The following is a 56538-nucleotide window of genomic DNA, read 5'->3' as shown; positions in this document are numbered from 1 at the left end:
GCGGCACTTGAAGCGGAAGGGCTCGACGCCGCCGTGACGGTGGACTCCGCCGGGACCACGGGCTACGAGGCCGGGCGTCCCATCGACCCGCGCGCGGCCCGCCGGCTGACGGCCACGAAACTCGCCTCCGACCGGCACATCGCCCGCGAATGGCAGGCTGACTGGTTCCGTGAGCGGGACCTGATCCTGGCCCTGGACGTCGACCACTACGCGTGGCTGCGCGAATGCGCTCCGGACCAGGAAGCCATGGACAAGGTCCGCATGTTGCGCAGCTTCGACCCGGCAGTGGCACGCAAGGACCTGCTGGACCAGGGCATCGAGGACCCCTGGTACGGCGGCCAGTCTGACTTCGATGCAGTCTGGCACCAGATCCGTTCTGCCCTGCCGGGGATCATTGAGCACGTCCGGTCCGTCGTCGGGAACCAGGGCTGGAACCGGCAGCACGAGCATCAGCAGGTACGCTCTATTTCATGAGCCCCGCACCTGTGATCATCGCCATCGACGGGCGATCCGGCGCAGGGAAAACCACTCTTGCCATCGAACTTGCCGCCCGGCTGCGGAACCACCACAAGGTGGCGCTGTTCCACCTTGAGGACATCTACCCCGGCTGGAACGGCCTCGCCGCCGGCATCGAGCGGTACATCTCCACCGTCCTGACGCCCCTGAGCCACGGCGAACGTGCCACCTGGACCAGCTGGGACTGGGAAAAACACTACGACGGCGACACCCGGGTCACGCTGCCCGCCGAGATCGTGATCATCGAGGGAGTGGGCGCGGCAGCCGCCGGGGCCCGGCCCCTGCTCAGCGCCGTGATCTGGGCCGACTCGCCGGACGACGTCCGGCGGACGCGGGCGCTGGACCGTGACGGCGGAACCTATGAGCCGTTCTGGGACCAGTGGGCCGCCCAGGAGGACGCGTGGCTGGACGGCGATGACGTCCCGGGCATGGCGGACATCCGCGTTCTGAACCAGGCGGACGGCGAGGCCCCCGCCGATGTCCTGCAGCTTCTGACCTACCTGCCTTCGCTGGCACCGGCCCTGGTCCCTGAGCTGTCCGCCCGCCGTGGCCTCCGGCTCCGTGCGGAACGGCTGGACTGCCGTCCGGACGCATCCGCACTCTTCGCCGGGCTGTACGGCGGCTCGGCCAACGCCGTCTGGCTGGACTCCTCCAATGCCTCCCCGACCCCGCCGGTTGGGCAGTCCCCCGCCGCCGAGCGCAGCCGCTTCAGCATCCTGGCGGACGACGGCGGCGTGTTCGGCCAGACGGTCACCCACCGGTCAGGCGAAAGCCAGATCGCCGCCGGCTGCGCCACCGCCCGGGTGCCGGGTCCTTTCTTCCGCTGGCTGGACACCGTCTGGGGACGCCGGGCGGTCCGCACCCCGGAAGCTTATCCCTGCGACTTCGCCCTTGGCTGGCTGGGATGCCTGGGCTACGAGCTCAAGCGCGAAACCGGCGGCTCGGATGTCGCCGCAGCAACCCCGGATGCCGCCCTGATCTTCGCTGGCCGGGCCGTGGTCCTGGACCACGCCGAGGGCACCGCCTGGCTGCTCGCCCTGGAGGCACCGGACACCGACGGGTGGCTGGAAACGGCACGGAGCACCGTGCTGGCCGCAACTGCGGAAGCAACGCCGGCAGCAGCCCAGCAGTTTGGCGGGACGATCGCGCAGGCCGGCGGCAGCACCGCCGTCGTACGTCCGCCGCTGTTCAGCAGCCGGGACAACGAGCCGGACTACAAGCACAAGATCGTGGCCGCCCAGCACGAAATCGGCGACGGAAACTCCTACGAGGTCTGCCTCACCACCATGCTTTCGGCGCGCGTGCCCGCGGCTGAGGCGGCGCCGTGGAGCACGTACCTGGCCCTGCGCCGGAGGAATCCGGCGCCGTTCGCCAGCTACCTGCGGTTCGGCGACCTGGCGGTGGCCAGCACGTCGCCGGAACGCTTCCTCAAGATCGCGTCCGACGGCGGCATGCGCGCCGAACCGATCAAGGGCACCCGCCGCCGGGCCTCGGATCCTGCCCTCGACGCCCAGCTCCGCCGCGACCTGGAAACCTCGCTCAAGGACCGGGCGGAGAACATCATGATCGTGGACCTGCTGCGCAATGACCTCAGCCACTTCGCGGAACCCGGATCCGTCACGGTCAGCAGGCTATGTGCGATCGAAAGCTACGCCACAGTGCACCAGATGGTCAGCACCATCGACGCCAGGCTGCTGCCCGGCTCGCCGCGGGCCGAGGCCGTGGCGGCGTGCTTCCCTGCAGGATCCATGACCGGCGCCCCCAAGATCAGCACCATGGCCATCCTGGACCGGCTGGAGCAGGGACCGCGCGGCCTCTACTCCGGGGCGATCGGCTACTTCTCGCTCAACGGCGCCACGGACCTGGCCGTGGCTATCCGGACCCTGGTGATCGACACCGGCGCGGGCGAGGGGAACGGCGAGGGGCCCATGGCGGAACTGACGCTCGGCATCGGCGGCGCCATCACCTCGGACTCCGTTCCGGACGAGGAATACGACGAAATCCGGGTCAAGGCCTTCGGCGTGCTGTCCACGCTGGGCGCGGAGTTCCCCGATGGCTAGGGCCTACTGGACCGTCGCGGTCAGTCTGGCGACGTTGTCGATGTAGCGGGCAGCGAGGGGCCTGTTCAGCCAGTCCTCGAGCTTGAGCTCGTGGGAAATGTCCCGGTACGTGTTCTCAACCGCACGCATGTCATTGACAATGTCCGCGCCCAGGAGCATGACGGACACCTCCATATTCAGCGAGAAGGAGCGCATGTCCATGTTGCTTGAGCCCAGGACGGCCACTTCGTCGTCAATGGTGAAGTGCTTGGCATGGAGCACAAACGGGGCCCGGTAGAGGTAGATCTTCACCCCGGCCTCCAGCAGCGCCTCGTAGTAGGACTGCTGTGCGTGGTGCACCAGGAACTGGTCCCCCTTCTCGGAGACAAACAGTTCCACGTCCACGCCGCGCTGGGCGGCCGTGGTGATGGCATAAAGCAGCGAATCGTCCGGCACAAAGTAGGGGCTGCAGATGGAGATGCGGTGCTGGGCGGAGTAGATCAGGGTGGTGAAGAGCCGCAGGTTGTTTTCCGTGATGAACCCTGGGCCGCTCGGAACCACCTGGGCGGTGACCGTTCCAGGGGACGGATTGGCAGGCAGCTGCAGCTGGTGTTCCAGGGACTCATCGGTCTCGCTGAGCCAGTCCGTGGCGAAAACAACGTTGAGCGTGGTGACGATGGGACCGTGCAGGCAGGCCATCAGCTCCACCCATTCGCGGCCGGCTTTGCGGTGCTTGGGGTTGTTATAGGAGGGTTCGATCAGGTTCTGCGATCCGGTGAAGGCGATTTCGCCGTCGATCACCATGATCTTGCGGTGGTTGCGCAGGTCCGGCCGGCGCCACTGGCCGTGGATGGGAAGCAGCGGCAGCATTCGTTTCCATTGGAGCTTGCCGGAGCGCAGCCGTTTGAGGAAGTCGCGGTAGCCCTTGATCCGCAGCGTGCCGATGTGGTCGAACAGCACCCTGACCTCCACGCCCCGCTCGGCCGCCTCCTCCAGCGCGGTGAGCAGGTCATCGGTGATGTGGTCCGCACTCATGATGTAGAACTCGGCGTTGATGAACGTTTTCGCTTTGCGTACGGCCTGGGTCATGGCAAGGATCGAGTCCGGATAGCCGGGGATGAGTTCCACCGAATTGCCGTCCACCATGGGGAGCGAGCCCAGCCTGCGGTTCAGCTCACCGGCGGACCTCACCCACTCCGGTCCCGGGTATTCACTTTCGACGTCGGCGAGCGCCGAAATGCCGGAACGCACCCTGGAGTTCACGATCTCCTGCTGCTGGCGGCGGCGGCTGGAAAGCTTGAAGTTGCCAAAGAGCAGGAACAGGACCAGGCCCACGAACGGGACAAAGAAGATGACCAGCAGCCAGGCCATGGCGGTGGTGGGGCGCCGGTTGCCGGGGATGATGCCGAGCGCTGCCACCCGGATCACGAGGTCGGCGGCGGCCAGCAGCAGGGTCACCCAGCCCGGAACCGTGCCTGCGAGCGAAAACGGCCACAACACTTAGAAACCCCCGGACTGTGAGCACCCTCCGGACGGTTTCCGGCCTGGGCGTTGACCACAGCTTAGCCGCGGACCGCCGGACTAAGCTGGAGCCATGACTTCTCCTGCTTCCGTGGTGCTCGTTTTCCTGGATCCCGCATTCCCGGCCGGCCGCCTCGCTGATGCCTCGCAGCCCCAGCTGATGGTCACCGACCAGGGGGCCACCCGTGGTGACGGCGTGTTCGAGACCATGCTGGCAGTGGGCGGAAATGTACGGAAGCTCCAGGCGCACCTGGACCGGCTGGAGGGTTCCGCGGAGGCGCTGGACCTGGTGATTCCGAACCAGGACCAGTGGAGGGCAGCCATCGGGACGGGCGTGGCGGACCACCGGACGCAGCATCCGGCGCCGGCCCCCGGGGAGGACGAGCTGGTGGTCAAGCTCGTGGTCACCCGCGGGGTGGAGGGCGCCGCTTCCCCCACCTGCTGGGTCCAGGTCTCTCCCGTCGGCGCAGCTGCCCGCCGCCAGCGCGAGACCGGCATCGACGTGATCCTCCTGGACCGTGGCTACGACAGTGACGTGGCCGAGCGCGCCCCGTGGCTGCTGATGGGCGCCAAGACCCTGTCCTACGCTGTCAACATGGCCGCGCTGCGGCACGCTCACAAACAGGGCGCCGACGACGTCATCTTCACGTCCTCCGACGGCCGGGTCCTGGAAGGGCCAACGTCCACCGTGCTGCTGGCGCACCTGGAAACGTCCGACGGCGGCGACGCCGCAGGCAGCCGCACCGTCAAGCGGCTCATCACGCCGCAGCTGGACAGCGGCATCCTCCCGGGGACGTCCCAGGGGGCGCTCTTCACCGCTGCCAAGGCAGCGGGCTGGGAGCTCGGCTACGGGCCCCTGGAGCCGCAGGACCTCCTGGACGCCGACGCCGTCTGGCTCATTTCCAGCATCCGGCTGCTCGCGCCCGTGAACCACATCGACGGCAAGGAAATCGGCACGCCTGCCATCCAGAAGCAGCTGACCGCCGAACTGAACGAGCTGTTCGCCGGGATCAAGTAGGCCTGCTTTCCGGGCTACTGCGTTCCGCGGCGCGCTTTCCGGGGCGCCTTGCTGTCCCGAGGGAGGCCCTGTCAGTACCTGTACCAGCAGACCCTTCCGCGCAGATACAGTAGGGGGTTTGCTGGATAAGCAGCGATACCGCTCCCACATCTTCCACCCAACCAACTGATCCCCTACCCAACTTACGGAGAACCATGCTTACCGCCAATGCCTACGCCGCCCCGTCCGCAACGGGTGACCTCATCCCCACCACCATCGAACGCCGCGACGTCGGCGCGCATGACGTCCTGATCGAGATCAAGTTCGCCGGCATCTGCCATTCGGACATCCACACCGTCCGCGGCGACTGGGGACCCCAGCAGTACCCGCTCGCCCCCGGCCACGAAATCGCCGGCATCGTCACCGAGGTCGGTTCGGCCGTCACCAGGCACGCCGTCGGCGACCGCGTGGGCGTCGGCTGCATGGTCAACTCCTGCCGCGAATGCGTCAACTGCAAAAAGGGCGAGGAGCAGTACTGCCTCAACGGCATGACCGGCACGTACGGCGCCGTGGACCGCGACGGCACCATCACCCAGGGCGGATACTCCACCCACGTGGTGGTGACCGAAGACTTCGTGGTCACCATCCCCGAAGGCATCGAACTCGACGTCGCCGCTCCCCTGCTGTGCGCGGGCATCACCACATACTCCCCGCTGCGGCACTGGGGTGCGGGTCCCGGGAAGAAGGTCGCCGTCGTCGGACTTGGCGGCCTGGGCCACATGGCCGTCAAGCTCGCCCACGCCATGGGGGCCGAGGTCACCGTGCTCTCACAGTCCCTGAAAAAGCAGGAGGACGGGCTGAAGCTGGGCGCGGACCACTTCTACGCCACCAGCGACGAGACCACGTTCCCGGACCTGGCCGGCTCCTTCGACCTGATCATCAACACGGTCAGCGCAGCGATTGACATCAGCGCGTACCTGCAGCTGCTGACCCTCGACGGCGCGCTGGTGAACGTGGGTGCGCCTGCCGAACCGCTCCCTGTCAACGTGTTCTCGCTGATCATGGGGCGCCGGTCCTTCGCGGGCTCCGCGATCGGCGGAATCCGCGAGACCCAGGAAATGCTCGACTTCTGCGCCGAGCACAACCTGGGCGCCGAGATCGAGGTCATCCCGGCAAGCAAGATCAACGACGCCTACGAGCGTGTCCTGGCGTCCGACGTGCGCTACCGGTTCGTCATCGACGCCTCCACGCTGTAACCAGGAGCGTGACCGGGGAACCTGCGGAGGTTACGCGGGTTCCCCGGCCCGGTAGTCGAAGCGCTCCAGGACGGCGCTGCCATTCAGCGCGGACAGTCCAATGACGCGGCCGGTGAACCCTCCGGCCACTTCGGTGGACAGATAGCGGCCATCCAGCGTGGCCAGGACGGTCAGCTGCCCATCCTGTTGGAAGCCCAGCGAGACCTCGTCCGGGCCGCAATTCTTCCCGGGCAGCCCGGCGTCGGGTGCTGCACTGCTGACGATCACAAGCTGCACCTGGCCCCCAGCCGGCGCCCCGCCGTCGACGTGCCCGCAGGCGGCCGAACCCAGCTCCTGCTGCAGCGGCCCGATCCGCGCAACGGCGCGGACGGTGCGCCCGTCCGTTTCCACCGCGTACCAGTGCGAGGCATCGATCCGCAGCTCCAACCTGGCCGCGGCGCCGTCCCGGGGACGGACCGACGCACATCCGGTCCACGCCTCGTCCCTGACGCGCGTGGCCAACAGTGGCGCAACGTCCCCATTGCCGCTTCCGCTGATCAGCAGGCCTTCCGCATCCGGTGAAGTGAACGACGCCGGGTCCTCCCCGGGCGCGATCCAGCGCAGGTGCAGCTTCGCCGAGCGGAAGTCGTCGGTGAACGCAGTGTCCCCGCGGGGCACCTGGTAGTGGTCCTCCTCGAACGCCGGCCAGCCCTGGTCCCACCGGATACCCGCCAGGAAAGTCTCCCTGCCCAGCACGTGGTAGCCGGGGACGGAGCCGCGGGGGCGCACGCCCAGGTAGACCGCGGCCCATTCTCCCGACGCAGTCTGCACCAAATCAGCGTGGCCGGTGTTCTGGGCTACGGCAGCGGTGCTCCGGTGGCTGAAAATGGGGTTCTGCGGGTGCGGCTCAAAAGGCCCCTCCGGCGTCACGCTCCGGCTCACCGACACCGCGTGGCCGCGCTCGGTACCGCCTTCCGCCAGCAGCAGGTACCACCACTCCCCGACGCGGTACAGGTGCGGCCCCTCGGGGAAGGCGAGCCCGGTCCCCTGCCACACCTTCCGGGGCGGTTCGAGCAGCGTGCCGGCCTGCGGGTCCAGCCGGGCCTGGACAATGCCGGACCCGTTGTCGGCGGGACCGAAACCCATCCAGGTCAGGTAGCAGTTTCCGTCGGCGTCCCAGGCAAGGTCCGGGTCGATGCCGAGTGTTCCGGGAATCTGCACGGGGTCGCTCCACGGTCCGGCCGGATTGTCTGCCGTCAATAGCAGGTGGCCGCCGCCGAACTCGCTCATGTTGGTGGTCACGAACCAGAAGGCGCCGTTGTGGTACCGGAGCGTGGAGCCGAAGATACCGCCGGAGGGCCGCCTGTCGCCGGCTGCGAACTGGGAGCGCCGGGTCAGGATGTTTCCCACCTGCTCCCACGTGACCAGGTCGCGGCTGTGGAACACCGGAGCCCCGGGAAAGTACTCAAAGCTGGAGGTGGCCAGGTAGTAGTCGTCACCGGCGCGGCAGATGGTCGGGTCCGGAAAGAATCCGGGGATGACGGGTGCGATGGAGCCGGGGAAGGACGCGGGAAAGCCGGAACCGGGAGGCCCGGCCATGCGGTTTTCGCCAACTACGTCATTTGTCATGCGGTGTCCGCCCTGGATCGGGGCCTGTGGTGAGCCAGCAGGCCGGGAGATACCACCGTAGGGACCACCGCATCTCCTGGGGAACCGGGCTTTTCATTGACTGGAAGGCGTGGCCATGGTGCCAGGCGTTCGGTCCACTGCCCTGTTGGCACGGCGTGCAGAGCCGTAAGGTGTGGTTCATGACCTCCACTGAAGTGCCTGACGACAAACTGACGTTCGACGAGTGCTGGGACCTGCTGGCTGACGAAACGCTGGGGCGGATCGCCGTCATCGTTGACGACCATCCGGAGATCTTCCCCGTGAATTTTGTGCTGGACCGACGGAGCCTTGTGTTCCGCACTTCGGGAGTCACCAAGCTGTGGGCGGCCCTGACGGAGAAACCGGCAGCGCTGGAAACTGACGGCTATGATCCGCACACCGAAACAGCCTGGAGCGTGGTGGTCCGCGGCGACATTGACGTGATCGAGGACCCGGACGAAAAAGCCGCTGTGGACGCCCTCAACCTGGAGCCGTGGCACCCGGGCGCCAAAAACCACTACGTCCGGCTCACCCCGAAGGCCCTGACCGGGCGCCGTTTCAAAGTCAACAAGCCGGACGTTTGGAACACAAGGCTGTCCGACCGCCGTCGCGCTTCCTTCGAGTAGCACGGCCGCGCGTCACAGCTTGGTCGGTCCCGCCAGGCTTCGGCGGTACCGCAAAGCTTCGGCGGTACCGCAAGCTCAGGGTGTTGCGGCGACCGCCCGGTTCAGGTGCGCCTCCAGCCCGGACAGCAGGATGGTGATTCCCTGGTCGAGTTCCGCCTCGCCGTCGTAATCAGCCAATACCGGCGCCAGCGCCCGGAGCCGGGGGAAGTCCTTGGCAGGCAGCCGGTGCAGCCCAAGCCGCAGCAGGGCTTCGTTTTCCTCCGGGTCCACGATGAACTCCTGGAGCTCGTTGAGGATGTGACCGTACAGGAAGCCGTAGTAGGCCCGGTACACGTGCAGGGCATCCGTGGGGGCGAAGCCGGCGTCAATGAGCAACGCCAGGATCTGTTCCAGGGGCCGCACTGTACCCAGCGGCCGCATGCCCAGTGGTGTGGACAACGGCCTGGTCACCAGCAAGGGAATAACGTTGGGGTGGCGGAGCGCCAGGAGCCGCAGGTCGTGGGCGATGCGGCGGAGCTGCGCCTTCCAGTCGGGATCTGCCGGGAAAATGGCCAGCTCGTTGAGGACCATTTCCGACACCCCGTCCAGCAGTGCGGCACGGTTCTCGGCGTAGCGGTAGAGGCTCATCGGGTCACGTTCCAGCACCTGCCCCAGCCGGCGCATGGTGAGCGCGTCGAGGCCTTCGTCATCCACGAGTTCCAGTGCTGCGGACAGCACCAGCTCCCTGCTGAGCCGTGGTTTTTGGCTGGCCATTTCTTATCTCCGAATTCTTCGGGCGGACGCGGCATTCCGTCCTATGTGGTCGGGCCCCCGCCTGGTGACGGAAAATCAAGACGCTTGCCTTATCCGTAGTCTACGCGTAAAGTCTACATCGTAGAGCAAATGTTTGACACGGGTTTCAGACAAGGGACCGTGTTGCCGGCCAGACAAGCCAGCCAAGCAACCCTCTCAGCCCTGCCCGGACGCTCATCCAGGCACGAAAAACCCCTGAACGCCCGAGTGCACGGCGTTGAGGCCTGCGCTGCTGTAGCCGAACGGCGGCACCGAATGCACCCAGCGAAAGAGAAGCCAACCATGGCACATTCGCAGTTCGACACATTCCTCCACGAAGCCACCACCTGCGACCGCGATTCCGATTTCGCGCTCGCCCGCGATCCCCTGTACGGCCTTTACACGAGCTGGTGCTTCATCAACCAGCGGGCGCCCCGCGCCGAGACCACCTTTTGGGCTGCCATGGCCCGCCGGCTCGACCCCGACCACAATGGCCTGCGCATGAAGGGCCCGGCAGCAACCGACTACATCCTGACCAGCTACCCCGGCCTGGTCTAAGCCGGATGGAGAAACCAGCCTGCACCTATCTGCCCCGCGACTCGCTGCAGCCGCGGGGAGGACGTCCATGGTGCTCTGACTGCGACACCGATTCGTACCTTGCGGTGGACTCAGTGGTGGTCCTGGATGCGCGCAGGAATACATTGGCTGCGGCCGTCAGCTGTTCGCAGTGCCGGGGCTCCCGCGTCCTGGCAACCACCTCGGAACTCATCGCCGCCGTGCTGGCAAGGGCGCCACACCTGGCTGCTTCATGAACACGCGCACCACGGTGGCAGCGGCCGCCTGACAACATCCATCCCGCCGGCATCCCGCGGTCCCGAGTAAGCGGGCGCAGGCAACCGGCTGGCTGAAGCACATGAAGGGCCGGGATATCCCGGCCCTTCTGCGTTCCTTCCCCGGGTTGCCGCCGCGGGCTATTTCCCGGAGGCGGCGGGATACGCCGCGTCAACCTCCACTTCGACCAGCCAGCCGTTCACCGGCAGGTTTTCGATCTCCAGCGCAAACCGCGATGGCCTGGCCGGATTCACCACAAACGGATCGGCCGGCGCAGCCGAGCCCAGCGGGACCTGGACCGGAGCGCCGTCGGCAAGGCTGGTGTTGGCGAAGTACTGCCGGTACGCGCGGTTCCAGCCGTCAAAGTCGGCCTTCTCAGCACCCGCAGCATTCTGGAGGAAGACGCGCATGGTGATGACGTCGTCGTAATCCAGCCCCGCCTGCGCGAGGTTCTCGCCAATGCGGCGTAAGGCGTTGATGCCCTGCGCCTCCGTCAGGGTCACGCCGGCGGGCAACACCCCGCCCGGGAACACGGAGGTATCGATGTACCGCTGCTCGCTGCCTGCCGGCGCTGCCGTGTTCAAGGCCGCGGGACCGAGGCCGCTTGTCTTGTAGATGGCCGTATTCGCCCCGATGGCCACCCCCGAAGCGATCATCGGGTTGTCCTGGCCGGCGGGGAGGTTGGACACCGTGGTTCCAGGCTTGGGCGAGGTGAGGTCCTGGAAGACTGCCGGCCCGGCAAAAGCGGCGGTGGCAGTGAGGCAAAGACCGGCAACGCCGGCGGCGATCAGGGAAGTGCGGCGGATCATCGGCTTCTTTCCGGGAGTCGGGGAATTGCTGGCGTGGGCTTGCTGCAGCGGGCTCAACCGGCCACCGCCGCTGCCACCCGGGTGTGCAGCGCGGTGACTGCCGCACGGGCGGAGGTCATGGCCCCGTGCTGCCAGGCAATGGCGTGGCTCAGGTGGTCACCGGCGAAGTAGATGTTGCCGGCGGGTTCCAGCAGCTTGGCGTATTTGGCGTCAGTCTGCGATGGCCAGCCCACCCACGCCCCTTCAGAGAACGCGGTGCTTTTCCAGTCAACGGAGAACGACGCCGCAACGTCCTTCCGGTACACGTCACCATGGATCCGCGCGCCCTGGTCGAGGGCACGGCTGAGCCGCTTTTCGGGCGGCAGTGCCTGATAGATGCGGGCACTGGCGCCGGTGTTGTAGTAGCCAACCATGGTGCCGCGCTGGCCGTGGAAACCCGTGGAGGGGTACCACATGTTGCCCAGGTCGATGTTGGTGTTGGTGATGCCGCCGTAGATGCGGTGGTCCTCTTCCCACCACCGGCGCGAGTACTCGATGCCGATCTTGCCTGCGTCGCTGGGGGTGGCGAACTTCAGCGCGTCGATAACGTCGGCAGGCAGGTTGCCCGGGATCTTCGCGGCCAGGTGCGGCGGCAGCGTGCAGACTGCGAAATCGGCCTGCAGGGTCTTGGTCTGGCCGCCCGGATTGGTGTAGTCCACGGAAACGCCCGCGGCAGTGTTGTTCAGCGACTGGACCTTGGCGCCGTAGACAATCTTGTCCTTCCCGATGGCCGCTTCGAAGGCATAAGGGATCCGGTCCATACCTCCCACCGGCTGGAACATCATCATGGCCTGGTCCCAGCCAAATTCGAACGAGAAGTAGTTGCCCACGCCACTGGCGAACACGTCAGACAGGGCGTCGGGCGCCAAAGGTGTTCCCGCCTCGAGGCCCGCGCCCGGCGCAACGGAGTAGCCCTTCCGGCCGGTGCCAGAGTATTTGAAGCTGGCAGCGGCGTCACCCGGGACCTTGGCACCGATGGCGCCGAAGTTGCCCAGGAAGGAGATGAGGTTTTCCTTGTCCGCGGGGCTCAGGTAGCTGTCCAGGGAGCCCTGGTCGGTGGCCTTCGCCAGGAGTTCGGAGACATACCCGTAGACGTCCGCCTTGGCCGCACGGTGCCGGACCGGAGTGTTTGACAGTTTGGTGCTGCCTTCGCGGAACAGGTAGCCGTCCGCGTTCTGGTTGGTGAAGGGCTCGATGGCGACGCCGAGCTCCTTGCAGTAGTCCAGGGTGATGTGGTGCTGCGGAATCCGGCCCGGCCCGGCATTCATGTACTGGTCCTTGGAGAACGTGGCGCGCTGCGTGATCCCGTTGAGGTCGGTCTCCTCCGTGCCGCCGCGGACTGTCCAGTTGCGCCCGCCCGGCCTCATCCGGGCTTCCAGGATGGTCACTTTGTAGCCCGCCTTGCCCAGCTCATAGGCGGTGGTAAGCCCGGCGATGCCGCCACCCAGAACCACCACCGACTTCCCCGCCCCGTTCAGGTCACCGGCCCGCGGTGAGGCGAACGCCGGGGTCGCTGAATCGGGCGCAAGGCCCATGGCCTCCATGGTCTGGTACATAACACCGGCGCCACCCACCATGCCCACGTAGCGGAGGAAATTCCTGCGAGTCGCACTTGCCATATTGTTTTCCCTTTTCTGTCGGACGTTACGAAAGGGAGCGTATTGATTGAATGTTTCGTCAAATGGCGTGACAATTTCGTGGCTGTAGCGTTCACATTTCGGTAAAGTAAACGATCTTTACTCAGGGTAAACGCGACGCGGGCATCCCGTTCCCTGCCGCCGGCGCCCGTGACATGCTGGAGGAAACGGCAACCGGACGTGCCATCACGGGGTTCGGACGCAACCGCCACCACCGAAAGGCAGCATCATGGGCAACGACGCCACGGCAGACACTTCCCCGGCCGGCGGGGACCGCACCGCCGTCATCCTCGGCGGAGCCCGCACGCCGTTCGGCCGGTTCCGCGGCAGCCTGGCTTCCCTGACCAGCAGTGAACTGGGCGCCCACGCCATCCGCCATGCGCTGGAGCGCAGCGGTGTGGCGCCGGACCAGGTGCAGGCCGTGATCGTGGGGCAGGTCATCCAGGCAGGAGCCGGCCAGGGACCGGCACGGCAAGCCAGCCTCGCTGCCGGCATCGGCTGGGATGTCCCCACCGTCACCATCAACAAGCTCTGCCTCTCCGGGCTGACCGCCGTGATTGACGCGGCCCGGATGATCCGCGCCGGCGAAGCGGACTTCATCGTGGCCGCCGGCCAGGAATCCATGACCAACGCCCCGCACCTGCTGCCGCGGCTGCGTTCCGGCGTGGCCATCGGCGATGCACCCCTGCTGGATTCGCTGAACCATGACGGGCTGCAGGATCCCGTGTCCGGTGTCCTGATGGGCGCCGCCACGGATGCGGGCAACGCGGAGCGGGGCATCAGCCGGGCGGAACAGGACCAGGTTGCCGCCCGGTCACACCAGCGGGCCGAGGCGGCGCGCGACGCCGGGCTGCTGGCTGAGGAGATCGCTCCCCTTGAGATTCCCCAGCGCCGCGGCCCGGCACTCACTGTCGATTCAGATCAGGGGATCCGGCCGGGGACGACGCCGGAGGCCCTGGCGGCGCTCAAGCCCGCCTTCTCAACCGCGGACTCAGCCACCATCACCGCAGGTTCCGCATCTCCCCTCTCCGACGGTGCTGCCGCCGTCGTGGTGGCCAGCAAGGCAGCCGCCCAACGGGCAGGGCTCAGCTGGATTGCCGAGATCTGCAGCCACGGCCAGACGGCCGGGCCGGACGGCTCGCTGCACTCCCAGCCGTCCCGCGCCATCGAAAAAGCCCTCGGTGCGGAAGGGATCTCCGTCGAGGATCTGGACCTCGTGGAAATCAATGAGGCGTTCGCCTCGGTGATTATCCAGTCCGCCCAGGACCTCGGCATTTCGGCCGAGAAGATCAATGCCGAGGGCGGGGCCATCGCACTGGGCCACCCGGTGGGGGCCTCCGGCGCGCGGCTGGTGCTGCACCAGGCCCTGGCGCTTCAACGGCGCGGCGGAGGCACCGGCGTCGTCGCGCTGTGCGGAGGCGGTGGCCAGGGCGAAGCCCTGATCCTCAGGGCCTGACGGCTGCCCTTGGTGGCATGCCGGGCTGAAATCGCGCGGCTCAGGTGGGGATGATCCCGAACAGGACCCGTTTTTTCACCATCAGCCACAGGAGCCCCAGGACCACGGCATAAGCTGCGGTGTTGATGAGGATGTCTCCCTGCCGGAGCAGCGGAATGTTGGCGATGACGGCGATCAGCACCACATGCAGGATAAAGACGTACAGGGTGGCCTGCCCCAGGGGGATGAGGAACCAGCCCAGGGCCCGCTCCACCGGTTTCCAGTAAGCGGTGAGGAAGGCGTAGGCGGCCACGACCAGCACCAGGACATTGAGCAGGCGCCCCGGGTCGAGGTACGTGCGTCCGAAGAAGGCGTCGTACATGGTCCGGTAGACGGTGTCCGGGATGACGGCCAGGCGCAGGTCAAAGCTATTCGCAAGGTAAGGGTTGCACCAGGACAGGAAGGTAAACGCCACGGCCAGCACCGTGCAGGCTGCCACCACCCAGGCGTGCGCAGACAGCCACGCGGTGATCCGGTGGCGGTGGAAGCCTGCCACCAGGCCGATGACAAAAAGCACCTGCCACACCAGCAGCGGGAACGAGTCCTCGAATTGGGAGGGCAGCAGCCGGAAACGGGTGGCCGCACCCACGGCGTAGAGGCCGAGTGTGGCCGCCAGCACCCACACGGCCTTGCCCCGGTTGAGCGCTGCGAGGATCAGCGGGCTGGCCAGCAGCAGGACGACGTAGAGGCCCATAACGTTGAACTGCCACGGACCGAACTGCAGCAGCACGATGGCCGGAAGGAGCTGGGCCGGCACCGGAAATTGAAGAAGCGTTTCCATCCCGGCATACAGGTCATAGGTCCTGCCTACCGCGTTGTGCCCTGCGCCTCCGGTCCCCTGGTCCACATATGTAGTCAGGGCATCAGTCTGGAAAAACGGCAGCAGCGACATCACGAAGACGCCTACCAGCACTGCCAGGGCAGTCAGATAGAGCTTGCCCGCCCGCCGGGACGTCAGGTCCACGACTTTGCCGAAATCATCCTTGACCCGGGGGCCGTAGACCATGCCCACCACCAGGCCGGAGAACAGGACAAACAGCTCCGCCCCGGAGACAAAACCCACGGCTTCCTGGGTGAGCAGCTGGAACAGGGAGGTCATGCCGAGATGGTTGACCACCACAAACACGATGGCGAGCCCCCGAAGGAAGTCAATGCGGGAGTCGCGTTTGGTCGGTACGCCGTATCCCCAGGAGGCCACCGCGCCCACCCGCCGCGGGAGTTGCCACAGTACCGCCAGGAGGATGGCCATCGCGGCGGCCACAGTCCACGCAGCGGCTCCGGTCAGGGAGTTGGCCCTGGTGGCCTGCTGGCCCCCGCTGGTGGCCGTCACCGGCCCGGTGGTCAGCCCGGACTGCGCCAGTGCCGCGCTGGCGGCCTCAGCTGTCCCGGCGTCGCCGGTCAGTCGCCAGTCGATGCTGGCCACACCTGTGTCGCGGGTGCTGGTCCGTTCGTCCCAGACGACGGCGGCGATCCGGTCAAACCGTGCGGACGTGCCTGTTTCGAGGACCTGGTCCCACCAGGCCGTCTTGATGGCCCGGTTCGCGGCGCCACCAGCGGCCGGGCTGTAGAAGGCCGAGGTCTGCAGGACCATGGGCTTGTTCCGGCCAGCGACATAGGAGGCGTAGAAATCCTCGCTGCCGGACTGCGTGAGCATCGTGGCCAGCTCACCGGCCACGGGAAGCGTATTGACCGCCGATTTGCCGCCCGTGTCATCGTGATAGGCGGTCAGCCCCACCCATTCCACGGCGTCGTCGCCGGGGTAGTAGGGCGCATAGGCGGCATCTGAGCCGTTCCAGGTCCCGTCACCGTTCGTGTCCAGGGCTGCGAAGCCCTCGGATCCCGGAGCCGGCGCATTCCGGTGGCGTTCGAACGGATAGTCCCGCCCGAGGTACGGCTGCCACACCATGACCGTGCCGGCGTCGTCAGCGGCTTTGAACCCAGCGGCGACGTTCCGGAACGCCGCCTTGTAGGCGGGCGGCTGCTGCCCCCATTCCACCCAGCTTGAGTTCATGTCCGGCGCGAACCGGATCAGGAGCTGGCCCTGGAAGCCGGCGGCCAGAGCCTTGACCTTGTTGGCGAACGCCGCGGCGGCCGCGGCGTCCACCTGTTCCAGCGGCACAGTGGGGCGCACTGTGAGCATGGCGTGTGAGCCCAGCCCTGATGCCTGCCCCAGGAATTCCCTGATGTCCTGTTCCTCGCCGGACCTGCTGGGGAGCGAAATGTCGTGTCCCAGCAGCGCAGGTGAGGCGCCCAGCCGTTCAGCGAAGCCCTGCCCGGAGTCCTCGCCCCATTCCAGGACGGCACCCAGCAAGGGCTTGCCCTTGTCGGGAACAGGTTCGGCGGCAACGGCGGAGCCTGCCGGGATCACGGTGGACAGCAGGAGCAGGGCAGTCAGGAGCGCTGCCGGCAGAAGGCGCGCTGCAGCCGCGCGTTTCGTCAAAGGCTGGGATGCATTGGCTAGTGGCATGCTGGTGTTGACCCCCAAGGACGGCTGCGCTTTAGTGATGGTGCCCTGCACCCGTGCCAAACTCTATCGGTCTCCGCGTTCCGTCCGGGATACCCGTCATGACATTCGCGCTGGTCAGCCTGGCTTTAGGGCGCCGCACCATCCAGGACCACCAGCGGCACCGATCGCTCGGCACACGAGACCAGCACAAGGGTCCGGTCCCCGGCCCCTGCCCGGTTGTTGACGCCGGTGTCGTCACACCAGTCCAGGTTGTACGGATACGCCATCACGGCGGCCTCTCCGGGAGCCGTCGCAGGCGGGACGGTGAACACAAAGGTGAAGCCGCCGTCGTCGGTCATCGGAGCGAGCGCCTCCAGCACCACCGCCCGTGCCGCATCCCGGACCGTCACCTGGACTTGCGCGTCCCGGCCGTAACGGGCACCGCAGGTGGTGTCCGGCGCGCGGACCGTGACCTCGGCACCAGGCCTAACCTCCGACGGCGTCACGGTGTACGCGGGCGGCATGCACGGCGGCGGCGCGAAGACGTCCCGGCAGCCGCCCAGGCCCAGGGCCACGGCGGCCCCAGCGAGGATCGCCGCTGCCGTCCGCAGACCCGCGAATGCGGCCGGTTCCCGCCGTGATTTCCCCATGGATTGATTGTCCCGTCCGGTTGCCGGCGGTGGGAAGCACGTGTTGGTTACGGAACATGACGACGGCGGCGGTGCGGCCGGACGGCCCAAGTGTTACGTTTTTGGGGAGTAATGAGAACCGGCGCCAAGCCCTGACTGGCCGGTCGGCAACCCTCCCTTTCGCGGCGGGGTGCCTCAGGTGAATACTCGGCATATCGACCGATTCGAGCTGCAAGCGTGAGAGAAGGAGATCCGTCGTGTCTGACGCACCTGCCCCTGAAGAAAAACTGTCGTACCGGCTCATTACAGGGCCGGACGACCGTAATTTCTGCGAGCGGATTTCCACCGCTCTTGCCGAGGGCTACGTGCTGCATGGCAGCCCCGCCGCCACCTCCAACGGCGGCCAGGTGATTGTCGCCCAGGCACTCATCCTCCCCGCCGCCATCGCGAGTGCGGACGCCGCCGTCGCCACGGCAGTGGAAGACCTCGAGTTCGACGGCGAGGGCCACGCGTGAGCTACGCCGGAGACCTGACCCCGCAGGAAGCCTGGGCCAAGCTGGAGCAGGGCGCCATCCTGGTGGATGTCCGCACCGAGGGTGAGTGGGCGCACATCGGCATCCCGGACACCAAGGCCACCGAAAACGATCCCCTGTTCATCCAGTGGACGTTCCCCGGCGGCATTCCCAACCCGGATTTCATCACGGACCTCACGCAGCAGGCGCCGGAGGACAACGGCACCGAACTGCTGTTCATCTGCCGCTCCGGCCAGCGTTCCATCGCGGCCGCCAATGCTGCGACACAGGCCGGCTTCACCTCCTACAACGTCCTGGAGGGCTTCGAAGGCGAGCCGGACCGCTACGGCGAGCGCACCGTCAACGGCTGGAAGAACCGCGGCCTGCCAACCAACCTGGGAAAGAACTAAGTGACTTTTAACGAAGATGCCGCCGGCTGGAGCCCTGACACCCAGGCAGTCCGCGGCGGGCTGGACCGCACCAACTTCCAGGAGACCACCGAGCCGGTGTTCCTGAACTCCGGATTCGTCTACGAATCCGCTGCCGCCGCCGAGCGCGCCTTCACCGGCGAGGACGAACGCTTCGTCTACTCCCGGTACGGCAACCCCTCAGTCGCCACGTTCCAGGAACGCCTCCGCCTGCTTGAGGGAACCGAGGCGTGCTTCGCCACGGCGTCCGGCATGTCCGCCGTGTTCACCGCACTCGGCGCCCTGCTCGCCGCCGGCGACCGCGTGGTTGCCGCCCGTTCGCTGTTCGGCTCCTGCTTTGTGATCCTCAACGAAATCCTGCCGCGCTGGGGCGTGGAGACGGTGTTCGTCGACGGGACCGACCTGGAGCAGTGGCGCGCCGCCCTGTCAGAGCCCACCACCGCGGTGTTCTTCGAGTCGCCGTCCAACCCGATGCAGGAAATCGTGGACATCGCCGCTGTCAGCGAACTCGCGCACGCCGCCGGCGCCACCGTCGTCGTCGACAATGTCTTTGCCACCCCCCTGCTGCAGCGCTGCGGCCAGCTCGGCGCGGACGTGATTGTCTACTCCGGCACCAAGCACATCGACGGCCAGGGCCGGGTCATGGGCGGGGCCATCCTGGGGACCAAGGAATTCATCGACGGCCCGGTCAAGCAGCTGATGCGCCACACCGGCCCTTCGCTGTCCGCCTTCAACGCCTGGGTCCTCACCAAGGGCCTGGAAACCATGGCGCTGCGCGTCAACCACTCCTCCGCCACCGCACTGCGGCTGGCCGAATGGCTCGAACAGCAGCCGGCCGTCAGCTGGGTCAAGTACCCGCTGCTGAAATCCCACCCGCAGTACGAGCTCGCCGCCAAACAGATGAAGGCCGGCGGCACCGTCCTCACGCTGGAGCTTGCGACGACGCCCGGGCGCTCCGGCAAGGACGCCGCCTTTGCGCTGCTGGATGCGCTGCGCATCATCGACATCTCCAACAACCTGGGCGACGCCAAGTCCCTCATCACCCACCCGGCCACCACCACGCACCGCGCCATGGGTCCCGAAGGCCGCGCCGCCATCGGGCTCAGCGACGGCGTGGTGCGGCTGTCCGTGGGCCTGGAGGACGCGGACGACCTCATCGGTGACCTGGAACAGGCGCTCAAGCAGATCTGATTTGGCGCGAACGTACAGTTGAGGCCCCGTTTCCAGCGCTTTTGGGGCCTTAACTGCACGTTCGCGCCGGAGTTAGGCGGTGACCGGATGACTGCACGCCTGGACTTGGTCCGGCTGCTCTCCAACATCCCGCTGCCTGAACAGAACCTCGCGGGAATCGCCGCCGGAGTGATTCTGCAGCGGATTGCACCGCGCCCCCTCGTGCCGGCCTCCGGCCCGCCGTCGATTCTTCTGCGCCTGGCCGGAGGGGCATCCCTGGCCAGCGGAGTGGCGCTCATCCTGTGGGCCTGGCACGCCGCCCGAAGCACCCGCCTGGCCACTCCCGATGGCCTAGTGACTTCGGGCCCCTATGGCCTCTCCCGGAACCCCATGTACATGCGTTGGGCCTTGGTTCACCTGGGCGTGGGGCTGCTGCGGAATGACGCCTGGACGACGGCTGCCCTTCCGGTCGCGTCCGCCGCGGTGCACCGTGAAGTACTCCGGGAGGAGGCTCTGCTGGAGGCAACCTTCCCGGCGGAGTTCAGCCGGTACCGTCAGTCGGTGCACCGGTATGGGCCGCACCTTCGTGCTCGATTTCCAGCCGCACTGCCACTTCGTCCCCGGCGCTGATGCGGGCCGCGGTCCTGACGGCCTTCTTGACGGGCAGCAGGTAGGAGCCGCTCTTGCTGTCCGGGAAGACCGACGTCTGCCATGTGTGGCCGGAGATTTCGGCTGTGACTTTGATCGAGCCGAAGCCCTTCCGGAACACTGCCGCTTCCTCGCGGAGATCGTCGGCCACGTCCGCCGGAAGGGTCAGGAAGTGCCAGCCCGCTTCTTCGGGGTAGAGCCACAATTCGGCACGGAACGAGTACGACGACGTCACGGCCTGAGTATGGCATGGCGCCTTTCCCGACGCATCCTTCGACCGTGGCCCGGTCAGGCACGGCAGGTCAGGCGCGGCATGTCAGGCTCCAGGCTGGCGGAGCTGACGGGACGCCGTCTGCCGGACTGCGGCGGTGAGTTCGTTGAGCGCCGGGGAGTCGATCTTCCACCGTTGCCAGAACAGCGAGACATCCACAGGATCGGACGGTGCCAGTCCCACCAGCGCCCCGGTCCGGATGTCGGGCAGGCACTGCTGCTCCGGCAACAGTCCCCACCCCAGTCCCAGGCGGATGGCCTGGGCGAACTCGGCCGACGACGGGACGTAGTGCCGCGGTGCGGTCAGCTCCGCCCCGGTCAGCTGGCGGAAGAATCCGCCCTGCAGGTCATCCTTGCGGTCAAAATTCATGACGGGGGCAAGGCTTCCGGCCGTGAGGTCCGGCCCGTCCGGCCACCAGCGGCGGACGTAGCCGGGGCTGGCCACGGCGTAGTACCTCAGGGCACCCAGCGGTTCCACGCTGCAGCCCTGGACAGGCTCAGGGGTTGCGGTCACGGCGGCCATCACCGTTCCGGTACGCAGGAGCTGCGTGGAATGCTGTTCATCCTCCATTCGAAGATCAAAGTACGCGCCGGCGTCCGGGGGAAGGCTTGCCAGCGCCGGCAGGAACCACGTGGACAGCGAGTCGGCGTTCACCACCAGGGGAATGGGAGCAGTTGGCCCGTCCCCGCCGTCGCCGAGCTCGCGCAGGGCATCCCACTCCAGCTGCCGGACCTGCCGCGCGAACCGCAGGACCGCTTCCCCGGCAGTGGTGGGACGGACAGGGTTGGTTCGCTGGAGCAGGATCTGTCCGGCTGCATCCTCCATTGCCTTCAGCCTCTGGGACACAGCCGACGGCGTGACAATCAGGCTCCGGGCCGCCGCCTCGAAGGTGCCCGCATCCACGACGGCGGCGAAGGTCCGCAGCTGCTCCAGCTGAAATGTCTTCATTAGCTTTCCTTAATAGTCCTTAGAATATTTAGCTGGAGTAATCTTACGGCCGCCCGTACGTTGGACGATATGGATCTGACTGAACTTGTGGCCCCCACTGTGCTCGGCTTCGGCACGGGACTGGCGCTCATCGTGGCCATCGGCAGCCAGAACGCCTTTGTGCTGCGCCAGGGCATCCGCGGAGAGCATGTGGCCGCCGTCGTACTGGTCTGCAACGTCTCCGATGCGCTGCTGATCGCCGCCGGCATCGCCGGAATCGGGGCACTGATTGACGCGAACCAAGTGGTGGTGGAGGTGGCCCACTACGCCGGCGCGGCGTTTCTGGTGGGTTATGGCGCCATGGCGGCCCGGCGGGCGATCCGCCCGGGCGCGCTGAGGGCCTCGGGACATCAGAAAGCCCTCCGGGCCGGGGCAGCGGTTTCCACGGTGCTTGCCCTGACCTGGCTCAACCCACACGTCTATCTGGACACCGTCCTGCTGCTCGGTTCGGTGGCCAACCAGCAGGCGCCGGACCTGCGGTGGTGGTTCGGGGCCGGGGCCATGGCCGCCAGCATCACGTGGTTCAGCGCGCTCGGATTCGGCGCACGGATCCTGCGTCCGTTCTTCGCACGGCCATCGTCGTGGCGCCTCCTCGACGGCCTGATCGCCGTCGTGATGCTGGCACTGGGACTGCGGCTGGCGGCGGGTGCCTGAAGCCTGGAACGTGGCGGTCTCCTGCCCGTTGACCGCCGCGGCGCTGCGGCGTAACTTCATGCTCACCACCGCGATGGTGCTGGGCCACCGCATCCGCCAGACCGGGAGCCAGCCATGCAGGGAAAACAGGCAATGCAGGGGAACAGGCCGTATCGGAAGGCCGGAGCGCTAATCGTTGCGGCGGGTACCTGCTGGGGTGTGGGGATTTCCTTTGTGGGGATGGTCCACGCCACCAAGGACCCGGCCACCAGGCTGGCGATGCTCCAGCGCAGCCGCGGACCCTGGATCGTTGGCCAGTTCCTGGCGGCGGCAGGCACTGCGGCCGTACCGGTCGGATTCGTCCGCTTCGCGCAGGCCCTCAGGCCCGGCCCCGCAAAAACCATGGCCAGTGGCGCAGCAGCAGCCCTGGTTGCAGGCGCACCGCTGTTCGTCGTATCCCTCGCGAACCGTGCGGCGGACCTGGAGAGGTTCGCCTACAGGCGGGGCGCCAACTGGCCGTTCCTGACCTATTCGGTACTGCATGTCGGCGCCCTTGCTGCCCTTGGGGCCGGCCTCCTGCTGCTGCCGCTGAAGCCGTGGACCGGTATCACCGCGGTCACAGGCGCCACCGCTTTCGGCGCCATCCTGGCAGGGGCGAAGGACATCCCGCCGTTCGTCTTCTACCTTGTGGAGGGTGCAGTAGGTGCCCAGCTGATGCGCTACGAAGAACCGGCGGCGCCGGACGAAGAGGGCCGGGAAACTTAGGACTGGCGCACCCTCAGCAGTTCGGGGGCCTCATCAACCTCAGGCAGCCCGGAGGTTCCGCGCATCGTGACGCCCACGGCGTGGGAGACAACGGCCGCCAGCCCGCCGTCGTCGGGCGCTGATTTTTCCATGGCCGTGTCCCGGACCCGGCGCTGCTCCGCCGAGCCGGTGCCCCGGGCGATAATGTCCTCAACGCCTTGCCGGGCCAGGGCCAGTTCGTCCTGTTCGGCGAGGACCGGAGCCAGGTAATCCACCAGGGAACGTGCCACATCCACGGCCGGCGCGGGCCGGAAGGTGCCGAAATCCAAGAGTTCGCCGCTCAGGCCGCTGCTGCTCGCCTGCCATGCAGCCATCCGGAGCAGGACCGTCGGCACCGGGGCAGGCTCTACGCCGTCGCGCCATTCCCGGCTGGCCGATTCGACCAATGCCCGCACCAGGACGGCGATCAGGGCGGCGTCCTCCGCTCGCAGGCAGACATCGGCCACCCGGACCTCCACGGTAGGGTGGTTCCGGGACAGCCGGGCGTCAAAGTAGAGCATGCCTTCGTCGAGCATTACGCCGCTGTCCAGCAGGCGCGTCACCACCCGCCGGTAAGCGGAATAGGTGCCGTAAATGCCGGACGGGCCCGACGTGGGCCAGCGGTTCCAGGCCTGCGTGCGGTAACTTTCGAATCCCGTGGGCATGCCGTTCCAGAACGGCGAATTGGCGCTCAGGGCGGTGAGGACGGCCAGCTTGTCGCGGATCCGGTCCAGCACCGCCACACCCTCATCCTTCGACTCGATGAAGGTGTGGACGTGGAAACCGCACGTCAGTTGCTCCTGCGCCGTCAGGCCAAACCGCTCCAGCATCCGCGCGTAGCGGGGATCCGGGGTGGTGTGGGTCGTGGAACCGAGCGGAGATGTGGCCAGGGCGGCCACCCTGGCGCCGTTCTTGAGCGCCGCCTGGTCAGCGAGCAGCCGCCCCGCCCGGATCTGCGGCAGCAGCTCGGAGTACTCAAGGCACGGACGGGTCTGCGTCTCGATCTGCTCAAGCTTCAGCTCGGCACTCAAGCCCATCTCGTCGTCGTCGTAAACGGTCTTGTCTTTGGTCACCAGCGCGTGCGGATCTTCCGGGGCGTCATCGGCGGCCAGCCGCCGGCCGGACAGCAGGGCATCCGCCAGGGCAAGGGGCGCCCCGGTTTCCGGATCAACGATCAGGAGCTCTTCCTCGACGCCGAATGTTCGCATGCTTATATTGTGCTTCAACGCCCGCCGGGTTGGCCGGGTTACTGCCGATCATGACGAAGCGCGAACCGGCAGATAACACCCTCAAATCCGTGGGGAGGGGTCATTATCTGTACGTTCGCGCCGGGCGGCGGGGCCGCAAGTGTACGTTCGCGCTAGTCCTGGAAGTACTCGATCTTCGCGCCGATGGTGTTCAGCCGCTCGGCCAGGTCCTCGTAGCCGCGCTCGATCACGTAGATGTTCCGCAGCTCCGACACACCGCGGGCCGCGAGCATGGCCAGCAGCAGGCAGGCGGCGGGGCGGAGGGCCGGCGGGCAGCCCACCTCGGCCGCGCGCCACTTGGTGGGGCCCTTGACGTAGATCCGGTGCGGGTCCAGCAGCTGCACCTGGGCGCCCAGCCTGTTCAGCTCGGTCAGGTAGATGGCCCGGTTCTCGTAGACCCAGTCGTGGATCATGGTCTGGCCCTCGGCGTTGGCCGCGATCACTGCAAAGAACGGCAGGTTGTCGATGTTCAGGCCGGGGAACGGCATCGGGTGGATCTTGTCCTCCGGCGCCCTCAGCTCGGACGGCTTGGTGGTCACATCCACCAGCCGGGTGCGGCCGTTGCGCGCCATGTACTCCCCGGACACCTCCAGCTGCTGACCCATCTGCTCCAGCGTCGCCAGCTCAATTTCCATGAACTCGATGGGGACCCGGCGGATGGTCACCTCCGAGTTCGTGACAATTCCGGCCGTGATCAGGCTCATCGCCTCGATCGGGTCCTCGGACGGGAAATACTCAATGTCGACGTCGATGAGCGGCAGGCCGGTGATCTTCAGCGTGGTGGTGCCCACGCCGTCGATCTTCACACCCAGCATCTCCAAGTAGAAGCAGAGGTCCTGGACCATGTAGTTGGGGCTCGCGTTGCGGATGATCGTTGTGCCGCGTCGGTGCGCAGCGGCCATGATGGCGTTCTCGGTGACGGTATCGCCGCGTTCGGTCAGGACGAAGGAGCGGTCGAGGTCGTCCGCCAGCGGCGCCTGCACGGCGTAGAAACCGGCGGTCGCCTCCACTGAGAGTCCGAACTGGCGCAGTGCCTGCATGTGCGGCTCCACCGTGCGGGTACCCAGGTCGCAGCCGCCCGCATACGGGAGCCGGTATCCTGCGGACTCGTCCAGGAGCGGGCCCAGGAGCATGATGACGCTGCGCGTGCGTCGGGCGGCCTCCACATCCATGGCATCCAGGTCCAGGACCGCCGGCCGGCGGAGCTGGAGGTCGGTGTCATTGAGCCAGGTGCATTCGACGCCGATGCTGGTCAGCACCTCCACGATCCGGTTGACCTCCTCGATCCGTGCCAGCCGGCGCAGGACCGTGGTGCCGCGGTTGATCAGGCTGGCGCAAAGCAGCGCGACGCCGGCGTTCTTGCTGCTGTTCACATCCACCGCCCCGGACAGCGTGCGACCACCCTCGACCCGCAGATGGGTCATCTGGGAGGTGCCCACCTTGACGATGCTGTGCCCGAAAATCGTTTCCAGCCGCTGGATCATTTTCAGGCTCAGGTTCTGCTTCCCCTGTTCCATCCGTGCGACGGCGCTCTGGCTGGTTCCGAGCTCGGCGGCCAACTGCCCCTGGGTCCAGCCCTTCTGGCTGCGGGCGTCCCGGAGTGTGGCGGCAACATGTTCGGCAGTTTCCTGAGTCATACCAAAAAAATATCACGGATGAGCTAATTTTCTGGCATATTGGCACTGCAACGCATCGAATCTCACACAATACCCACTTCATGCGATAGCACCATGCGCCTGACCGGTTCCCTTGACCCGCGCCAAGTACGCGGAGGACACTGAAAAGAGCGGCCCTCCGGGCTGCCAGGAAGGTCACCCATGCACAGGGCCGCGACGCGAACGGGGCTCGCAGCGGCCTGCGCGCTGTGGTTGATGGTCCTTGCGCTGGTGTTCGGACCCGCGGCCGCCGCGGCCCCGCCGCCCGAAGACGGCGCCCCTCTGCTGCTGGGTAACGACGTGTCCTGGCCGCAGTGCAACAAAGCCCTTCCCAAAGGTGCGGCATTCGGGATTGTGGGCGTCAACAACGGCCTGGCCAACACCACCAACCCGTGTTTGAAAGAGCAGCTGGCGTGGGCCGGGACCACTGCCGGGCTCACCGGCCAGCCGCAGGTCGCGTTGTACGTCAATACCGCCAACCCGGGGACGGCAGGCTCATGGTGGCCCACCAACAATAAATATCCGGCCGGGACTGCTGTGTACAACCCCTACGGGCAGTGCACGGCAGGCGATGTGGGTGCCGCGTGCTCCTACATGTACGGCTACGCCAAGGCCTACGACGACGCCAACATCCGCGGAGTACGCAACCCTGACGGCTACCTCTGGTGGCTGGACGTGGAAACCGGCAACTCCTGGTCCTCCAGCGACAAGACCGCCAACCGTGCGGTCCTTGAAGGCATGACCGAGTTCTTCCACAGCATCCGGGCCGACGTCGGCATCTACTCCACCGGTTACCAGTGGGGACAGATCGTGGGCACTGTCAGCAGCACAAGCAACCTGTACACGCTGCCCAGCTGGCTGGCAGGCGCCCGCACCGCAACGGGGGCCAAGGCCAACTGCTCCAATGCCCCGCTCACCGCCGGCGGCAAGGTCACGCTCACCCAGGTCGTGTCCAGGGGATTCGACTACGACTACTCCTGCATCTAGGCGCCTGAAGCCCCCGAGTCACCCGGAGCCACGCGGGCGCCTCACTTGCCGATGGCAGCCTTGCTCTCGCTGATCCACTGTTCGGCGGCCTTCTCCGGCGTCAGCCGCTTGAAGAGCACCTCGGTGTTGATCCGGGCGGTGATCTCCGCGACCGCCGTCGAGCCGGTGGGGCCAATGAAGGTGGGCGCGAATTTCAGCTTCCCGATCTCGTCCACGTAGGCCGCTTCCGCCTTGCCCTGCGGCGTCAGGAGATCCTGGATGGCCGCCCGCATCTCCGGGTTGCTGGGCACGCCGCGGTCGCTCTGGACCACCTTGGCGGCTTCTTCGTTGTTGACCAGGAAGTTGACCAGCTTCGCCGCGGCTTCGGCGTGCTTGCTCCGGGCGGAAATCGTGTAGAACTGCGAGGACTGCAGCCAGATTCCGGGCGTGGGCGACTCGCCCGGCAGCTTCAGGAGCTGGAGTTCGGCGCCGGATGCCTTGCTGAGTGCTGTCAGCGAGTTGCTCCACGTCAGCATCATGGCGGCCTTGCCCATGCCCATGAGGGTCTGTTCAGTGCTGACGTTGAGCTTTTCCACGGTTTCCGAGGCGCTCGGCGCCGCACGCGTTGCACTCAGGTTCAGGGAGTAGTCGAAGTAGTCGCGGACAGTGTCCTGCTCCAGCCCCAGCTGGCCGTCCCTGGTGTAGAGGGATTCGCCGCGCTGGCGTGCGAAGGCGTCCAGGGAGTCGTGGGTCAGGACGGTCGCGGTGCCGTAGGTGCCCTGGGGGCTCTTGGCAGTCACGTCCGCGGCGACCCGGGCAAAGTCTTCCCAGGTCCAGGTGCTGTCATCCGGCACGGGAACCCCGGCGGCCTGGAAGACTGCCGGGTTCGCCACGATGGAGAGCGCGTTGGCGCCGGTGGAGACGCCGTATTGCTTGCCGTCCACCTGTCCGTTCTGCAGGGCACCTTCATCGAAGCCGGACAGGTCCAGCGGCCCGTCAACCTTGGAGAGGTCCAGCAGTGCCCCGCGGTTGGCGTATTCGGCCGGGTAGGCGCCGCCCATGGTGATGACGTCCGGCGCGTCATTGGCCGCCACCTGGGTGGCGAGCTTGTCGAAGTAGCCGCCGATGTCCCCGTACTCGGGCTTGACCTTGATGGTGGGGTTTTCAGCTTCGAAGGCCTTGATGGCTTTGTTGGTCAGTTCGGCCCGGGTGGCGTTGCCCCACCACGAGAACCGGATTTCGACGGGGCCGGACTCCGCCTGGTTCGAGGAACCGCTGGAGCAGGCCGTGAGGCCAAGGAGTGCCACAGCTGTCAGGACAGCCAGGGATTTGCGGGCTCTGCGGATGTTGTTACGCGCCATTGGGTACACGACCTTCTGCTTAGAAACCGATTTCCCGAAACTATCAAGATGTTTCAGGAAGATCAATGGTTGCTGTGCAGAGGTTCCGCAGCAGGGGTTCCTGCGCACGGACGCCTGGCCGCAGGACTAGCCGCCGACGAAACTCCAGGTCCCGGCCCACACCGCTGCGGCGACCGCGGCGGCGGCCATCAGCGCCCCGCCGGCCAGGACCAACACATCGAGCCGGCTGTAGGTGGATTCTCGCGCCCAGGTCCGGTCCCCGCCGCCGAAGCCGCGCGCCTCCATAGTGACCGCGAGCCGCGACGCCCGGCGGATGGCTTGGACCAGGAGCCCGAAGCTCTGGCCCAGCGTGGCCTTGAGCCGCTGCAGCGGGTTGCCGCGCGAACCCACGCCGCGGGCGCGCCGGGCCATGCCGATGGTCTGCCATTCCTCGGCCATCAGGCCCACCAGCCGCATGGCCGCGAGCGTGCCAAGCACAAACCGGTGCGACAGCCGGGCTTTCTGGGCCAGGGCGTCGGCGAGGTCCGTGGGGTCGGTGCAGCTCATGAGCAGGACGGCCGGCAGCGCGATCGCCAGGCCGCGAAGCATAAAGCCCAGACCCAGCTCGAGCGAGCCTTCACTCATGGACCAGATGCCGACGTCGAGCAGTGTCCTTCCGCTGTCCGGCGCCAGGATGGAGGTGCTCCAGCCACCCACGGCAGCGGCGAGGATCAGCGGCCAGCCGCGCTGCCACAGCAGCGTCAGCGTCAGCCCGGCCAGCGGGAACAGCAGCAGCTCACAGACGAGGGCCACGGAGGCGGACACCCAGTCGATGGAGAGCGCCAGCACCACGGTCATAAAAACGACGGCGGCGAACTTGCTCAGCGGATTGGCCCGGGTCAGCAGGGCCCGGTTTCCCGCAAGGGTCAGTTCCTGCCTCATGGGGCCACCGCCTCGGTGGTGCCGAGCCGGAGCTCGGCGCCGCCCAGGACTGCACTGAATTCGGCGTCGTGCGTCACGGACACCACGGCGGTGCCGGCGTCAAGCAGTTCGGAGAGGAAGGAGGCCAGCTCGGCCCAAGTGTTGGCGTCCTGGCCGAAGGTCGGCTCGTCCAGGACCAGAACCTGCGGATGCGCGGCGAGCACGGTGGCCACGGACAGCCGCCGCTTCTCACCGCCGGAGAGTGTGTACGGGTTGGCGTCCACGAGCTCGGTCAGCCGCAGCCGCTCCAGGAGTTCATCCACGCGTTCCTCGCCGTGGCCCACATGGCGCGGCCCGAACATCAGCTCGTCCAGGACGTTGCCGGTGACAAACTGGTGCTCCGGTTCCTGGAAGACGGTTCCAATGCGGGCAATCAGCTGCTCGGCCTTCCACTTGTAAGGGTCGATGCCGGCCCCCCGGCTCAGATCCACGGTGGCCGAAACATTGCCCCCGACCGGAGCCAGCAGCCCGGCGAGGGTCAGCGCAAACGTGGACTTGCCGGTGCCGTTGGGCCCGGTGATGGTGAGGGCCTGCCCTGCCCGGACCTGCGCCGAAATGTCCTGCTGGACAGGCACCGGCGGGATGGTTTTGAAGCGCCGGCGGCGGGGCCGTTCACGCGAAACGGCCAGGTCCTCGGCGGCCAGGAGGAGATCGCCGGTGCCGCCGGAAACCCGGCTGCGGGTGGCGGGGACAAAGCCCGGCACCCACACACCCGCGGCGATCAGCATGTTGCGCGCCTCGGCGAGGACCTGGTCCGGCGGCCCGTCGAGCAGCACCGCGGGATCGGCCGCGGAGCCGGGCTGCAGCACCACGATCCTGTCCACCAGGTCCTTCCAGACGGACACCCGGTGCTCCACCACAACCAGCGTGGCTCCGGTCTTGTCCAGGCAGCGGCCCACGGCGTCGCGGACTTCCAGCACGCCCGCGGGGTCCAGGTTGGCGGTGGGCTCGTCCAGCAGGATCAGGCCCGGCCTCATGGCCAGGATGCCGGCCAGCGCCAGGCGCTGCTTCTGCCCGCCGGAGAGGGCCGACGTCGGGTGGTCCAGCGGCAGGTGGGAGAGTCCGACGTCGTCAAGCGCCTCGTGCACGCGCGTCCAGATTTCGTCGCGGGGCACGGCGAGGTTCTCGGCGCCGAAGGCGACGTCGTCGCCCACCCGGGAGAGAACCACCTGCGTTTCGGGGTCCTGCTGCATCAGCCCGGCGCGGCCGCGCCGTTCACGCGGGGACGCGCCGTCGATCAGCAGTGAACCGGACTCGTCGGAATCGCCGGCCTCGCCGTCGTCGTTAATGTCCCCCAGCACCCCGGCGAGGGCATGCAGCAGCGTGGACTTGCCGGCGCCTGAAGGGCCAAGCAGGAGCACCCGCTCCCCGGGCCGGATGTCCAGGTCCAGGGCGCGGACCGCGGGCCGGGACCGGCCGGCGTGTCGCCAGCCCCAGCCGCGGGCGGTGACGGCGGCGGGCCGCACCGCGGCGGATGCGGCGCCGTCGTGAGCTGCGGGCATCAGGAGAAGACAGGCTCCGTCGCTGCCTTGCGGGACGCGAAGGAGCTTAGTACGCCGGTCCTGGCCAGGCCGCGGGTGGCGATCCAGGACAGGGCGCCGGCGATGACCGCACCGGAGATGGCCGTGAACACGATGTACGCGAGCTTGTCACCGCCGGCGTAGGCGATGTTCCAGCCCCAGGGGGCGAAGGAGTCGTTCAGGCCGCAGAAGAGTCCGGCAGCGGCGCCTGCCAGCAGCGATACGGGCAGGTTGAACTTCTTGTAAACGAAGACCGCGAAGATGATTTCGGCGCCGAGGCCCTGGACGAAGCCGGAGAACAGCACGGAGGCGCCGTATGGCGAGCCCATGATCAGTTCACCCATGGCGGCCACCGTTTCGCAGAAGAGGGCGGCGCCCGGCTTGCGGATGACAAGCATGCCCAGCACGGCCGGGATCATCCAGCCGCCGGCGATCAGGCCGGTCAGCGGCGGGTAGACGGCGTTCATGGGCGGCGAAACAGCGGCGGCACCCTGGGACCAGGCCCAGAAGATCACGCCGCCGGCGATGGCGATGAGGGCGGCCACCACGATGTCCACGATGCGCCAGGTGTTGCCGGTCTTTTTGATTGCTGCAGTACTCATGTGATCCTCCTGGGGAACAGGAGGGGAAAGTGTCCCGGCGACCGGCTGGATGCCGGCTGCCGCACACTTCGAGAACTCGACTCCCTTGCGCCGGTACTAGCCGGATCAGGTTCGAGGGTCTGCGGCTGTCCCGCACTCTCAGCGCCCACCTGCGGTTCCCTGGCAATGCCAGTGATGCCCGACGGCGGCGCTCCCCTGTCGTTGAATAATCTGCCCTGATGGGCGTGGTCCAGTTTACACCGCAGGGGCGGTAGATTGTGGGCCATGACTGCCAATAACCCGACTGTGACTGCCTTCAATCCCGATTCGACCGTGCCCCAGCCGGCGGGCCTGCTCGAGGCCCTGATCGGCCGGATCGAAGCCGAGATCAGCGAGCTGCAGTTCCCGCATTTCAGCAAGGACGACTCCCTCAACCTGGGGCTTCTCCTGGTGGAGTTGGGAAAGACGCGCCGGCTTCCCATCGCGATCGACATAACCAAGGGCGACCAGGTGCTCTTCCATGTGGCACTGGACGGCGCAACCCCGGACAACGAGCACTGGATCCGGGCCAAGCAGCGGACCGCGGCCAGGTATGAGGTGCCGTCGCTGCTGGTGGGCCTCCGCGGCCGGCTGCACGGCGGCCGGATTGAGGACCACGGCTGGTTCGACGAAACCACCTACGCCCCGCACGGCGGTTCGTTCCCGGTGTATGTGGCCGGCGTGGGTGCGGTGGCCACCGTCACCGTTTCGGGACTGCCGCAGCAGCAGGACCACGACCTCGTGGTGGAGGCCCTGCGCGAAATCCTGGGTTCCATGCGCGCCGAGTGAGCCTGGCCGGCAGCCGGCCGTCCTGAACCTGGCGGTTGACACCTGCTCCGGATGCCACAAAGATTGAATCGCTCCGGAAAGCGTTTTCTCGCCGAGGAAACAGCCGTGGAAGCAGCAGCCGGAGCCGACAGCCTCAGGAGGGCGTGCCCATGCGCAGCCAGCACACCATCGACCGTGAAGCCCTGGTCCGCCGCCACAACGTGGAACAGCGGAACCTTGACCCCCGCAGCCCTGTGTCCGTGGGCAACGGCGAGTTCTGCTTCACGGTGGACCTCACAGGGCTGCAAACCTTCCCGGCCGAGTACCCCGTGGGCGCGCGCAGCGAACTTCCGCCCGGGACGCTGCTCGGCACGCAGTCCCAGTGGGGCTGGCACTCCCTTCCCGCGGCAGAGCACTACGGCCTGGCCGGTTCCACGGTCCTCTACGATTCCCCCCGCGGCCCGGTCCCCTACGTGGATATGGTGGGCGACATCGTGGACGGGCAGGAAACCGGGTCCTCCCGTGCTGAAACCTGGCTCCGGGCCAACCCGCACCGCCTGGACCTGGGCCGGATCGGGTTTGCGTGGGCGGACCCGGACCCGATGGCAGGCGGGGCGCGGCCGCTCGTGCCGGCAGACGTCGTCGACCCCGCCCAGACCCTGGATCTCTGGACCGGGACAGTCACCAGCACCTTCAGCCTCCGGGGCCACTCGGTCAAGGTCACCACCGCCTGCCATCCGGACCGGGACCAGGTGGGCCTGGTCGTGGAGTCCCCGGCCCTTCAAGAAGGCCTCGTGGTCACCGTCGCTTTTCCTTACGGTTCCGACGCCTGGCACGACGCAGCGGACTGGAACCGGCCCGATGCCCACACCACCAGGCTGGCGGGACCCGCCGGCACCGGGACCGGCCAACAGCTGTGGACCGTGGACCGCGGCCTGGATGGATCGGGGTACCAGGTCACGGTGTCCGGCCAGTGCCTCCGCCTTGACCAGCCGGGCCCGCACGAACTGATGCTAAGACCGGCAGGCGGACAGGACGTCCTGGACCTGGCGGTCCAGTTCACCAGCACGGGCCAGGGCGACTGCGTCCTGCGCGGCACCGGCGGGCTGCCCGGGCCGGACTCCGGAACCGCCGTCGTCGAGGCCTCCCGCGCCCACTGGCCGAAATTCTGGCAGTCCGGCGGCGCCGTCGAGCTGAACGGCACACCGGACCCCCGCGCGACGGAACTCGAACGCAGGATCGTCCTCTCCCAGTACCTCACCGCGATCAACTGCGCCGGCTCGCTGCCACCACAGGAAACAGGGCTGGTCTGCAATTCCTGGCGCGGCCGTTTCCACCTGGAAATGCACTGGTGGCACGCCGCGCATTTCGCGCACTGGAACCGGACGGAACTGCTGCTTCCCAGCCTCCGCTGGTACGGGACCATCCTGGAACCGGCCCGGCAGACGGCCAAGGCGCAGGGGTTCGACGGCGTCCGCTGGCCCAAGCAGGTAGGCCCGGACGGGCGCGAGAGCCCCAGTCCGATCGGCACCTTCCTGATCTGGCAGCAGCCGCACCCCATCCACCTGGCCGAGCTTGCCTACCGGGCCGGGCCGTCCCGGGAACTGCTGGAGGAATTCGCGGAGATCGTCTTCGAAACGGCCACGTTCATGGCCAGCTTCGCGCACCCCACCGCCCGCGGCTTCGAGCTTGGGCCTCCACTGATCCCGGCGCAGGAAAGTTATGAGTCCGTCCGCGGCACCGTCACCAACCCCACCTTCGAACTGGCGTACTGGCAGTGGGCCCTCCGCACCGCCAACGCCTGGCGCGAACGCCTGGGCCTGGATCCGCGGGAGGACTGGAAGGCCGTTGCGGACGGCATGGTCCGGCCGCGGACCGTCAACGGCGTCTACGCGGCGATCGACGTCGAGCCCTTCACCATCCGCACGGACCACCCCTCCATGCTGTGTGCGCTGGGGGTGCTGCCGCAGACAGACCTCATCGACCCGGAGACCATGCGCGCCACACTCGCCGACGTCCTCGCCGACTGGGACTGGGACAGCACCTGGGGCTGGGACTACCCGGTGATGGCCATGACCGCAGCCCGGCTCGACGACCCGGAGACCGCCATCGACGCCCTCCTGCAAGGCGCCGGGAAGAACACTGCGCTGCCCAACGGACACAACCGGCAGACGGATTCCCTCCCCCTCTACCTGCCCGGAAACGGCGGGCTGCTGGCCGCCGTCGCCCTGATGGCGGCGGGCTGGGACGGCGGGCCGGACCGGCACGCCCCGGGTTTCCCGGCCGGCTGGACGGTGGCCTGGGAAGGCCTGGTGCCGGCGCCCTAGGCGGCAAGCCACGGGGTGACCGTGGCGTGGCCCCCGGGCGGCCCTGGCGCTGTCGGCCGGGCCAGCCGATGCCGCTAGGCTAGGGGAAGTCCTGAATTCGAGACGCAAGGAGGCACCGGAATGAACTTATTCATCAAGCTGCTGGGCACGGGCATCAGCCTGCTGGCCGGATTCGCCGGCACCAAGGCCGTAGACGCGATCTGGGAAAAGACCACCGGCAACAAGCCGCCGAAGGGCGGAAAGGACGATGTTCCCACAACGCTGCGCTCGGCACTGACGTTCGCGCTGATCTCCGCTTCGGTGAGTGCCGTCATCCAGGTCCTCGCCAACCGCGGCACCCAGCGTGCCATCACCCGGTTCGCGAAGAGCCAGGACATCGTCTAGGCCGCAAGCAGAAGCCGGGCTGCAGTCAGTCCGGCCGGCCGCCGTCGGAAGCATCCTCCCGGGACGCTTTGGCGGCGGCTTTCTGTACCACGGCCTCCAGCTCATCGGAGCTGAGCAGCTCCCGGTGCAGGTGCTTGGTGCGGTACCCGGCCCGGCCCACCATGTGCGCGGACACGGGCACGGTGAGCAGCTGGAAGATCCAGGCGACCAGCAGCACCGGCCAGACCCACCACGTCCGCATCTGCAGGCCGATGGACGCCAGCAGCAGGAACAGTCCCAGGACCTGCGGCTTGGTGGCGGCGTGCATCCTGCTCAGGAGGTCCGGGAAGCGCAGCAGGCCCCCGGCCGCGGCCAGGGACATCAGGGCCCCCACGACCATAAAGACGGCGGATACGGCGTCAATGACGGTGTCCACGACGGTTGGCTCAGGACTCATGGGGCTGCTCCCGCCGGTCGGCCACAAAGCGCGCCACGGTCACCGACCCGATAAAGCCGATGATGGACAGCGCCACCAGCAGCATGAGGTTGTTCAGGTGCCTGTTGACGGCCATGTCGATGCACAGCGCTGCACCCAGGATGGCCAGCAGGACGTCCGAGGCCAGGACCCGGTCCAGCAGAGACGGACCGCGCGCGATCCTGATGATGGCTCCCCCGGCGGCGAGCGAAAGAATGACTGCCGTGACAGCCAGGACAATCTGCATCATGCCGCGGCCTCCTGCCTGATTGCGTCCAGTTCCTGCCGGGTGCCCATGATGCGGATCAGACCGGCCTCGATGTCCCTGACTTCCCGGCGGAGCTTTTCCACGTCGTCGGGCGTGCTGACATTGAGCCCGTGGAGGTAGAGGGTGGATGTTGAGCGGTCCACCTCCACCACCAGCGACCCGGGGATCAGGGAGATGACGTGCCCGGTGGCAGTCACCATCAGGTCCTCGTGGCTCCGCAACGGAACGGCGACGACGGCGTTGGTCACCGCGGGTCCGCGGACCACCGCCAGGTACATGACCTGGAAGCTCGCCGCCACCACCTTGACCAGGAATCCCAGCGCGAAGGGCACGGCGTGGCGGATGTTGAACCGGCCGCTCAGGTCCACGGGCGGAAGGTAGAACATCCGGGCCACCGCTACAGCCAGGATGGCGCCGAACAGGAGGTTGCCCGGGCTGAAGTCCTGCCACAGGGCGCCCCAGACGATGACCAGCCAGACCAGGAGGGGCAGCTCCTGGCGAAGGGAGATGCGCCGGCGGCTCATTTGCCTCCTCCGGACGTCAGGATCAGGGGCACGGCGGTTTCTTCGCCGAGGACTGCCTGGATGTAGGAGGACCGGTCCAGCATGTCCCGGGCGGCCTGGTCCGAGACTTTGAACAGCGGCCCGGCGAAGACCGTCAGCGATACGCCCAGCAGGACCAGGCCGAGGGTGGAGCCCACCATGGTCCGCGGCAGCAGCGTGACGTTGTTGCGGCCGCCGCGGCGGCCGGTGTCGGAAGTCTCGCGCGGGGCGAGCAGCACGGGGTCGGGGTGTTCGGCGTCGGACGGCTTGCGCCAGAACGCCCGGTTCCAGACCCTGGCGACGGCCAGCAGGGTGAGCAGGCTCGTTAGGACGCCGCCGATCACCAGCGCGTAGGCCAATGGTGTGCCGAGCTCAATCCCGGCCTGCATGAGGCCCACTTTCCCGAGGAACCCGGAGAACGGCGGGATCCCCGCCAGGTTCATGGCCGGGATGAAGAACAGCAGCGCCAGCAGGGGCGAGAGTTTGGCCAGGCCGGCCAGCCGGTCCACGGACGAACTGCCGCCGCGGCGTTCGATGAGCCCGGTGACCAGGAAGAGGCTGGTCTGGATGGTGATGTGGTGGGCCACGTAGAACACGGCCGCGCCCAGTCCGGCCACCGAGGACATGGCCAGGCCGAACACCATGTAGCCGATGTGGCTGACAAGGGTGAAGGAGAGGAGACGTTTGATGTCGTTCTGGGCCAGGGCGCCGAGGATTCCCACCACCATGGTGAGCAGTGCCGCCACCATCAAGGGCGTGTTGAGGGAGTCGCCGGGGAACAGGAGCGTCTCGGTGCGGACCATGGCGTAGACGCCCACTTTGGTGAGCAGGCCGGCGAACACCGCTGTGACCGGCGCGGGTGCCGTGGGGTAGGAGTCGGGGAGCCAGAAGGACAGCGGGAACACGGCGGCCTTGATGCCGAACGCCACCAGCAGCATGACGTGCAGGAGGGTCTTGGTGCCCGGGTCAAGGTCCGCGAGCTTGAGCGCGAGGTCTGCCATGTTCACCGTTCCGGTGGCGCCGTAGACCATGGCGATGGAGATGAGGAACAGCACCGAGGAGACGACGGAGACCACCACGTACGTGACGCCGGCGCGGATGCGGGGGCCGGTGCCGCCCAGCGTCATCAGGACGTAGCTTGCCGTCAGCAGGATCTCGAACCCCACGTACAGGTTGAAGAGGTCCCCGGAGAGGAAGGCATTGGACACGCCCGCCACCAGGATCAGGTACGTCGGGTGGAAGATCGACACCGGGGCGTCCCGGTCGCCGTCGGCCATGCCCTGCCCGGTGGCGTACACCAGCACGGCGAGGCTGACCGCGGAGGAGACCACCAGCATCAGGGAGGAGAACTGGTCCACCACCATCACGATTCCCCAGGGCGGCAGCCAGCCGCCGATGTTCACCGCGGCGGTTCCGCCCTCCCAGACGGACGCCAGGAGCAGGCATTCGAGCGCCAGGGTGAGGGAGAGCAGCGCAATGCTGACCGTGCGCTGGGCCCGCGAGTGCCGGATCAGCACAAAGGTCAGGGCCGCGCCCAGGATGGGAAGTACGACGGCGAGCGGGGCAAAGCTTGCGATGTTCACTTCACACCTCCTTCTGGGCCTGGGGTGACGTTCTGTGAGCCGGGCTGCTCTTCCGCGGCGGCGTCGACGGCGGCGATCTTCGTGTCGCCGGCCTGGACGGTTTCCTCGCCGCTTCCGGCCGGGGTGTGCTCAGGCGCGGTGCCGTGGTCGGACACGGAGCGCCCGTCGCTGCCGAGCATGGTCAGCGGAAACTCGGAGGTCTCCATGGGTATTTCGGCGTCGTCCTCGGCGTCGAAGCTGGGCGTCTCGGCGACGCGGCGGTCTTCGACGTCGTCCTGGATCTCATCCTGTCGGGCCAAAACCCAGGTCCGGTAGATGATGCCGAGCATAAAGGCCGTCACCGCGAACGAGATGACGATCGAGGTAAGGATCAGCGCCTGCGGGAGGGGATCGTTGTAGTCCTGGGCGGGGGTGTCCTTGGCGTAGAACGGCGCCAGCCCTGCGTACCCGCCCGTGGCGAGGATCAGCAGGTTGGTGGCGTTGGCGAGGAGCATCAGGCCCAGCAGCACCCGCGTGAGGCTGCGTTCCAGGATCAGGTAGATGCCGCATGCGTAGAGTGCCCCCATCACGGCCAGGAGGGTCAGGTTGACGCTCATGCTTGGCCCTTTGCTGTGGTTTCGGCAGGGACACCCTGGGGTTCCTGTTCCTCGGCAGGCGCCGTGGCCTGCGCTTCGAAGTTCTCGTCGATCTCGGCGCCCAGGCTGCGGAGGACGTCCAGTACCAGGCCCACCACCACGATGTAGACGCCGATGTCGAAGATGGTGGACGTGACGAACTTGATGTCGCCGAAGACCGGCAGCCACAGTTCGATGATGGCCGTCTGGAAGACCTGGCCGCCCAGCAGGAGCGGCACCACCCCGGAGGCCGCCGCCGTCGCGAGTCCGATGCCCAGGAGGGTTCCGGCGCTGATGGGGGTGGCCTCCCGCAGTTCAAAGCGGCCGCCCGCGAGGTAGCGGATGGTCAACGCCAGGCCGGCGGTGAGCCCGCCGGCAAAACCGCCGCCGGGCAGGTTGTGCCCCGCCAGCAGCAGGTACAGGGAGAAGATGATCATCGAGTGGAAGATCAGCCTGGTGACCACTTCGAAAATGATGGAACGCCGTTCCGGGGCCAGGGTCCGGCCGGCCACAATCCAGGCATCGCGGGTCGACGCGGCGAACTTCCGGCTGATGGCCAGGGCGGCGGCGTCACGGGAACCCGGGTCGACGCCGGTGTGCCGGCCCACGGTGCCCTCGGCAACCTCGGAGGACACCTGGATCCGGTCGCCGCGTCCACGGACGAAGATCAGGCTGGCAACGCCGGTGGCGGCCAGCGCCAGGACCGAAATTTCACCAAACGTGTCCCAGACGCGGATATCCACGAGGGTCACATTGACGATGTTCAGGCCGCCGCCGCCCTCGTAGGCGAGGCGCGGGAACTCAAGGGAGACGGGCGTGGCAATCCGGGAACCCATGGCATAAATGGCGGCGAAGATCATGGTGACGCCGAAGCCCAGCCCGATGATGACGCGCACCACCCGGTACTTGCCGCCGGTGCGGTCCCGGAGCTCGGCGGGCAGGCTGCGCATGGCGAGGACAAAAGCCACCAGGATGATGGTTTCCACCAGCATCTGGGTCAGCGCCAGGTCCGGCGCTCCCTGCAGGGCAAACATCAGGGCGATGCCGTAGCCCGTGACGGACACCATCAGCACGGCGAGGAACCGCTTGTTGGCCTTGACCGCGGCGAGGGCGCCGATCACGATGCCCGCGGCCGCCACCAGCTGCAGCGGCGAATTGGGGTCGATGAAATACAGGTTGTCCGGGAGCGGCTTGTTGAACACCAGCATGGTGGAGAGCGGAAGGACGCAGGCCACGGAGAGGATGACTGCCAGGTAGAAGTACAGCGAACCTCGCTGCGTGCGGCCGGTGATCCAGACAGCGGTGTCATCCAGCGCCCCGATGGTGTGCTGGTAGGCCCGGTCCGCGTCGATCCAGCCCGGCACACGGTCCTGCGCCCGCGCCACGAGGGTGCGGCCGAAGTACATCGCCAGGCCCAGGGCAAAGGTCAGCGCCGTCAGGCCCAGGGCCGGGGTGAAACCGTGCCACAGCGCGAGGTGGCCGGCCTGCGCGGCCGGTGTTCCGGCGTCGGGCGCGGTGGAGGCGAACAGTGCGGCGTACGGCTGGATCCATTCATCCACGGGTGCCGGCCACAGCCCGTACACGATGGTGAGGAGGCTGAGCAGGGCGGGAGCGGCGAGGAACGACGGCCGGACCACCTTGAACGGGGTCCGGTCGACTCCCGGTTTGGAGGCGAAGGCGCCCCACATAAAGCGGGCGCTGTAGGCGAACGTCAGGATGGAGCCCAGGACGATGCCCGCGAGCACCAGCATGCCCCACGGGCCGCTCTGCGCGTGGTGCACAAAGGCCTCGAGCACCGATTCCTTGGCCACGAAACCTGCCAGCAGCGGGACGCCGGCCATGGAGGCGGCGCCGATGCCGGCGACGATTCCCAGGGCGCGGGACGACGTGAACACTCCGGACAGCTTCCGGACGTCACGGGTCCCGGACTGGTGGTCGATGATGCCCACCACCAGGAACAGCGTTGCCTTGAACAGGCCGTGCGCCAGGAGCATCGCGAGTCCGGCGAGCGCGGCGTCCGGCGTACCCAGGCCCACCGCCATGCTGAGGAAGCCCAGCTGGCTGACGGTGCCGTAGGCGAGGATCAGCTTGATGTCGGTCTGGCGCAGCGCCCGGTACCCGCCCACCAGCATGGTGGCCAGTCCGAGCCCCAGCACAACGGGCTGCCAGTACGCGGTCTCAGCGAAGCCCGGCGCCAGCCGTGCCACCAGATAGATGCCGGCCTTCACCATCGCTGCGGCGTGCAGGTAGGCGCTGACCGGGGTGGGTGCCGCCATCGCCCCGGGGAGCCAGAAGTGGAAGGGGACCAGCGCGGATTTGGTGATGGCACCCACCAGGATGAGGACGACGGCGGCGGCCACCGTTGCGCCGGCGGGTCCGGCTGCCAGCTCGGGAGCCTGTGCCAGGATCGCCGAGATCCGGTACGTCCCGGCGCTGTAGCCGAGCATGATGAGGCCCACCAGCATGGCCAGTCCGCCCGCAGTGGTGACCATCAGTGCCTGCAGCGCGGAGCGGCGGGCCGCGAGGCGGGTGCGGGCGAAGCCAATCAGCAGATAGGACAGGATGGTGGTGAGTTCCCAGAAGATGAACAGCAGGAGAAGGTCGTCCGCCACCACCAGGCCGAACATGGCCCCGGCGAACGCCAGGAGCTGGGCGCCGAAGCCGCCGAGGTCCTGGTCCTTTTTCTTGAAATAGCGCGCACAGTAGACCAGCACGAGGGCGCCGACACCCAGCACCAGGAGCGACATCACCCAGGCAAGGGCATCCAGCCGGAACGCAAACTCCAGCTTGAGCCCCGGAATCCAGGGGAAAACCTCGCTGACAAAGCCGGACTCCGAATAGACCGCCCCGTGCTGCAGGACCAGCCAGAGGAATGAAAGCGCGGGGACGGCAGCCAGTGCGTAGAACGCATTCCGCCCCCAGGCCCTGAACAGAAACGGCGCCACAGCAGCCACCGTAAAGTGCACGGCAAGAACTGTGATCACTGGTATCTCCGCAACGTCAGGGATTCGATTGTCAAAAGTAAGAGCAGGCGGTCATTCGTAAGATTTCAGTGGCCACAGTTTATCAAGATGCAACAGGCACTCCTGCCGCGCCCTGCGGGGACGGCCCGGGTTCGGCGGGTGTCCGGGGTATGCTCCGCCGGTTGTTCGCCACGGGCGGATACCATTCAGCCTATGAACACCGCCAGCGCTCCCGAGGCCATGCAGCCTTCATCGGAACTCGAAGCCGGAAGCCACTCAACCAGCAAGGGCCGCGTCCTGGCGTGGGCCTCCTGGGACTGGGGATCGGCCGCTTTTAATGCGGTGATGACCACGTTCGTATTCACTGTGTACCTGACATCCAACGCCTTCGGCGGCGAGGACCAGGCCTCCGCTGTCCTGGGCGGTGCACTGGCCGTAGCCGGCTTGGCCATCGCCCTGCTGGCCCCCGTGACCGGGCAACGGTCGGATGCGGGCGGGCGGCGCAAGTTGTGGCTGGGAGTCAACACGGCCGCCGTCGCCGTCCTGACTGCCCTGTGCTTCTTTGTGTTCCCGCGGCCGGAGTTCCTGCTGCTGGGCGTGTCGCTGATAGCGCTGGGCAACGTGTTCTTCGAGTTTGCCGGCGTCAACTACAACGCCATGCTCGCGCAGATCTCCACGCCGGCGAACATCGGCAAAGTCAGCGGCTTCGGCTGGGCCATGGGGTACCTCGGCGGCATCGTGGCGCTCCTGGTGGTCCTGCAGCTGTTCGTCCAGCCGAGCTTCGACTGGTTCGGCGCGTCCAAAGAGGACAGCCTCAACATCCGCCTGGTGGCCGTGTTCTCCGCCCTGTGGTTCTTCATCTTCGCGCTGCCGGTCCTGTTCGCGGTGCCGGAACTCCCGCGGCCCCGGCGGGCCAGGTCCCTGGGCTTCCTCGCCTCGTACGGCCTGCTGATCCGCCGGATCAAGGCTATCTACGCCACCAGTCCGCACACCATCTATTTCCTGCTGGCGAGCGCGGTCTTCCGGGACGGGCTGGCCGCCGTGTTTACCTTCGGCGGGATTATCGCGGCCGGCACGTTCGGGTTTGAGCTGTCGCAGGTCATCTTCTTCGCGATCTTCGGCAACGTGGTGGCGGCCGTGGGTGCCGTGATCGGCGGCTTCCTGGACGACCGGGTGGGGCCCAAGGCCGTGATCATCGGTTCACTGGTGGGCCTGCTGATCGCAGGGACGGCCATCCTGGCCCTGGGCAACGGGGACTACGTCTTCTTTGGCACGCATTGGGCCGGCAGCACCACATTCTGGGTCTTCGGGCTGTTTCTGTGCCTGTTCGTGGGCCCGGCCCAGTCCTCATCGCGGGCCTACCTGGCGCGGCTCGCTCCGGACGGCGAATCCGGTGAGCTCTTTGGCCTGTACGCCACCACTGGCCGCGCGGTCAGCTTCCTGGCGCCGTCGCTGTTCACCCTCTGCATCGCGTTGGCCACCCCCCTCGTGGCACAGGGCGAGGCGCAGCGCTGGGGCATCCTGGGCATCATGGTGGTGCTGCTCGCCGGCCTGCTGGTCCTCCTGCCGGTCAAGTCGCCGGACAAGGCCGCCATCGCCGTCGTCCCCGCCGCCTAGCCGAACCGCCATCCAACCAGCGCGAACGTACACTTGGGGCCCCGCGTCCGCGCACGTCCCCGCCCGCAAACGGCGCGAACGTACACTTGAGGCCCCGCGTCCGCGTCTTGTGCGGCGGACGCCCCAAACGGCCGCGCGCGGATTAGGCTGGAGCTATGAACGTGGATGAGACGGACCTCCCCGGCCTCGGCCGGCGGAAGGATTTTATGACCGCTTCAGGGCGCCGCATCGGCGTCGTGGAGCTGCGGGAAGGCCAGACGGAGCTGATCGTCTCCACCTGGGATGATCCCGACACGTGCCAGGCCTCCATTCCCCTGACCGGGGACGAAGCCGCCACCCTGGGCAACCTCCTGGGCGGCCAGCACCTGGCCATGAAGCTGACGGAAGAGCACAAGGAGATCCCCGGCATCGTGACCCGGCAGTTCTCCATCGCTCCGGATTCCCCGTTCCAGAACCAGCCGATGGGCAAGGCGTGCATCCGCACCCGCTGTGGTGTCTCCATCGTGGCGATCATGCGTGAAGGCGAGGTGCTCCCGTCGCCGGGTCCCGACGTCGTACTCCACTCCGGTGATCTGCTCATTGCCGTCGGTACGCAAGAAGGCCTCGACAACGCGGCCGATATCCTCCGCAACGGATAGCCGACATGGACCCGCTGGCCCTGACCCTCATTGAACTGGGGGCCGTTGTGTTCTGCCTTGGCCTGCTGGCCAGGCTGGCCGGACGGATCGGAATGTCCCCCATCCCGCTATATCTTGTGGGCGGTCTCGCCTTCGGCGCGGGCGGGGTGGTCAAGCTTGAAGGCATGCAGGAATTCGCCCACCTCTCGGGTGAGATCGGCGTCATCCTGCTGCTGCTTATGCTCGGATTGGAATATACGGCTGCCGAGCTCTTCACCGGTCTGCGCAGGTCCTGGCAGGCCGGTGTTCTTGACCTCGTGCTGAACTTCCTGCCGGGTGCGGCACTGGCGCTGCTGCTGGGCTGGGGCACGGTGGGCGCGATGGTGATGGGCGGCGTCACGTACATCTCGTCCTCCGGCATCGCTGCCAAGGTCATCACTGATTTGGGCCGGATCGGTAACCGTGAAACGCCGGTGGTGCTGTCAATCCTGGTGTTCGAAGACCTGGCCATGGCCGTCTACCTGCCCATCCTGACCGCCACCCTCGCCGGCGTCAGCTTCCTCGGCGGGCTGACCACTGTGGGCATTTCCCTGGCTGTGGTCACCCTGGTCCTGATGGTGGCGCTGCGGCACGGCCACCGTGTGTCCCAGGCCGTCCACAGCGAGAACTCCGAAGTGTTCCTGCTGAACCTGCTGGGCGCGGCGTTGCTGGTAGCCGGCGTGGCTTCGGCCATGCAGGTCTCGGCGGCGGTGGGGGCGTTCATGCTCGGCATCGCCATTTCGGGCGCCACGGCCCACAACGCCACCCGCATCCTTGAGCCGCTGCGCGACCTGTTCGCAGCCATCTTCTTTGTGGCTTTCGGCCTGAACACCGATCCGACGTCCATTCCGCCGGTCCTGGGCTGGGCCCTGGTCCTGGCCGTCATCACCGCCGCCACCAAGATGGTTACCGGCATCTGGGCGGCCAAGCGGGCCGGAATCGCCCGTCCCGGACGTTTCCGCGCAGGTGCGGCGCTGATAGCCCGCGGCGAATTCTCCATCGTCATCGCCGGCCTGGCCGTTGCCTCTGGCGTGGTCCCGGACGAGCTCGCCGCGCTGGCCACCGCCTACGTGCTGCTCATGGCCATCATGGGACCGCTCGCCGCCCGGTACGTCGAACCGGCCCTGAAGGCTTTCAGCCGCCCGGCCCGGGTGCCCGCGCAGGCGTAGGCTGCAGCGCGCCCGCCCGGCAACACACGCCTGCCCTGCACCCCGCCACCTCACCTCTCGGCGGGACTAAATCTCTGTGCGGTGGAAGTTCAGGTGGCTGCGGCTGGCCGTGGGGCCGCGCTGGCCCTGGTAGCGGTTGCCGTATTCGCCGGAGCCGTACGGATGTTCGGCGGCGGAGGTCAGCCGGAAGAAGCACAGCTGGCCGATCTTCATGCCCGGCCACAGCTTGATGGGCAGCGTGGCCATGTTGGACAGCTCCAGGGTCACGTGGCCGGAGAATCCGGGATCGATGAACCCGGCGGTGGAGTGGGTCAGCAGGCCCAGCCGGCCCAGGGACGACTTTCCTTCGAGGCGCGCAGCGATGTCATCGGGCAGGGTGACGGTCTCGTAGGTGGAACCGAGCACGAACTCGCCAGGGTGCAGGATGAACGGTTCCCCGGTCTCTACTTCCACCAGGCGGGTCAGCTCGGGCTGCTCTTCCGCGGGGTCGATGTGCGCGTATTTGTGGTTGTCGAACAGCCGGAAGAAGCGGTCGATCCGTACGTCCACCGAGGACGGCTGGACCATCGCGGAATCGTACGGTTCAAGGACAATCCGTTGGGAGTCTATTTCGGCACGAATATCGCGGTCAGAGATCAGCACGCCTCCCAAAATACCGCATCCATTGTTACCGCCGTGCGCCGGGTCTAATGTTGCCTCAGAATGACAGCCGCCGGATGGTCTCCCGGTTGGTCCGAATGAGCTGGGGATAGTCTTGAGAAAATTTGCATCGCCTGCGATTGTTGCCCTGTTCTGCGTCGTGGCGCTGGCGTCCCCGGGCGCCGGCAACCTGGCGGATTCCGTCCCAGAGCCTCCCGGCCAGGCGGCAGGCGCCGCGGGCCCCCGGGCTGTGGCACTGGGTCCGGCGTCGTGGGCGGACGACGGCGGAGCGCGCCTGCCGGACAGCGGCACCGGTGCGGGGCTCGCCCCAGCCGTGGAACCGGGCATACGCCCGGCCTCCCCCGCAGGCGAAGCGGGCACGGCCGCCACGGCCGAGACGCTGACCGCTCCGGCGACGGCGGGAACCACGGCTGCGGCCGCACCCGCAGAGCCCGTAGCGCCCGAGCCCGCTTCCATACCGCCGCTGTGGGCTCCGGACGCCGAACTGGCCCAGCCCTCGCCCCCGGCCTCACCCTACAGCGAGGCGGCAACAGCAGTTCCGGATCCGGAGGCTCTTGTGCCGGACAGCAACACGGCAGCCATCCTGACGGTGTTCACCCGGATCAATGAATACCGGGCATCCAAAGGCCTGGCCGCGGTGAAGTATCACGCCACCGTGGCGGGCATGGCCCAGGAATGGTCCAACAACATCGCCACGCGGGAGGTCATCGAACACCGCGCGAGCTTCTGGACCGATCCGCGTGCGCTCAACCCCAACAACGGCGCCGGGGAGGTCATCGCGGTCCGCTGGGACAGGGATGCGGCGCAACTGGTGGAGTGGTGGAAGAGCTCACCGGGCCACAACGCCATGCTCCTCGATCCGCGCTTCAACGTGATGGGTGCCGGCATCACGTACACCGACGGCAACTGGCAGACCACCCCCAACCGCTACACCCTCTGGGGCGTCGTCAACTTCTTCGGCTACACCACGCTGCCGGCGGGAACCACTACGTCCCCGGGCGGGAGCCCGGAACTGCCTCCGCCGACGCCAAGCGCCTGTGATGCCTCCGTCAAGCACATGCCACCCACCCTGGATCTCACCAACGCAGCCATCACTGGCCCGGCCGACCTTGTCAGCATCAACGCGTCCGGCCAACTGATCAACCGTCCCTCCACCGGCAACAGGACCTTCGGGAGCGCAAGACAGATCGGATCCGGATTCGGTACCGCCAAGGAAGTCTTCATCACTGACTGGCAACGGGACGGCGCCTACGATCTCCTGACGCAGTGGGCAGACGGCAGGCTCACACTGCATCCCGGAATCGAAGGCGGCGGCTTCGGCGCTGCCTTCACCCTTGGACAGAGTGGCTGGGCCGGCATGACGCTCGCCGTCGGAGGCTGGTGCGCCAACAACCGGCTGCCCCAGATCGTGGCCATGGACAGCGCCGGATACGTCTACCTGTACCCGAACAAGGGCTTGGCCGACCTGTCAGCACGCACCCTGATGGCCAGCGGCGTCACCGCCGGCAGGCTGGCCATGGTGGATTACGATGCTGACGGATTCCAGGACCTCCTGGCCCTCCAGGGCACCGGCGCCGTCCTGCTCTACCGCGGCGCCGGGACCCCCGCCCCGCGGGCAGAAGCCCGGGCCACCGTGGCCACGGGCTGGCAGGATGTCACAGCAATCCGGCCGCTGAAGGATGTCACGGGCCTGAACTCCACCGGCGTCGCCCTGCGCCGGGCCAATGATGTGGTGCAGTACTGGGACCTGACCGCCGGAAGCCTCGCGTCGCCGTCGAACATTGCGGGAAGCTGGTCCGGCCAGCGCCTCGCACAGTAGGGCAGGCGAAGCGGGCCCCACGGCGGTCCACGACTCAGGAGGACAATAAAGCCCGACGGCGGCACGTACCTTAAGTGGCCGGCTGGAGTTCCAGGACGTTCTTGAGCCGCTCCAGCTGGGCCACTTCGGCCTTCATGGTCCGCTGGGCCACCGTGTTCAGCAGGCCTTTGATCCCCTTCGGCTGGAACTCGAGGGCGAACCTGACCCTGGTTCCGTCGGGCTCCGTGCTGAGGTAATACCCGCCCGCCGGCCTGGCCGGCCCGGCGATGACCTGGAACTGTATTTCTGCTCCCGGCCGGGCCTGTGTGATTTCGAAGTCCCCGGCAACAGGCCGCCCGGACCGGCCTGCCAGCGTCTGCCGGTACACGGCGCCCTTGGTTCCGGCGGCTCCGGCGGCCAGGCCGATGCTCCGGATCCCGTCCCGCCATTGCGGAAGATTCAGCCCGTCAACCAGGAAGGTGTAAACAGCCATCGCGTCACGACGGATGAGTACCTCGTGCTCTGCGAATGCCATGGGAATCCTTTGTTTGACGTCTACCTCCGAGATAGCCCGTCTCCCCCCATGACACCGCGGCTATCCGGTTCAGAGTAGTCAGTCGTTTCGCCCCGCACCTAGCTACGGACGGGTACGTTATTGAAGAGTTACTGGATGACGCTGGCCGCCGCCGCAGACACGATGCAAGCCCTATGGCGCTGGTGACGGCGGGGCGGCACAACTGCGCTAAGCTAAGTTCTGCCCCGCCCAAATCGGGGCACTGCGGCTGTAGCTCAATGGTAGAGCGCTAGCTTCCCAAGCTTGATACGCGGGTTCGATTCCCGTCAGCCGCTCCACTTCCCCGCAGCACCCGGATACCGCGCACGACGCCGGCTCTAACCTTTCTTCCCCAGCCTCACCTGGCGCTCCAGCGCCTTCTTAAGCGCCGCCAGCCGGGCCGCCTCCTGTTTCCGGCAGGCGCCCTCCTTTGCCCCGGAAAACATCCGCCCGAGCCCCTTCGGAACGTAATGCGCCGTGACTGTCATGCGCGTGCTGTCCGCCACCGGATACACCACGTAGGAGCACGTGATGGTTTCGGTACGGCCCTCCAGGTGCTCCGTCCAGGACCGGTCCGGCACCAGATCGCTAAAACGCGGCACCAGGTCCTCCTGGCCCGGCACCGCGGAACGCGCCTGCGCGTCGACGCAGAACGCGTAGACTTCCGGCCGTCCGCAGGGGATCAGGATGGTGCTGTGGATCTCGATGGTTCCCATGGTGCTGTTCCCGTGACTCCGCAAAGGCCTGCCCGGCGCAGTGCCCAGAGCGTCATTTTCACACCGGGAACCTGCCCGCACAATCACCGCCGCGCCCAACGGTGCCCGCCGGCTCCGTCCCGCCGCGGCCCACGGCCCGTTAGGTGCTGCGGTGTATCGTCAGAAGTCAGGAACCTCTTCGGTTCCGCTACAGGAGCAAACATGGCTGACAAGTCCCCGCGTCAAGCAGCATCCAAAAAAGCCGGCAAGTCCATCAAGGAAAAGCGCGCCGACAAGCGGGCAGCCGCAGCGCCGGCAAGCTCCCTGGACATCACGTCCAGCAAGGCCGCCAAAAAGAAGTGAGTGGCAGACAGACCCAGCTGAGCCTGGGAGTCCTGGCGTCCACACGGAAACCGGACGAGCGCCGCCTTCCCATCCATCCCCTGCACTTCGAGCGCATCGCCCCGGAAGTGCGCGAACGCATCATCCTGGAGCAGGGCTACGGCGAGCGCTTCGGCATCTCGGATGACCACCTCTCCACCCTTGTGGGGAAAATGGCCACCAAGGAAGCGCTGCTGGCGGAGGCCGACGTCGTACTCCTGCCCAAACCGCAGCCGGAAGACCTCGCCGAACTGCGCGACGGCCAGGTCCTCTGGGGCTGGCCGCACTGTGTCCAGGACCGCGCCATCACGCAGCTGGCCATCGACAAAAAGCTCACGCTGATTGCGTTCGAGGCCATGAACCACTGGGCCAGCGACGGCGGTTTTGGCCTGCACGTGTTCCACAAGAACAACGAGCTCGCCGGGTACTGCTCGGTCCTGCACGCCCTCTCGCTGACCGGCTCAACAGGCGACTACGGGCGGCGCCTCAGCGCCGTCGTGATCGGCTTCGGCGCCACCGCCCGCGGCGCGGTGACCGCGCTGAACGCCCACGGCATCCACGATGTCCAGGTGCTGACCAACCGCGGTGTCGCCGCGGTGGGCGCCCCGATCCACTCGGTCAACATCGTGCAGTTTGATCACGACGCCGAAGCCCCCTTCCTGAGCCAGGTCATCACCGAGCGGGGCCGGGTTCCGCTGGCACCGTTCCTGGCCGAAAGCGACATCGTGGTCAACTGCACGCTGCAGGATCCGAACAATCCGCTCACCTACCTGCGGACCGAGGACCTGGCGGCGTTCAGCCCCGGAAGCCTGATCGTTGACGTGTCCTGCGACGAGGGCATGGGCTTCAGCTGGGCGCGGTCCACCACGTTCGCCGAGCCGATGTTCACCATTGGCGACCACATCAACTACTACGCGGTGGACCACAGCCCGTCCTACCTCTGGAATTCCTCCAGCTGGGAGATCAGCCAGGCCGTGCTGCCATTCCTGGAGACGGTCATCGGCGGCCCGGAAGAGTGGGACGCGAACGAAACCATCTCCCGGGCCATCGAAATCCGCGACGGAGTGGTCCTGAACAAGGATGTACTGGAGTTCCAGCAGCGCCAGGCGGAGTACCCGCACCTGGCCGTTTAGGCAGTTCACGAATCCCGGGCCTGTTCGCGGATCCTGGCCTTGTATGGTCAGCTCCGCGGACAAGCCCGGGATTTCCGCTTTAACTAGGCTGCCGCCGGCCGGTTAACGATCCGCACCGGGTGGCGGCGGTCCTTCAGGTCCACCCTGAGCTTCAGCGCACCCTTGCGGGCAAGGACGACGCCGACTGTCAGGGCCGCGAGCGCCGGAACCCCGCCGGAGACGAGCAGCGCAACGTGCGGGTCCAGGTGTTCGGCGATCCAGCCGAGCATGGGGCCGCCGATGGCCTGGCCGCCGATCAGCACCATGATGTACAGGCTCATGACGCGGCCGCGGATGCCCATGTTGGAGTTGATCTGGACCAGCTGGTTCGATCCGGTGAGGAACATCAGGCACCAGAAGCCGGACAGGACCATCACCACGCTGAACCACAGCATGGACGGCGCCAGTGCGGCCAGGCACAGCATCAGGCCGTACATTCCGGCGCAGAACACCACCGAGCGGAGCCGCAGCTGCCGGCGCCGGGTCGACGCGACGGCACCGCAGAGTGCGCCCAGCGCCACCAGGGCGTTCAGCAGGCCGTAGCCGCCTGCGCCGACGTCGAACACGTGGTCCGCGAAGGCTGCCAGCAGCACCGGCAGGCTCATGGCGAAGACCGCGATGAATCCGGCCATCAGCCATGGCCAGTAGATGGTCGGCTTGCTCAGGGCGTACTGCAGCCCCTCCCGCAGCATGCCCTTTTTCTTGGGGGCCGGGGTGCTGACGAACAGCTGGTCCTTCCGCAGGAGCAGCAGCATGGCCACCGTGGAGCAGCAGGCCAGCGCATTCGCGGCGAAGGCCCAGCCGGCGCCAACCGCGGTGAGCATCAGGCCGGCGAGCGCGGGGCCGATCAGCCCGCCCAGCTGGAAGGTGGTGGAGTTAACGCTGATGGCGTTCCGGAGATACTTCGGTCCCACCAGCTCATTGACGAACACCTGCCGGGCGGGCTGGTCCAGCACGGTGACCAGGCCCAGCACCAGGGCGATCACGTAGACGTGCCAGACCTGCACCGCGCCGCTGAGGGCCAGGACGGCGAGCGCCGCAGCGAGGACCCCGGCCATGCACTGGCAGAGAATAAGGATCTTCCGCTTGGCGAACCGGTCCGCCATCATGCCGCCCCACGGGCCCAGGAGGAGCGAGGGCATGAACTGCAGCGCCACGGTGATGCCCACAGCGGTCACCGAGCCGGACAGTTCCAGGACCATCCAGTCCTGGGCAATCCGCTGCATCCAGACGGCGATCACCGCCACAAAATGGCCGATGGCGAAGATACGGAAGTTGGGGACCTTCAGGGAGATGAACGTGTGCTTCCAGGGCAGCCGTTCGCTGACGACGGCGATGGGCTGGGTTTCGGAACTGGCGGAGTCGATGACGGGCTGGCTGACGGTTGCCGACGATGGCGGTGGGGGTGCCACAGGGGTGTCCTCAAGTAAACGGGCGGGATGGGATGCCCTTAACGCTAGGCTGACCGGGCATGATTATGTAGGGTTATTGTGTCTATAACTCGCATTGCGGAACGTAATAGTCCCGTCCCGGGCCGGCTTCAGGCGGCCCACACCAGCCAGCCAAAAGGAGCCTTCCGTGTTCGAACCCGCCCAGCTCCGCTCGTTCCTGGCCGTGGCGGAAACGCTCAGTTTCACCAAGGCGGCCGAACGGCTGGGGCTCGCGCAGCCCACCGTCAGCCAGCACGTGCGGAAACTGGAAGCGGCCGCCAAGCGCGTCCTGGTCACGAGGGACACCCGCGACGTCCGGCTGACAGACAACGGGGATGCCATGGCCGGGTTCGCCCGCACCATCCTCTCCGCCCACGATGCCGCCTCGCGCTACTTCTCCGGCTCCGCCATGCGCGGCCGGCTGCGTTTTGGCACCGCGGACGACCTCGCCATCACGGGCCTACCCCGGATCCTGCGCGAGTTCCGCCAGATCTACCCCCAGATCAACCTCGAACTCACCGTCGGCCAGAGCGACCAACTGTACAAAAGGCTCAACGCCGGCCAGCTGGACCTGGTTTTCGTGAAGTGGGTGGCCGGAGCCAAGGACGGCACGGTGGTCCAGCATGATTCCTTCTCCTGGGTGGGACTGGAGCAGACGTCGCTGGAGCCCGGAAATCCGGTGCCACTGATCGCCTACCCATCCCCCAGCCTCAGCCGGAAACTGGCCATCGACGCCCTGGAATCCCACGGCCGGACCTGGCGGATCACGTGCACCACCCGGCAGATCAGCGGCGTGCTGGCCGCGGTCAGGGCCGGCATCGGCGTCGCGGTGATGCCGTCGTCGCTGGTCCCGGAAGACCTGAAAATCATCACCCGGCGCTTCGACCTCCCGCCGGTGGGCGACGTTGATTTCACCCTGATCCGCAACCCGCTGGCCAATGCCGAAGTCATCGATGCCCTGACCCAGGCCATCGTCGGAAGGACCCTGAAAAAGTCGGCCTAGGGCGTCCCGGCGCCTCCGCCATCCGGAGCGTCGGGGCTGTGCCTTCGCCAAAACCATTGATGCCGAAGCCCGCATCGCCTATGCTGGATTCCCATGGGTCAAGCAGAGGCCGGTTTTGACACAACGAGCGCGCGCCTGCAACCCATGGGCCGGTCGCGCTCGGGATAGGCAGCCAATGAAGACAGCCAGTAACTCCCATCTCCACTCAGCACCTCCACGTCCGCACACCGCACGGCCACAGGTCTCACACCATTCCCATTTTGGGGCAGGAATGCCCACAGCCGAGTCCGAGTACGTCGGCAAGCCCACCTGTGACAACTGCGGCACGGACGAATTCATCTATCTGGAGTCGTACATTCCTCCGGTTTACCGGCGTGACGGGGCGGTCAGGACACTGGGCGAAGTCGCCTACACCTGCACCCGTTGCGAACAGTTCTCCGCCCACAGCGTTCCCGCGTCGTGGACTCCCCCAGGCTGGTACCTGGGCTAACTTCCGAGGTCTTAGGGCTCGCACTACACGCAGCCGACCCCCTACTACAGCGAAAGGCCCGGCGGCCACCCTCAAGGTGGCTGCCGGGCCTTTCGTCTGTCCGGGAGTTCGGGTGCCCTGGATCCGGGGCGTCCTAGATCAGTGCATCGGAGAGGTGGTTCGGGGTGCCGAAGCGGTGGGCGGTGATGCTGATGGCCTGCTCGTGCAGGAACGGCAGCAGCTCCACGCGTCCGGCCTCGGTGACCGGGTGGGCGTAGATCGCCAGGTCCGGGCGGCCGCCGGTGGCCTCCGCCAGGGCGGTGGCGTCGCCGCCGATCAGGCGGATCCGCGCACCGGAGAGCTTGCCCGCAGCGGCGAGGCGTGCCGCCGAAGCCAGCCAGCCGGCGTCGGACTCCACCGCGACGGTGATGTCCAGGCCGGTGAGCACGGAGCGCAGCCGGGCGGGAAGTTCGACGGCGGTGGACACCGTCAGTGCCGAGCCCGCCAGGACGCCGGCGCCCACGGTCCGCGCCAGGTGGGCCAGCAGGGCGCCTTCGGAGAGACGTACAGTGACCGGCAGCGCACGGTAGCGGAAGATGTTCCGCTCAGCGCTCAGGCCGGAAACGTCCTTGGCTGTGCCGAATTCGTCGGCCCAGGCCTGGGCGTCGGAGCCCAGCGCCCGCTGCAGGGACTCCAGTTCGGCCGGCTGCAGGGAGCCTGCGGCCGCGTCGAGGACTCGGCGGACGACGGCGTTGGTGACGGTGGCCGTGGCCGTGGCTTCGGCACCGACCCAGTCGCCGAGGCCGGCCAGGTAGTTGGGTCCGCCGGCCTTGGTGCCCGCGCCCACGGCCGATTTCTTCCAGCCGCCGAACGGCTGGCGCTGCACAATGGCGCCGGTGATGCCGCGGTTGACGTACAGGTTGCCGGCCTGGATGGAGTCCAGCCAGATGCCAAGCTCGTCCGGGTTCAGGGAGTGCAGGCCGGCGGTGAGGCCGTACTCGATCTGGTTCTGGATGGCGATGGCTTCTTCAAGGGTCTCAGCCGTCATCACGCCCAGGACCGGTCCGAAGAATTCGGTGAGGTGGAAGTAGGATCCGCGGCGGACGCCGTGGCGCACCCCCGGGCTCCAGAGCCGGCCGGTCCCGTCCAGCTTGCGCGGTTCAACGGCCCAGCTTTCGCCTTCGCCGAGGGTGGTGAGCGCGTTCAGGAGCTTGCCGTTGGCGGGCTCGATGATGGGGCCCATCTGGCTGGTGGGGTCCTGCGGGTAGCCCACCTTCAGGGAGGTGACGGCGTCGACCAGCTGGTTGTGGAACCGCTTGGACTTGGCCACGGAGCCCACGAGGATCACCAGTGAGGCTGCGGAGCACTTCTGGCCGGCATGGCCGAAGGCGGAGTAGGCCACGTCCTTGGCGGCCAGGTCCAGGTCCGCGCTGGGGGTGACGATGATGGCGTTCTTGCCGCTGGTCTCTGCCAGGAGCGGCAGGTCCTTGCGGAAGGAACGGAACAGCTCGGCGGTTTCGTAGCCGCCGGTCAGGATCACACGGTCCACGGCGGGGTGGGAGATCAGCTGCTGGCCGAGCTCACGCTCGCCGAGCTGCACCATGGTCAGCACATCCTTCGGGACGCCTGCTTCCCACAGTGCCTCGATCATCACGGCACCGCTGCGGCGGGCCTGCTTTGCGGGCTTGATGACGACGGCGGAGCCGGCGGCGAGTGCCGCGAGGGTGGAGCCGGCCGGGATGGCGACCGGGAAGTTCCATGGCGGGGTCACGACGGTGAGCCTGGCAGGCACGAACGTGGCGCCGTCGACCTTTTCCAGCTTGCGGGCGGATTCGGCGTAGTAGTGGGCAAAGTCCACGGCTTCGCTGACCTCGGGGTCGCCCTGGTCGATGGTCTTGCCGGTTTCGCTGGCCATGACCTCCAGGAGGTCGGCGCGGCGGGCCTCCAGGACGTCGCCGGCGCGGTGCAGGATCTCCGCGCGCTCGTCGCCGGACAGTGCGCCCCACGCCTTGCCCTTTTCGACGGCGGTGGCGATGACCGTGTTGAGGGTGTCCGCGTCCGTGATGGTGGCGGCTTCGACGGCGGCGTTGCCCAGGGTGGAGGACGGGATACGGTCCAGGATCGCGCGGCCCCAGATGCGGTTGGCGGGCAGCGACGGGTCGGTGTCAGGGGTGTCCTTGAACGAATCGTGCGGCAGGGGCTGCGGCGGGAGGCTGCGGTTCTGCTGGCGGTTGGCCGGCGGCACGGCGTCGTCGAGCCTGTCCAGGGAGGCGAGGAAGCGCTGCTTCTCGCGTTCGAAGAGGACCTCGTTTTCGCTGAGCTCAAAGACGGCGGACATGAAGTTGTCCTGGCTGGCGCCTTCTTCGAGGCGGCGGATCAGGTAGGCGATGGCGACGTCGAACTCGGCCGGGTGCACCACCGGGGTGTAGAGCAGGAGCGAGCCGACGTCCTTCTTGACGGCTTCGGCCTGGCCCTGCGCCATGCCCAGCAGCATCTCGAATTCGATGCCTGATTCCACGCCGCGCTGCTTGGCCAGGAGCCAGGCGAAGGCGATGTCGAAGAGGTTGTGGCCGGCCACGCCGATGCGGATGTTGTTGATCCGGTCCGGGTGCAGGGAGTAGTTGATGACGCGCTTGTAGTTGGTGTCCGAATCCTGCTTGGTGCCCCAGGTGGCGAGCGGCCAGTCGTGCAGCGAGGATTCGACCTGTTCCATGGGCAGGTTGGCGCCCTTGACCACGCGGACCTTGATGGCGGCGCCGCCGTTGGCGCGGCGCTTCGCGGCCCAGTCCTGGAGCCGGATCATGGCGGAGAGGGCGTCCGGGAGGTAGGCCTGCAGCACGATGCCGGCCTCGAGGTTCTTGAACTCGGGCTTGTCCAGGATCCTGGTGAAGACCGCGATGGTCATGTCCAGGTCCTTGTATTCCTCCATGTCCAGGTTGATGAACTTGGCCTTGCTTCCCTTGGTTGCGAAGGATGCGGCGCGGGTGAAGAGCGGGGTGAGCTTCTCGACGACGTGCTCCACCGCCTCGTCGAAGGCCCACGGCGAGTGCGGGGCCACGGTGGAGGAGACCTTGATGGAGACGTAATCCACGTCCGGGCGGGCCAGCAGCGTGTGGGTTCCCTCGAGCCGGCGGGAGGCCTCGTGCTCGCCGAGGACTGCCTCGCCGAGGAGGTTGACGTTGAGCTTGACGCCGTCCTTGCGGATCTTGGCGATGGCCGGGCCCAGCTTGGCGTCGGTGGCGTCCACGATCAGGTGGCCCACCATTTCGCGGAGCACCTTGCGGGCGATCGGGATGACCACCTGCGGCAGGACCGGCGCCATGGCACCGCCGAGCTGGACAGCGCTGCGCATGTACCAGGGCAGGAACGCCGGGACCTTCGGCGCGAGGGCCGCGAGGTTGCGGGCGGCCACGTTCAGGTCCTCGGGGCGGACGACGCCGTCCACGAAGCCGACGGTGAAGTCCAGGCCGTTCGGATCCTTCAGCACGCCGGCGAGCTGCTCGGCCGAAGCGTCCACGGGAACCTTCGAAGCCTCCGTCAGCCAGCGGCGCACCAGCCCGATGGTTTCGGCCGCCAGGGCACGGGCCTGGGGCACGTCAACGTCAGCTGTGCGGGGCGCGGATCCGGCATTCACGCCTGGCTCCATAGCAATGTTGGTCATGGCTGCAACTCGTTCTTTCCGTGGGTTCTGAAGGGGTCTTATTCATCAGTATGAGCCTGCAGTCACATAAGATAAAGCGATGTTTCCTAAGCAATACCGGTTAGGAAACCCAACTCTTTTCTGAGCCGTCCGATCGGTCAGAAAATCCCCCGATCCTCTCTCACTTCCTGCACATTTTCGGCCGACCCTCTCTCACTTCCTGCAGCTTTTGGGCCAACCCTCTCTCACTTCCTGCAGCTTTTGGGCCAACCCTCTCTCACCTTCCCCCACAACAGATTGCGCTCGTCAAGTTTTTGAGACAGTTCTCGTTGTTGTTGGTTAGGCGGCCAGGGGTTCCTGAACGGTTGTTTGGTAAGCGGTGTGGGCAGTTAC

At 67.2% G+C, this 56538-nt stretch carries 51 protein-coding genes, 1 tRNA gene and 2 riboswitches (1 of these 54 only partly in view); of the genes, 26 read left to right on the top strand and 26 right to left on the bottom strand.

The window, feature by feature from the left end; translation table 11 throughout:
- Both J2X42_RS10640 and J2X42_RS10635 read left to right on the top strand, forming a co-directional pair.
- A protein-coding gene (locus J2X42_RS10640; protein WP_310164904.1) for a low molecular weight protein-tyrosine-phosphatase crosses the window boundary here: on the top strand, positions 1-474 show its 3' portion. Its footprint begins 87 nt before the window's first position; 474 of the gene's 561 nt are visible here — the last part of the coding sequence; its start codon lies beyond the left edge, outside the window; its stop codon occupies positions 472-474.
- Positions 471-2576, top strand: a complete 2106-nt coding sequence (locus tag J2X42_RS10635; RefSeq protein ID WP_310164901.1) for a chorismate-binding protein — start codon at positions 471-473, stop codon at positions 2574-2576. The genes J2X42_RS10640 and J2X42_RS10635 overlap by 4 nt, the downstream gene beginning before the upstream one ends.
- A 3-nt stretch (positions 2577-2579) precedes the next feature.
- Here the strand turns inward: J2X42_RS10635 and cls are convergent, their stop codons facing one another.
- Positions 2580-4055, bottom strand: a complete 1476-nt coding sequence (gene cls, locus J2X42_RS10630; RefSeq protein ID WP_396134062.1) for a cardiolipin synthase — start codon at positions 4053-4055, stop codon at positions 2580-2582.
- A gap of 94 nt (positions 4056-4149) precedes the next feature.
- Here cls and J2X42_RS10625 point away from each other — a divergent pair, with 94 nt between their 5' ends.
- Both J2X42_RS10625 and J2X42_RS10620 read left to right on the top strand, forming a co-directional pair.
- Complete coding sequence (locus J2X42_RS10625) at positions 4150-5094, top strand: aminodeoxychorismate lyase (protein ID WP_310164899.1); 945 nt, start codon at positions 4150-4152, stop codon at positions 5092-5094.
- Positions 5095-5288: 194 nt separating this feature from the next.
- Entirely contained in the window at positions 5289-6329 is a 1041-nt protein-coding gene (locus J2X42_RS10620; RefSeq protein WP_310164897.1) for an NAD(P)-dependent alcohol dehydrogenase, read from the top strand.
- A gap of 30 nt (positions 6330-6359) precedes the next feature.
- On the opposite strand, the gene J2X42_RS10615 is transcribed toward J2X42_RS10620, so the two are convergent.
- On the bottom strand, positions 6360-7937 hold the full coding sequence (locus J2X42_RS10615; protein ID WP_310164896.1) for a family 43 glycosylhydrolase: 1578 nt from the start codon (positions 7935-7937) through the stop codon (positions 6360-6362).
- 179 nt (positions 7938-8116) lie between these two features.
- On the opposite strand from J2X42_RS10615, the gene J2X42_RS10610 reads away from it, so the two are divergent.
- A complete protein-coding gene (locus J2X42_RS10610; protein WP_310164894.1) occupies positions 8117-8581 on the top strand; it encodes a pyridoxamine 5'-phosphate oxidase family protein in 465 nt (154 codons plus the stop codon).
- 75 nt (positions 8582-8656) lie between these two features.
- Here the strand turns inward: J2X42_RS10610 and J2X42_RS10605 are convergent, their stop codons facing one another.
- Entirely contained in the window at positions 8657-9334 is a 678-nt protein-coding gene (locus tag J2X42_RS10605; RefSeq protein ID WP_310164893.1) for a TetR/AcrR family transcriptional regulator C-terminal domain-containing protein, read from the bottom strand.
- 321 nt (positions 9335-9655) lie between these two features.
- Between J2X42_RS10605 and J2X42_RS10600 the strand changes: the two genes are divergently transcribed.
- On the top strand, positions 9656-9910 hold the full coding sequence (locus J2X42_RS10600) for a hypothetical protein (protein WP_131134577.1): 255 nt from the start codon (positions 9656-9658) through the stop codon (positions 9908-9910).
- 413 nt (positions 9911-10323) lie between these two features.
- Here the strand turns inward: J2X42_RS10600 and J2X42_RS10595 are convergent, their stop codons facing one another.
- A complete protein-coding gene (locus J2X42_RS10595; RefSeq protein WP_310164891.1) occupies positions 10324-10992 on the bottom strand; it encodes a Rid family hydrolase in 669 nt (222 codons plus the stop codon).
- A gap of 53 nt (positions 10993-11045) precedes the next feature.
- A complete protein-coding gene (locus tag J2X42_RS10590; RefSeq protein ID WP_310164890.1) occupies positions 11046-12650 on the bottom strand; it encodes a flavin monoamine oxidase family protein in 1605 nt (534 codons plus the stop codon).
- A gap of 247 nt (positions 12651-12897) precedes the next feature.
- Between J2X42_RS10590 and J2X42_RS10585 the strand changes: the two genes are divergently transcribed.
- Entirely contained in the window at positions 12898-14124 is a 1227-nt protein-coding gene (locus J2X42_RS10585) for an acetyl-CoA C-acyltransferase (protein WP_310164889.1), read from the top strand.
- 40 nt (positions 14125-14164) lie between these two features.
- Here the strand turns inward: J2X42_RS10585 and opgC are convergent, their stop codons facing one another.
- Together opgC and J2X42_RS10575 are read right to left on the bottom strand one after the other, a co-directional pair.
- On the bottom strand, positions 14165-16630 hold the full coding sequence (gene opgC / locus J2X42_RS10580) for an OpgC domain-containing protein (RefSeq protein ID WP_310164888.1): 2466 nt from the start codon (positions 16628-16630) through the stop codon (positions 14165-14167).
- Positions 16631-16755: 125 nt separating this feature from the next.
- Positions 16756-17259, bottom strand: coding sequence for a hypothetical protein (locus tag J2X42_RS10575; RefSeq protein ID WP_310164886.1), 504 nt, complete (start codon positions 17257-17259; stop codon positions 16756-16758).
- 107 nt (positions 17260-17366) lie between these two features.
- A riboswitch (SAM riboswitch) is annotated at positions 17367-17482 on the top strand.
- Positions 17483-17495: 13 nt separating this feature from the next.
- Here J2X42_RS10575 and J2X42_RS10570 point away from each other — a divergent pair.
- From J2X42_RS10570 to J2X42_RS23395, 4 genes are all read left to right on the top strand, one after another.
- A complete protein-coding gene (locus tag J2X42_RS10570) occupies positions 17496-17753 on the top strand; it encodes a DUF1737 domain-containing protein (protein WP_310164884.1) in 258 nt (85 codons plus the stop codon).
- Complete coding sequence (locus tag J2X42_RS10565) at positions 17750-18160, top strand: rhodanese-like domain-containing protein (protein WP_310164881.1); 411 nt, start codon at positions 17750-17752, stop codon at positions 18158-18160. Before J2X42_RS10570 ends, J2X42_RS10565 begins: the two co-directional genes overlap by 4 nt.
- Positions 18161-19369, top strand: a complete 1209-nt coding sequence (locus J2X42_RS10560; RefSeq protein ID WP_310164879.1) for an O-succinylhomoserine sulfhydrylase — start codon at positions 18161-18163, stop codon at positions 19367-19369.
- An 87-nt stretch (positions 19370-19456) separates the two neighbouring features.
- Positions 19457-19978 (top strand): methyltransferase family protein, encoded by a 522-nt coding sequence (locus J2X42_RS23395; protein WP_396134061.1) that lies wholly within the window; start codon positions 19457-19459, stop codon positions 19976-19978.
- Here J2X42_RS23395 and J2X42_RS10555 read toward each other — a convergent pair.
- Both J2X42_RS10555 and J2X42_RS10550 read right to left on the bottom strand, forming a co-directional pair.
- Positions 19890-20231 carry a DUF1905 domain-containing protein gene (locus J2X42_RS10555; protein WP_310164875.1) on the bottom strand — a complete coding sequence of 114 codons (342 nt, stop codon included), beginning with the start codon at positions 20229-20231 and terminating at the stop codon, positions 19890-19892. The genes J2X42_RS23395 and J2X42_RS10555 overlap by 89 nt on opposite strands.
- Positions 20232-20312: 81 nt before the next feature.
- Positions 20313-21215: a LysR family transcriptional regulator ArgP gene (locus J2X42_RS10550; RefSeq protein ID WP_310164873.1), complete on the bottom strand. Its 903-nt coding sequence runs from the start codon at positions 21213-21215 to the stop codon at positions 20313-20315.
- Between the two features lie 69 nt (positions 21216-21284).
- Between J2X42_RS10550 and J2X42_RS10545 the strand changes: the two genes are divergently transcribed.
- Positions 21285-21908: a LysE/ArgO family amino acid transporter gene (locus J2X42_RS10545; RefSeq protein WP_310164871.1), complete on the top strand. Its 624-nt coding sequence runs from the start codon at positions 21285-21287 to the stop codon at positions 21906-21908.
- 198 nt (positions 21909-22106) lie between these two features.
- A complete protein-coding gene (locus tag J2X42_RS10540; RefSeq protein ID WP_310164869.1) occupies positions 22107-22652 on the top strand; it encodes a hypothetical protein in 546 nt (181 codons plus the stop codon).
- Here J2X42_RS10540 and J2X42_RS10535 read toward each other — a convergent pair.
- Together J2X42_RS10535 and J2X42_RS10530 are read right to left on the bottom strand one after the other, a co-directional pair.
- Positions 22649-23878, bottom strand: coding sequence for a glutamate--cysteine ligase (locus tag J2X42_RS10535; RefSeq protein ID WP_310164867.1), 1230 nt, complete (start codon positions 23876-23878; stop codon positions 22649-22651). The two genes, J2X42_RS10540 and J2X42_RS10535, sit on opposite strands and share 4 nt — an antisense overlap.
- Before the next feature lie 152 nt (positions 23879-24030).
- Positions 24031-25554, bottom strand: coding sequence for a UDP-N-acetylglucosamine 1-carboxyvinyltransferase (locus J2X42_RS10530; protein WP_310164865.1), 1524 nt, complete (start codon positions 25552-25554; stop codon positions 24031-24033).
- Between the two features lie 180 nt (positions 25555-25734).
- On the opposite strand from J2X42_RS10530, the gene J2X42_RS10525 reads away from it, so the two are divergent.
- Positions 25735-26559, top strand: coding sequence for a hypothetical protein (locus J2X42_RS10525; protein ID WP_310164863.1), 825 nt, complete (start codon positions 25735-25737; stop codon positions 26557-26559).
- 41 nt (positions 26560-26600) lie between these two features.
- Here J2X42_RS10525 and J2X42_RS10520 read toward each other — a convergent pair whose 3' ends face one another.
- The 4 genes from J2X42_RS10520 to J2X42_RS10505 form a co-directional block, all read right to left on the bottom strand.
- Positions 26601-27899, bottom strand: coding sequence for a sugar ABC transporter substrate-binding protein (locus J2X42_RS10520; RefSeq protein WP_310164862.1), 1299 nt, complete (start codon positions 27897-27899; stop codon positions 26601-26603).
- Between the two features lie 126 nt (positions 27900-28025).
- Complete coding sequence (locus tag J2X42_RS10515; protein ID WP_310164860.1) at positions 28026-28820, bottom strand: energy-coupling factor transporter transmembrane component T; 795 nt, start codon at positions 28818-28820, stop codon at positions 28026-28028.
- Entirely contained in the window at positions 28817-30361 is a 1545-nt protein-coding gene (locus J2X42_RS10510; protein WP_310164858.1) for an ATP-binding cassette domain-containing protein, read from the bottom strand. The genes J2X42_RS10515 and J2X42_RS10510 overlap by 4 nt, the downstream gene beginning before the upstream one ends.
- Positions 30361-30981, bottom strand: a complete 621-nt coding sequence (locus J2X42_RS10505) for an ECF transporter S component (RefSeq protein WP_310164856.1) — start codon at positions 30979-30981, stop codon at positions 30361-30363. Before J2X42_RS10505 ends, J2X42_RS10510 begins: the two co-directional genes overlap by 1 nt.
- A 64-nt stretch (positions 30982-31045) precedes the next feature.
- Positions 31046-31188: riboswitch (TPP riboswitch) on the bottom strand.
- 57 nt (positions 31189-31245) lie between these two features.
- Here J2X42_RS10505 and J2X42_RS10500 point away from each other — a divergent pair.
- The 3 genes from J2X42_RS10500 to J2X42_RS10490 all read left to right on the top strand — a co-directional run bounded on the left by J2X42_RS10500 (position 31246) and on the right by J2X42_RS10490 (position 34478).
- Positions 31246-31788, top strand: a complete 543-nt coding sequence (locus tag J2X42_RS10500; protein ID WP_310164854.1) for a heme-degrading domain-containing protein — start codon at positions 31246-31248, stop codon at positions 31786-31788.
- 149 nt (positions 31789-31937) lie between these two features.
- Entirely contained in the window at positions 31938-34094 is a 2157-nt protein-coding gene (locus J2X42_RS10495) for a hypothetical protein (protein ID WP_310164852.1), read from the top strand.
- Positions 34095-34214: 120 nt separating this feature from the next.
- On the top strand, positions 34215-34478 hold the full coding sequence (locus tag J2X42_RS10490; protein ID WP_310164850.1) for a DUF4235 domain-containing protein: 264 nt from the start codon (positions 34215-34217) through the stop codon (positions 34476-34478).
- Positions 34479-34503: 25 nt separating this feature from the next.
- On the opposite strand, the gene mnhG is transcribed toward J2X42_RS10490, so the two are convergent.
- The 6 genes from mnhG to J2X42_RS10460 are packed head-to-tail and all read right to left on the bottom strand — an operon-like array spanning position 34504 to position 40923.
- Entirely contained in the window at positions 34504-34914 is a 411-nt protein-coding gene (mnhG, locus tag J2X42_RS10485) for a monovalent cation/H(+) antiporter subunit G (protein ID WP_310164848.1), read from the bottom strand.
- A complete protein-coding gene (locus J2X42_RS10480; RefSeq protein ID WP_310164847.1) occupies positions 34904-35182 on the bottom strand; it encodes a monovalent cation/H+ antiporter complex subunit F in 279 nt (92 codons plus the stop codon). Before J2X42_RS10480 ends, mnhG begins: the two co-directional genes overlap by 11 nt.
- Positions 35179-35724: a Na+/H+ antiporter subunit E gene (locus J2X42_RS10475; RefSeq protein WP_310164845.1), complete on the bottom strand. Its 546-nt coding sequence runs from the start codon at positions 35722-35724 to the stop codon at positions 35179-35181. The genes J2X42_RS10480 and J2X42_RS10475 overlap by 4 nt, the downstream gene beginning before the upstream one ends.
- Positions 35721-37325, bottom strand: coding sequence for a Na+/H+ antiporter subunit D (locus tag J2X42_RS10470; RefSeq protein WP_310164843.1), 1605 nt, complete (start codon positions 37323-37325; stop codon positions 35721-35723). The genes J2X42_RS10475 and J2X42_RS10470 overlap by 4 nt, the downstream gene beginning before the upstream one ends.
- Entirely contained in the window at positions 37322-37921 is a 600-nt protein-coding gene (locus J2X42_RS10465) for a Na(+)/H(+) antiporter subunit C (protein ID WP_310164841.1), read from the bottom strand. The genes J2X42_RS10470 and J2X42_RS10465 overlap by 4 nt, the downstream gene beginning before the upstream one ends.
- Complete coding sequence (locus tag J2X42_RS10460; protein WP_310164840.1) at positions 37918-40923, bottom strand: Na+/H+ antiporter subunit A; 3006 nt, start codon at positions 40921-40923, stop codon at positions 37918-37920. Before J2X42_RS10460 ends, J2X42_RS10465 begins: the two co-directional genes overlap by 4 nt.
- Positions 40924-41115: 192 nt before the next feature.
- Here J2X42_RS10460 and J2X42_RS10455 point away from each other — a divergent pair, with 192 nt between their 5' ends.
- The 3 genes from J2X42_RS10455 to J2X42_RS10445 all read left to right on the top strand — a co-directional run bounded on the left by J2X42_RS10455 (position 41116) and on the right by J2X42_RS10445 (position 44344).
- Positions 41116-42519, top strand: a complete 1404-nt coding sequence (locus J2X42_RS10455) for an MFS transporter (protein ID WP_310164839.1) — start codon at positions 41116-41118, stop codon at positions 42517-42519.
- Between the two features lie 155 nt (positions 42520-42674).
- Positions 42675-43157: a cation:proton antiporter regulatory subunit gene (locus tag J2X42_RS10450; RefSeq protein ID WP_131134605.1), complete on the top strand. Its 483-nt coding sequence runs from the start codon at positions 42675-42677 to the stop codon at positions 43155-43157.
- Positions 43158-43162: 5 nt separating this feature from the next.
- Entirely contained in the window at positions 43163-44344 is a 1182-nt protein-coding gene (locus J2X42_RS10445) for a cation:proton antiporter (protein ID WP_310164836.1), read from the top strand.
- A gap of 66 nt (positions 44345-44410) precedes the next feature.
- Here J2X42_RS10445 and dcd read toward each other — a convergent pair whose 3' ends face one another.
- Complete coding sequence (gene dcd / locus J2X42_RS10440) at positions 44411-44986, bottom strand: dCTP deaminase (RefSeq protein ID WP_310164834.1); 576 nt, start codon at positions 44984-44986, stop codon at positions 44411-44413.
- Positions 44987-45098: 112 nt separating this feature from the next.
- On the opposite strand from dcd, the gene J2X42_RS10435 reads away from it, so the two are divergent.
- A complete protein-coding gene (locus J2X42_RS10435) occupies positions 45099-46823 on the top strand; it encodes a CAP domain-containing protein (RefSeq protein ID WP_310164831.1) in 1725 nt (574 codons plus the stop codon).
- Between the two features lie 70 nt (positions 46824-46893).
- Here the strand turns inward: J2X42_RS10435 and J2X42_RS10430 are convergent, their stop codons facing one another.
- Positions 46894-47337, bottom strand: coding sequence for an SRPBCC family protein (locus J2X42_RS10430; protein WP_310164829.1), 444 nt, complete (start codon positions 47335-47337; stop codon positions 46894-46896).
- Positions 47338-47580: 243 nt separating this feature from the next.
- Between J2X42_RS10430 and J2X42_RS10425 the strand changes: the two genes are divergently transcribed.
- A tRNA-Gly gene (locus J2X42_RS10425) sits at positions 47581-47654 on the top strand.
- A 39-nt stretch (positions 47655-47693) separates the two neighbouring features.
- On the opposite strand, the gene J2X42_RS10420 is transcribed toward J2X42_RS10425, so the two are convergent.
- On the bottom strand, positions 47694-48071 hold the full coding sequence (locus J2X42_RS10420) for a hypothetical protein (protein ID WP_310164827.1): 378 nt from the start codon (positions 48069-48071) through the stop codon (positions 47694-47696).
- Positions 48072-48272: 201 nt separating this feature from the next.
- On the opposite strand from J2X42_RS10420, the gene J2X42_RS10415 reads away from it, so the two are divergent.
- On the top strand, positions 48273-48413 hold the full coding sequence (locus tag J2X42_RS10415) for a hypothetical protein (RefSeq protein ID WP_165478350.1): 141 nt from the start codon (positions 48273-48275) through the stop codon (positions 48411-48413).
- Entirely contained in the window at positions 48410-49564 is a 1155-nt protein-coding gene (locus J2X42_RS10410; protein WP_310164824.1) for a N(5)-(carboxyethyl)ornithine synthase, read from the top strand. Before J2X42_RS10415 ends, J2X42_RS10410 begins: the two co-directional genes overlap by 4 nt.
- A gap of 83 nt (positions 49565-49647) precedes the next feature.
- On the opposite strand, the gene J2X42_RS10405 is transcribed toward J2X42_RS10410, so the two are convergent.
- Positions 49648-51015, bottom strand: coding sequence for an MFS transporter (locus J2X42_RS10405; RefSeq protein ID WP_310164822.1), 1368 nt, complete (start codon positions 51013-51015; stop codon positions 49648-49650).
- Between the two features lie 166 nt (positions 51016-51181).
- Here J2X42_RS10405 and J2X42_RS10400 point away from each other — a divergent pair, with 166 nt between their 5' ends.
- Both J2X42_RS10400 and J2X42_RS10395 read left to right on the top strand, forming a co-directional pair.
- Positions 51182-52036 (top strand): LysR substrate-binding domain-containing protein, encoded by an 855-nt coding sequence (locus tag J2X42_RS10400; protein WP_131134618.1) that lies wholly within the window; start codon positions 51182-51184, stop codon positions 52034-52036.
- A 271-nt stretch (positions 52037-52307) separates the two neighbouring features.
- Positions 52308-52526: a hypothetical protein gene (locus J2X42_RS10395; RefSeq protein WP_242633488.1), complete on the top strand. Its 219-nt coding sequence runs from the start codon at positions 52308-52310 to the stop codon at positions 52524-52526.
- A gap of 133 nt (positions 52527-52659) precedes the next feature.
- On the opposite strand, the gene J2X42_RS10390 is transcribed toward J2X42_RS10395, so the two are convergent.
- The gene (locus tag J2X42_RS10390) at positions 52660-56166 is read right to left on the bottom strand and encodes a bifunctional proline dehydrogenase/L-glutamate gamma-semialdehyde dehydrogenase (protein ID WP_310164818.1); all 3507 of its coding nucleotides are present in this window, start codon (positions 56164-56166) and stop codon (positions 52660-52662) included.
- Positions 56167-56538: the final 372 nt, after the last annotated feature.

Source organism: Arthrobacter sp. BE255, from assembly GCF_031457335.1.
In the GTDB taxonomy this organism is placed as follows: Bacteria; Actinomycetota; Actinomycetes; order Actinomycetales; family Micrococcaceae; genus Arthrobacter.
This window is presented reverse-complemented; position numbering and strand designations above follow the sequence as displayed.

Coding starts and splice junctions, on each gene's coding strand:
- J2X42_RS10635 (WP_310164901.1), top strand. CDS start 471: ATGAGCCCCGCACCTGTGATCATCGCCATCGACGGGCGATCCGGCGCA.
- J2X42_RS10625 (WP_310164899.1), top strand. CDS start 4,150: ATGACTTCTCCTGCTTCCGTGGTGCTCGTTTTCCTGGATCCCGCATTC.
- J2X42_RS10620 (WP_310164897.1), top strand. CDS start 5,289: ATGCTTACCGCCAATGCCTACGCCGCCCCGTCCGCAACGGGTGACCTC.
- J2X42_RS10615 (WP_310164896.1), bottom strand. CDS start 7,937: ATGACAAATGACGTAGTTGGCGAAAACCGCATGGCCGGGCCTCCCGGT.
- J2X42_RS10610 (WP_310164894.1), top strand. CDS start 8,117: ATGACCTCCACTGAAGTGCCTGACGACAAACTGACGTTCGACGAGTGC.
- J2X42_RS10605 (WP_310164893.1), bottom strand. CDS start 9,334: ATGGCCAGCCAAAAACCACGGCTCAGCAGGGAGCTGGTGCTGTCCGCA.
- J2X42_RS10600 (WP_131134577.1), top strand. CDS start 9,656: ATGGCACATTCGCAGTTCGACACATTCCTCCACGAAGCCACCACCTGC.
- J2X42_RS10595 (WP_310164891.1), bottom strand. CDS start 10,992: ATGATCCGCCGCACTTCCCTGATCGCCGCCGGCGTTGCCGGTCTTTGC.
- J2X42_RS10590 (WP_310164890.1), bottom strand. CDS start 12,650: ATGGCAAGTGCGACTCGCAGGAATTTCCTCCGCTACGTGGGCATGGTG.
- J2X42_RS10585 (WP_310164889.1), top strand. CDS start 12,898: ATGGGCAACGACGCCACGGCAGACACTTCCCCGGCCGGCGGGGACCGC.
- opgC (WP_310164888.1), bottom strand. CDS start 16,630: ATGCCACTAGCCAATGCATCCCAGCCTTTGACGAAACGCGCGGCTGCA.
- J2X42_RS10575 (WP_310164886.1), bottom strand. CDS start 17,259: ATGGGGAAATCACGGCGGGAACCGGCCGCATTCGCGGGTCTGCGGACG.
- J2X42_RS23395 (WP_396134061.1), top strand. CDS start 19,457: ATGACTGCACGCCTGGACTTGGTCCGGCTGCTCTCCAACATCCCGCTG.
- J2X42_RS10550 (WP_310164873.1), bottom strand. CDS start 21,215: ATGAAGACATTTCAGCTGGAGCAGCTGCGGACCTTCGCCGCCGTCGTG.
- J2X42_RS10545 (WP_310164871.1), top strand. CDS start 21,285: ATGGATCTGACTGAACTTGTGGCCCCCACTGTGCTCGGCTTCGGCACG.
- J2X42_RS10535 (WP_310164867.1), bottom strand. CDS start 23,878: ATGCGAACATTCGGCGTCGAGGAAGAGCTCCTGATCGTTGATCCGGAA.
- J2X42_RS10530 (WP_310164865.1), bottom strand. CDS start 25,554: ATGACTCAGGAAACTGCCGAACATGTTGCCGCCACACTCCGGGACGCC.
- J2X42_RS10525 (WP_310164863.1), top strand. CDS start 25,735: ATGCACAGGGCCGCGACGCGAACGGGGCTCGCAGCGGCCTGCGCGCTG.
- J2X42_RS10520 (WP_310164862.1), bottom strand. CDS start 27,899: ATGGCGCGTAACAACATCCGCAGAGCCCGCAAATCCCTGGCTGTCCTG.
- J2X42_RS10515 (WP_310164860.1), bottom strand. CDS start 28,820: ATGAGGCAGGAACTGACCCTTGCGGGAAACCGGGCCCTGCTGACCCGG.
- J2X42_RS10510 (WP_310164858.1), bottom strand. CDS start 30,361: ATGCCCGCAGCTCACGACGGCGCCGCATCCGCCGCGGTGCGGCCCGCC.
- J2X42_RS10505 (WP_310164856.1), bottom strand. CDS start 30,981: ATGAGTACTGCAGCAATCAAAAAGACCGGCAACACCTGGCGCATCGTG.
- J2X42_RS10500 (WP_310164854.1), top strand. CDS start 31,246: ATGACTGCCAATAACCCGACTGTGACTGCCTTCAATCCCGATTCGACC.
- J2X42_RS10495 (WP_310164852.1), top strand. CDS start 31,938: ATGCGCAGCCAGCACACCATCGACCGTGAAGCCCTGGTCCGCCGCCAC.
- J2X42_RS10490 (WP_310164850.1), top strand. CDS start 34,215: ATGAACTTATTCATCAAGCTGCTGGGCACGGGCATCAGCCTGCTGGCC.
- mnhG (WP_310164848.1), bottom strand. CDS start 34,914: ATGAGTCCTGAGCCAACCGTCGTGGACACCGTCATTGACGCCGTATCC.
- J2X42_RS10480 (WP_310164847.1), bottom strand. CDS start 35,182: ATGATGCAGATTGTCCTGGCTGTCACGGCAGTCATTCTTTCGCTCGCC.
- J2X42_RS10475 (WP_310164845.1), bottom strand. CDS start 35,724: ATGAGCCGCCGGCGCATCTCCCTTCGCCAGGAGCTGCCCCTCCTGGTC.
- J2X42_RS10465 (WP_310164841.1), bottom strand. CDS start 37,921: ATGAGCGTCAACCTGACCCTCCTGGCCGTGATGGGGGCACTCTACGCA.
- J2X42_RS10455 (WP_310164839.1), top strand. CDS start 41,116: ATGAACACCGCCAGCGCTCCCGAGGCCATGCAGCCTTCATCGGAACTC.
- J2X42_RS10450 (WP_131134605.1), top strand. CDS start 42,675: ATGAACGTGGATGAGACGGACCTCCCCGGCCTCGGCCGGCGGAAGGAT.
- J2X42_RS10445 (WP_310164836.1), top strand. CDS start 43,163: ATGGACCCGCTGGCCCTGACCCTCATTGAACTGGGGGCCGTTGTGTTC.
- J2X42_RS10430 (WP_310164829.1), bottom strand. CDS start 47,337: ATGGCATTCGCAGAGCACGAGGTACTCATCCGTCGTGACGCGATGGCT.
- J2X42_RS10420 (WP_310164827.1), bottom strand. CDS start 48,071: ATGGGAACCATCGAGATCCACAGCACCATCCTGATCCCCTGCGGACGG.
- J2X42_RS10415 (WP_165478350.1), top strand. CDS start 48,273: ATGGCTGACAAGTCCCCGCGTCAAGCAGCATCCAAAAAAGCCGGCAAG.
- J2X42_RS10395 (WP_242633488.1), top strand. CDS start 52,308: ATGCCCACAGCCGAGTCCGAGTACGTCGGCAAGCCCACCTGTGACAAC.
- J2X42_RS10390 (WP_310164818.1), bottom strand. CDS start 56,166: ATGACCAACATTGCTATGGAGCCAGGCGTGAATGCCGGATCCGCGCCC.